The sequence below is a fragment of the Hoeflea sp. YIM 152468 genome (assembly GCF_029210485.1).
GTDB lineage: Bacteria > Pseudomonadota > Alphaproteobacteria > Rhizobiales > Rhizobiaceae > Hoeflea.
Window position 1 is genome coordinate 220,271 of sequence record NZ_JARGET010000005.1, and the last position, 54,958, is coordinate 275,228.

Annotated in this window: 59 protein-coding genes (2 of these 59 cut by a window edge); 36 read left to right on the top strand and 23 right to left on the bottom strand. The window is 60.4% G+C overall.

The genetic code is table 11. The features are described from left to right. The 6 genes from ribD to PZ897_RS03115 all read right to left on the bottom strand — a co-directional run. Positions 1–801, bottom strand: partial view of a bifunctional diaminohydroxyphosphoribosylaminopyrimidine deaminase/5-amino-6-(5-phosphoribosylamino)uracil reductase RibD gene (gene ribD / locus PZ897_RS03090; protein WP_275749879.1) — the 5' portion only. It extends 303 nt beyond the left edge of the window; 801 of the gene's 1,104 nt are visible here — the first part of the coding sequence; it begins with the start codon at positions 799–801; its stop codon lies off the left edge, out of view. Between the two features lie 4 nt (positions 802–805). After that, a complete protein-coding gene (gene nrdR / locus PZ897_RS03095; RefSeq protein WP_275749882.1) occupies positions 806–1,288 on the bottom strand; it encodes a transcriptional regulator NrdR in 483 nt (160 codons plus the stop codon). Between the two features lie 6 nt (positions 1,289–1,294). Next, a complete protein-coding gene (gene glyA, locus PZ897_RS03100) occupies positions 1,295–2,593 on the bottom strand; it encodes a serine hydroxymethyltransferase (protein WP_275749884.1) in 1,299 nt (432 codons plus the stop codon). Between the two features lie 259 nt (positions 2,594–2,852). Continuing rightward, positions 2,853–4,124, bottom strand: a complete 1,272-nt coding sequence (locus tag PZ897_RS03105) for a L,D-transpeptidase family protein (RefSeq protein WP_275749885.1) — start codon at positions 4,122–4,124, stop codon at positions 2,853–2,855. A 552-nt stretch (positions 4,125–4,676) separates the two neighbouring features. Beyond that, positions 4,677–5,201, bottom strand: a complete 525-nt coding sequence (locus PZ897_RS03110) for a MarR family winged helix-turn-helix transcriptional regulator (RefSeq protein WP_275749887.1) — start codon at positions 5,199–5,201, stop codon at positions 4,677–4,679. A 124-nt stretch (positions 5,202–5,325) separates the two neighbouring features. Next, complete coding sequence (locus tag PZ897_RS03115; RefSeq protein ID WP_275749889.1) at positions 5,326–5,772, bottom strand: DUF6163 family protein; 447 nt, start codon at positions 5,770–5,772, stop codon at positions 5,326–5,328. 220 nt (positions 5,773–5,992) lie between these two features. On the opposite strand from PZ897_RS03115, the gene hemB reads away from it, so the two are divergent. The 6 genes from hemB to PZ897_RS03145 all read left to right on the top strand — a co-directional run bounded on the left by hemB (position 5,993) and on the right by PZ897_RS03145 (position 12,363). Beyond that, complete coding sequence (hemB, locus tag PZ897_RS03120) at positions 5,993–7,048, top strand: porphobilinogen synthase (protein ID WP_275749890.1); 1,056 nt, start codon at positions 5,993–5,995, stop codon at positions 7,046–7,048. Between the two features lie 113 nt (positions 7,049–7,161). Next, positions 7,162–7,632 (top strand): RDD family protein, encoded by a 471-nt coding sequence (locus tag PZ897_RS03125; protein WP_275749891.1) that lies wholly within the window; start codon positions 7,162–7,164, stop codon positions 7,630–7,632. Between the two features lie 310 nt (positions 7,633–7,942). Beyond that, the gene (locus PZ897_RS03130) at positions 7,943–9,763 is read left to right on the top strand and encodes an SLC13 family permease (protein ID WP_275749892.1); all 1,821 of its coding nucleotides are present in this window, start codon (positions 7,943–7,945) and stop codon (positions 9,761–9,763) included. Positions 9,764–9,782: 19 nt separating this feature from the next. Next, entirely contained in the window at positions 9,783–10,532 is a 750-nt protein-coding gene (locus PZ897_RS03135) for an arginyltransferase (RefSeq protein ID WP_275749893.1), read from the top strand. A 99-nt stretch (positions 10,533–10,631) separates the two neighbouring features. Then, positions 10,632–11,543, top strand: coding sequence for a DMT family transporter (locus tag PZ897_RS03140; protein WP_275749894.1), 912 nt, complete (start codon positions 10,632–10,634; stop codon positions 11,541–11,543). Positions 11,544–11,631: 88 nt separating this feature from the next. Continuing rightward, a complete protein-coding gene (locus PZ897_RS03145) occupies positions 11,632–12,363 on the top strand; it encodes a DUF3750 domain-containing protein (RefSeq protein ID WP_275749895.1) in 732 nt (243 codons plus the stop codon). Between the two features lie 6 nt (positions 12,364–12,369). Here the strand turns inward: PZ897_RS03145 and parC are convergent, their stop codons facing one another. Then, positions 12,370–14,616, bottom strand: coding sequence for a DNA topoisomerase IV subunit A (gene parC / locus PZ897_RS03150; RefSeq protein WP_275749897.1), 2,247 nt, complete (start codon positions 14,614–14,616; stop codon positions 12,370–12,372). A gap of 446 nt (positions 14,617–15,062) precedes the next feature. Between parC and PZ897_RS03155 the strand changes: the two genes are divergently transcribed. Further along, the gene (locus PZ897_RS03155) at positions 15,063–16,286 is read left to right on the top strand and encodes a hypothetical protein (protein ID WP_275749899.1); all 1,224 of its coding nucleotides are present in this window, start codon (positions 15,063–15,065) and stop codon (positions 16,284–16,286) included. A gap of 201 nt (positions 16,287–16,487) precedes the next feature. Then, positions 16,488–16,640, top strand: a complete 153-nt coding sequence (locus tag PZ897_RS03160; protein WP_275749901.1) for a hypothetical protein — start codon at positions 16,488–16,490, stop codon at positions 16,638–16,640. 196 nt (positions 16,641–16,836) lie between these two features. On the opposite strand, the gene aspS is transcribed toward PZ897_RS03160, so the two are convergent. Beyond that, the gene (aspS, locus tag PZ897_RS03165; RefSeq protein WP_275749903.1) at positions 16,837–18,627 is read right to left on the bottom strand and encodes an aspartate--tRNA ligase; all 1,791 of its coding nucleotides are present in this window, start codon (positions 18,625–18,627) and stop codon (positions 16,837–16,839) included. 390 nt (positions 18,628–19,017) lie between these two features. On the opposite strand from aspS, the gene rnd reads away from it, so the two are divergent. Beyond that, complete coding sequence (gene rnd, locus PZ897_RS03170; RefSeq protein WP_275749904.1) at positions 19,018–20,163, top strand: ribonuclease D; 1,146 nt, start codon at positions 19,018–19,020, stop codon at positions 20,161–20,163. A 14-nt stretch (positions 20,164–20,177) separates the two neighbouring features. On the opposite strand, the gene PZ897_RS03175 is transcribed toward rnd, so the two are convergent. Beyond that, on the bottom strand, positions 20,178–21,473 hold the full coding sequence (locus PZ897_RS03175) for a cyclopropane-fatty-acyl-phospholipid synthase family protein (protein ID WP_275749905.1): 1,296 nt from the start codon (positions 21,471–21,473) through the stop codon (positions 20,178–20,180). 300 nt (positions 21,474–21,773) lie between these two features. Between PZ897_RS03175 and PZ897_RS03180 the strand changes: the two genes are divergently transcribed. The 7 genes from PZ897_RS03180 to PZ897_RS03210 all read left to right on the top strand — a co-directional run bounded on the left by PZ897_RS03180 (position 21,774) and on the right by PZ897_RS03210 (position 25,862). Then, positions 21,774–22,394 (top strand): TetR/AcrR family transcriptional regulator, encoded by a 621-nt coding sequence (locus tag PZ897_RS03180; protein ID WP_275749907.1) that lies wholly within the window; start codon positions 21,774–21,776, stop codon positions 22,392–22,394. Beyond that, positions 22,391–22,816: a VOC family protein gene (locus tag PZ897_RS03185; protein ID WP_275749909.1), complete on the top strand. Its 426-nt coding sequence runs from the start codon at positions 22,391–22,393 to the stop codon at positions 22,814–22,816. The genes PZ897_RS03180 and PZ897_RS03185 overlap by 4 nt, the downstream gene beginning before the upstream one ends. Before the next feature lie 27 nt (positions 22,817–22,843). Further along, positions 22,844–23,539 (top strand): DUF899 domain-containing protein, encoded by a 696-nt coding sequence (locus tag PZ897_RS03190; protein WP_275749910.1) that lies wholly within the window; start codon positions 22,844–22,846, stop codon positions 23,537–23,539. A 121-nt stretch (positions 23,540–23,660) separates the two neighbouring features. Continuing rightward, positions 23,661–23,804: a DUF4287 domain-containing protein gene (locus PZ897_RS03195; RefSeq protein WP_275749912.1), complete on the top strand. Its 144-nt coding sequence runs from the start codon at positions 23,661–23,663 to the stop codon at positions 23,802–23,804. A gap of 110 nt (positions 23,805–23,914) precedes the next feature. Beyond that, a complete protein-coding gene (locus PZ897_RS03200) occupies positions 23,915–24,841 on the top strand; it encodes a VOC family protein (RefSeq protein ID WP_275749914.1) in 927 nt (308 codons plus the stop codon). An 18-nt stretch (positions 24,842–24,859) separates the two neighbouring features. Next, positions 24,860–25,213, top strand: a complete 354-nt coding sequence (locus tag PZ897_RS03205) for a DUF1428 domain-containing protein (protein ID WP_275749915.1) — start codon at positions 24,860–24,862, stop codon at positions 25,211–25,213. A gap of 370 nt (positions 25,214–25,583) precedes the next feature. Further along, positions 25,584–25,862, top strand: coding sequence for a YrhK family protein (locus tag PZ897_RS03210; RefSeq protein ID WP_275749916.1), 279 nt, complete (start codon positions 25,584–25,586; stop codon positions 25,860–25,862). Positions 25,863–25,870: 8 nt separating this feature from the next. Here the strand turns inward: PZ897_RS03210 and PZ897_RS03215 are convergent, their stop codons facing one another. Then, on the bottom strand, positions 25,871–26,092 hold the full coding sequence (locus PZ897_RS03215) for a hypothetical protein (RefSeq protein WP_275749918.1): 222 nt from the start codon (positions 26,090–26,092) through the stop codon (positions 25,871–25,873). Between the two features lie 787 nt (positions 26,093–26,879). Here PZ897_RS03215 and PZ897_RS03220 point away from each other — a divergent pair. Both PZ897_RS03220 and PZ897_RS03225 read left to right on the top strand, forming a co-directional pair. Beyond that, positions 26,880–27,218 (top strand): hypothetical protein, encoded by a 339-nt coding sequence (locus PZ897_RS03220; RefSeq protein WP_275749920.1) that lies wholly within the window; start codon positions 26,880–26,882, stop codon positions 27,216–27,218. A gap of 56 nt (positions 27,219–27,274) precedes the next feature. Continuing rightward, entirely contained in the window at positions 27,275–27,778 is a 504-nt protein-coding gene (locus PZ897_RS03225) for a hypothetical protein (RefSeq protein WP_275749922.1), read from the top strand. On the opposite strand, the gene PZ897_RS03230 is transcribed toward PZ897_RS03225, so the two are convergent. Beyond that, the gene (locus PZ897_RS03230; protein WP_275749924.1) at positions 27,771–28,079 is read right to left on the bottom strand and encodes a hypothetical protein; all 309 of its coding nucleotides are present in this window, start codon (positions 28,077–28,079) and stop codon (positions 27,771–27,773) included. The genes PZ897_RS03225 and PZ897_RS03230 overlap by 8 nt on opposite strands. Positions 28,080–28,616: 537 nt before the next feature. Here PZ897_RS03230 and PZ897_RS03235 point away from each other — a divergent pair. Continuing rightward, on the top strand, positions 28,617–28,976 hold the full coding sequence (locus PZ897_RS03235) for a hypothetical protein (RefSeq protein ID WP_275749925.1): 360 nt from the start codon (positions 28,617–28,619) through the stop codon (positions 28,974–28,976). 89 nt (positions 28,977–29,065) lie between these two features. Here PZ897_RS03235 and PZ897_RS03240 read toward each other — a convergent pair whose 3' ends face one another. From PZ897_RS03240 to PZ897_RS03260, 5 genes are all read right to left on the bottom strand, one after another. Further along, positions 29,066–30,592: a Ppx/GppA phosphatase family protein gene (locus tag PZ897_RS03240; protein WP_275749927.1), complete on the bottom strand. Its 1,527-nt coding sequence runs from the start codon at positions 30,590–30,592 to the stop codon at positions 29,066–29,068. A 280-nt stretch (positions 30,593–30,872) separates the two neighbouring features. Then, complete coding sequence (locus PZ897_RS03245) at positions 30,873–33,089, bottom strand: RNA degradosome polyphosphate kinase (protein ID WP_275749928.1); 2,217 nt, start codon at positions 33,087–33,089, stop codon at positions 30,873–30,875. A gap of 53 nt (positions 33,090–33,142) precedes the next feature. Then, positions 33,143–33,847 carry a DnaA regulatory inactivator HdaA gene (gene hdaA, locus PZ897_RS03250; protein ID WP_275749929.1) on the bottom strand — a complete coding sequence of 235 codons (705 nt, stop codon included), beginning with the start codon at positions 33,845–33,847 and terminating at the stop codon, positions 33,143–33,145. Continuing rightward, complete coding sequence (locus tag PZ897_RS03255; protein WP_275749930.1) at positions 33,847–34,974, bottom strand: AI-2E family transporter; 1,128 nt, start codon at positions 34,972–34,974, stop codon at positions 33,847–33,849. Before PZ897_RS03255 ends, hdaA begins: the two co-directional genes overlap by 1 nt. A 41-nt stretch (positions 34,975–35,015) precedes the next feature. Further along, positions 35,016–35,552, bottom strand: coding sequence for a CDP-alcohol phosphatidyltransferase family protein (locus tag PZ897_RS03260; RefSeq protein WP_275749931.1), 537 nt, complete (start codon positions 35,550–35,552; stop codon positions 35,016–35,018). Positions 35,553–35,754: 202 nt separating this feature from the next. Between PZ897_RS03260 and purM the strand changes: the two genes are divergently transcribed. The 3 genes from purM (at position 35,755) to PZ897_RS03275 (ending at position 38,987) form a co-directional block, all read left to right on the top strand. Next, the gene (purM, locus tag PZ897_RS03265) at positions 35,755–36,825 is read left to right on the top strand and encodes a phosphoribosylformylglycinamidine cyclo-ligase (protein WP_275749933.1); all 1,071 of its coding nucleotides are present in this window, start codon (positions 35,755–35,757) and stop codon (positions 36,823–36,825) included. Beyond that, a complete protein-coding gene (gene purN, locus PZ897_RS03270) occupies positions 36,822–37,451 on the top strand; it encodes a phosphoribosylglycinamide formyltransferase (protein WP_275749934.1) in 630 nt (209 codons plus the stop codon). Before purM ends, purN begins: the two co-directional genes overlap by 4 nt. A gap of 255 nt (positions 37,452–37,706) precedes the next feature. Beyond that, positions 37,707–38,987 (top strand): cyclopropane-fatty-acyl-phospholipid synthase family protein, encoded by a 1,281-nt coding sequence (locus PZ897_RS03275; RefSeq protein WP_275749935.1) that lies wholly within the window; start codon positions 37,707–37,709, stop codon positions 38,985–38,987. Between the two features lie 45 nt (positions 38,988–39,032). Here the strand turns inward: PZ897_RS03275 and PZ897_RS03280 are convergent, their stop codons facing one another. The 3 genes from PZ897_RS03280 to PZ897_RS03290 all read right to left on the bottom strand — a co-directional run bounded on the left by PZ897_RS03280 (position 39,033) and on the right by PZ897_RS03290 (position 41,293). Beyond that, positions 39,033–39,308, bottom strand: coding sequence for a hypothetical protein (locus PZ897_RS03280; RefSeq protein WP_275749937.1), 276 nt, complete (start codon positions 39,306–39,308; stop codon positions 39,033–39,035). After that, the gene (locus tag PZ897_RS03285) at positions 39,305–39,715 is read right to left on the bottom strand and encodes a hypothetical protein (protein ID WP_275749939.1); all 411 of its coding nucleotides are present in this window, start codon (positions 39,713–39,715) and stop codon (positions 39,305–39,307) included. The genes PZ897_RS03280 and PZ897_RS03285 overlap by 4 nt, the downstream gene beginning before the upstream one ends. A 165-nt stretch (positions 39,716–39,880) precedes the next feature. Beyond that, the gene (locus PZ897_RS03290) at positions 39,881–41,293 is read right to left on the bottom strand and encodes a multicopper oxidase domain-containing protein (RefSeq protein ID WP_275749940.1); all 1,413 of its coding nucleotides are present in this window, start codon (positions 41,291–41,293) and stop codon (positions 39,881–39,883) included. Between PZ897_RS03290 and PZ897_RS03295 the strand changes: the two genes are divergently transcribed. Next, positions 41,279–41,446 (top strand): hypothetical protein, encoded by a 168-nt coding sequence (locus PZ897_RS03295; protein WP_275749941.1) that lies wholly within the window; start codon positions 41,279–41,281, stop codon positions 41,444–41,446. The genes PZ897_RS03290 and PZ897_RS03295 overlap by 15 nt on opposite strands. 13 nt (positions 41,447–41,459) lie before the next feature. Here the strand turns inward: PZ897_RS03295 and PZ897_RS03300 are convergent, their stop codons facing one another. Together PZ897_RS03300 and PZ897_RS03305 are read right to left on the bottom strand one after the other, a co-directional pair. After that, positions 41,460–41,843: an SHOCT domain-containing protein gene (locus tag PZ897_RS03300; RefSeq protein WP_275749943.1), complete on the bottom strand. Its 384-nt coding sequence runs from the start codon at positions 41,841–41,843 to the stop codon at positions 41,460–41,462. Positions 41,844–41,968: 125 nt separating this feature from the next. Beyond that, positions 41,969–44,107 (bottom strand): molybdopterin oxidoreductase family protein, encoded by a 2,139-nt coding sequence (locus PZ897_RS03305; RefSeq protein WP_275749946.1) that lies wholly within the window; start codon positions 44,105–44,107, stop codon positions 41,969–41,971. Between the two features lie 84 nt (positions 44,108–44,191). Between PZ897_RS03305 and rlmJ the strand changes: the two genes are divergently transcribed. The 6 genes from rlmJ to PZ897_RS03335 all read left to right on the top strand — a co-directional run bounded on the left by rlmJ (position 44,192) and on the right by PZ897_RS03335 (position 48,086). Next, positions 44,192–45,043 (top strand): 23S rRNA (adenine(2030)-N(6))-methyltransferase RlmJ, encoded by an 852-nt coding sequence (rlmJ, locus tag PZ897_RS03310; protein WP_275749948.1) that lies wholly within the window; start codon positions 44,192–44,194, stop codon positions 45,041–45,043. 72 nt (positions 45,044–45,115) lie between these two features. After that, on the top strand, positions 45,116–45,532 hold the full coding sequence (locus tag PZ897_RS03315) for a hypothetical protein (protein WP_275749949.1): 417 nt from the start codon (positions 45,116–45,118) through the stop codon (positions 45,530–45,532). 8 nt (positions 45,533–45,540) lie between these two features. Next, entirely contained in the window at positions 45,541–46,260 is a 720-nt protein-coding gene (locus PZ897_RS03320) for a ribonuclease (protein ID WP_275749951.1), read from the top strand. Positions 46,261–46,291: 31 nt separating this feature from the next. Further along, on the top strand, positions 46,292–46,888 hold the full coding sequence (locus PZ897_RS03325; RefSeq protein ID WP_275749953.1) for a glutathione S-transferase: 597 nt from the start codon (positions 46,292–46,294) through the stop codon (positions 46,886–46,888). Positions 46,889–46,923: 35 nt separating this feature from the next. After that, positions 46,924–47,271, top strand: a complete 348-nt coding sequence (locus PZ897_RS03330) for a diacylglycerol kinase (protein ID WP_275749955.1) — start codon at positions 46,924–46,926, stop codon at positions 47,269–47,271. Positions 47,272–47,432: 161 nt separating this feature from the next. Next, positions 47,433–48,086: a DsbA family oxidoreductase gene (locus tag PZ897_RS03335; RefSeq protein ID WP_275749956.1), complete on the top strand. Its 654-nt coding sequence runs from the start codon at positions 47,433–47,435 to the stop codon at positions 48,084–48,086. A gap of 90 nt (positions 48,087–48,176) precedes the next feature. Here PZ897_RS03335 and PZ897_RS03340 read toward each other — a convergent pair whose 3' ends face one another. Then, complete coding sequence (locus PZ897_RS03340) at positions 48,177–48,815, bottom strand: outer membrane protein (RefSeq protein ID WP_275749958.1); 639 nt, start codon at positions 48,813–48,815, stop codon at positions 48,177–48,179. Positions 48,816–48,883: 68 nt separating this feature from the next. Between PZ897_RS03340 and PZ897_RS03345 the strand changes: the two genes are divergently transcribed. From PZ897_RS03345 to ung, 7 genes are all read left to right on the top strand, one after another. After that, positions 48,884–49,099, top strand: a complete 216-nt coding sequence (locus tag PZ897_RS03345) for a hypothetical protein (protein WP_275749959.1) — start codon at positions 48,884–48,886, stop codon at positions 49,097–49,099. 442 nt (positions 49,100–49,541) lie between these two features. Further along, the gene (locus PZ897_RS03350; RefSeq protein ID WP_275749960.1) at positions 49,542–50,306 is read left to right on the top strand and encodes an SDR family oxidoreductase; all 765 of its coding nucleotides are present in this window, start codon (positions 49,542–49,544) and stop codon (positions 50,304–50,306) included. A 177-nt stretch (positions 50,307–50,483) separates the two neighbouring features. Then, the gene (uvrC, locus tag PZ897_RS03355; protein ID WP_275749961.1) at positions 50,484–52,586 is read left to right on the top strand and encodes an excinuclease ABC subunit UvrC; all 2,103 of its coding nucleotides are present in this window, start codon (positions 50,484–50,486) and stop codon (positions 52,584–52,586) included. Between the two features lie 119 nt (positions 52,587–52,705). Then, positions 52,706–53,290, top strand: coding sequence for a CDP-diacylglycerol--glycerol-3-phosphate 3-phosphatidyltransferase (gene pgsA, locus PZ897_RS03360; protein WP_275749962.1), 585 nt, complete (start codon positions 52,706–52,708; stop codon positions 53,288–53,290). Then, positions 53,287–53,544: a molybdopterin converting factor subunit 1 gene (gene moaD, locus PZ897_RS03365; protein ID WP_275749963.1), complete on the top strand. Its 258-nt coding sequence runs from the start codon at positions 53,287–53,289 to the stop codon at positions 53,542–53,544. Before pgsA ends, moaD begins: the two co-directional genes overlap by 4 nt. A gap of 1 nt (position 53,545) precedes the next feature. Continuing rightward, positions 53,546–54,046, top strand: a complete 501-nt coding sequence (locus tag PZ897_RS03370; RefSeq protein WP_275749964.1) for a molybdenum cofactor biosynthesis protein MoaE — start codon at positions 53,546–53,548, stop codon at positions 54,044–54,046. After that, positions 54,043–54,732: a uracil-DNA glycosylase gene (gene ung / locus PZ897_RS03375; RefSeq protein ID WP_275749965.1), complete on the top strand. Its 690-nt coding sequence runs from the start codon at positions 54,043–54,045 to the stop codon at positions 54,730–54,732. Before PZ897_RS03370 ends, ung begins: the two co-directional genes overlap by 4 nt. A 102-nt stretch (positions 54,733–54,834) precedes the next feature. Here ung and ndk read toward each other — a convergent pair whose 3' ends face one another. Further along, on the bottom strand, positions 54,835–54,958 hold the final stretch of the coding sequence (gene ndk / locus PZ897_RS03380) for a nucleoside-diphosphate kinase (RefSeq protein ID WP_275749966.1). It continues 299 nt past the right edge of the window; only the last 124 of its 423 coding nucleotides appear in the window; its start codon lies off the right edge, out of view; its stop codon occupies positions 54,835–54,837.

Below are 54,958 nucleotides of genomic sequence, written 5' to 3' on the forward strand. Positions count from 1 at the left end.
CGCCAGCGCCGCGCGACGCGGATCCTCCTGCGAGGCAGCCGTGGCAATCCACAACGGCACAGTGCGGGCTGTGGCTGCAAGCCTGGAGCCAACAGACAGTCTGAGATTGGTGTCAAGCACCAGCCGGACCGGCGAGCGGTCTTCCAGCCCTGGAAGGCGGCAGGTGAGTTCCGGATCGTCATTGATCGCGGTGCCGACACCGATCAGGATGACATCGGACAGCGCGCGCAAGGCGTGGACCTGCCGCCGGGTGATCTCCCCGGTGATGGCCACCTGTCCGGCGTCGCGCTTTCCGATCTTGCCATTGGACGATACTGCGAGCTTGAGAGTCACATGCACACGGTTGTTGATGCGGCGGGTGAGGTAGCCGGCAAGATCACGTTCCGCCTCGCGGGCCAGAACGCCTGTCTCCACTTCGATCCCGGCAGTGCGCAGGATGGCGTAGCCGCGACCTGAAACACGCTCATCCGGGTCGGTCGCAGCGGCGACGACACGGGCGATGCCGGCGGTGACCAACGCTTCGGCGCAAGGCGGCGTGCGTCCGTGATGGGCACAGGGTTCAAGGGTGACATAGGCTGTCGCGCCACGCGCCAGCGCGCCCGCCTCAGCCAGCGCCTGTGCCTCGGCGTGGGGCCGACCACCGATGGCGGTGATGCCGCGACCGACGATGACAGGCACCCCGTCGATCCGGTTGACGATCAGGGTCGCCACGGACGGGTTGGACCCGGTGCGACCTTGATGCCAGCGCGCCAGACGGATTGCCGCCGCGATGAACCTGCGGTCAAGCGCGCTGACGGCCATCGTCTCAGAGATCTCCGACCGAACTGTCGCCCGCAATCCGTGCGGTCAGTTCGGCAATGGTGCGTTCGAAATCCTCTGGACCGGAGAAATCCCGGTAGACAGAGGCATAGCGGACGAACCCGACATCATCGAGCGCCTTGAGCGCCTCAAGCACCAGCAGGCCGATCCCGTCGGTGGCAATCTCGGTCTCTCCCGAACTTTCAAGCCGACGGACGATGCCCGAGACCGCGCGGTCGATCCGCTCCGGATCGACCGGACGCTTGCGCAACGCGATCTGGAACGATTTTGCCAGCTTGTCGCGATCGAACGGAACCCGCCTGCCGGTTTTCTTGAGCACCTGCAGATCACGCAACTGAACCCGTTCGAAGGTGGTGAAGCGGCCACCGCAATCGGGACATACGCGCCGCCGGCGAATGGCGGCGCCGTCTTCAGCCGGCCGCGAATCCTTCACCTGGCTGTCTTCAGAGCTGCAATAGGGACACCGCATGCCGGGCTACCCGAGATGCGGATAGAGAGGGAAACGGTCTGTCAGAGCCATGACCTTGGCTTTCACCGCGGCCTCGACCTCGGCGTTGCCGTCGTCCGAACCGGCAGCCTTGAGGCCGTCGAGCACCTCGAGAATCAAGGCGCCGATTTCGCGGAATTCGGCCTGACCGAAACCACGGGTGGTTCCCGCCGGAGTGCCGAGGCGAACGCCGGAGGTGATCGTGGGTTTTTCCGGATCGTTGGGGACGCCGTTCTTGTTGCAGGTGATGAAGGCGCGTCCGAGCGCATCTTCCGACGCCTTGCCGGTCAGGTTCTTGGGTCTGAGATCAACCAGCATCAGATGGGTATCGGTGCCGCCGGACACGATCTCAAGACCACCTGCGACGAGGGTTTCCGCAAGCGCTTCGGCGTTGCGCACAACATTTGCGCTGTAAGTCTTGAATTCCGGCGTCAGCGCCTCGCCGAAGGCGACGGCCTTGGCGGCGATCACGTGCATCAGCGGACCACCTTGCAGACCGGGGAACACCGCCGAATTGATCTTCTTGGCGATGTCCTCGTCATTGGTCAGAACCAGGCCGCCACGTGGGCCGCGCAAGGTCTTGTGGGTCGTCGAGGTTGCGACATGGGCATGCGGGAACGGGCTCGGGTGCGCGCCGCCGGCCACAAGACCGGCGAAATGGGCCATGTCGACCCAGAGAATGGCATCGACGGCATCGGCAATGGCGCGGAACCGGGCAAAGTCGATGCGGCGTGAATAGGCGGATCCGCCGGCAATAATGATGCGCGGCTTGTGCTCGCGGGCGAGTGCTTCCACCTGATCGTAATCGATCGTACCGGTGGCCAGATCGAGACCGTAGTGAACCGCATTGAACCATTTGCCGGAGAGATTGGGCCGGGCGCCGTGCGTGAGATGGCCGCCAGCGTCGAGACTCATCCCAAGAAGCGTGTCGCCGGGCTTTGCCAAGGCAAGAAGCACCGCCTGATTGGCCTGCGAACCGGAATTGGGCTGCACATTGGCAAACCCGCAGTCGAACAGTTGCTTGACCCGGTCAATCGCCAGGTTCTCGGCGACATCGACGAAGTGACAGCCGCCATAATAGCGTCGGCCCGGATAGCCTTCGGCATATTTGTTGGTCATGACCGAGCCTTGCGCTTCAAGCACGGCGCGGGAGACGATGTTTTCCGAAGCGATCAACTCGATTTCGTGACGCTGGCGACCCAGTTCGCTATGAATCGAACCATAGAGGTCCGGGTCGGATTCAACCAAAGGCCGATTGAAGAGGGCGGCAGAAGTCGCGTTGGACATATTCCAGGTTCCTTGTCTGGCTAGGGTCTGGCAGAGCGCCGGCATGGACTTGGCAGCGCTCCGGAAAGCTGTTCGAATCCGGTCCGCAATTCATGTCAGCCCGGTGGTGGCTGTTTAACCCTGTCGCACGACAAGGGCAACATCCGCCAGCCTGATTGCGTCATTGCGGCGCGCCCATGAAAAAGCCGCTCCTTCAGCCGCCCGGAATGGGCAGTTGAAGGAGCGGCTCTCAAATCAGGGCGTGCTCGAGCAGGCGGGCTCAGCGCAACGCCAGTTCCTCGACACCATCACGCTGATAGACGTCGTCGCGGAACTGGACAACGCCGTCCTCCGACGCCCAGGCGGAGAAATAGGTGAAATAGACCGGCACCGGGGTGGACAGTTCAATGACCTTGTTTTCGCGCGACGCAATCGTCGCTTCAATTGCCTGACGATTCCAGCCCGGGGTGTCCCTGAGCAGCCAGGTGTTGAGGTCGCGGACATTCTGAACCCGCACACAGCCTGAGGATTCAAACCGCATCAGCTTGTTGAACACACCCTGCTGCGGCGTGTCATGCATGTAGACCGCGTGGGGATTGTGAAAATTGATCTTGGTCGAGGACATGGCGTTGCCCTTGCCCGGGTCCTGACGGAACATCAGAGCAGGCGCCTTCTCGGCATTCCAGTCAATCGTTTCCGGAGCCACTTCCTCGCCCTTGTTGTCGAACAGGCGGATGTTGTTGCGCGTCAGATAGGTCGGATCCTTGCGCATCAGCGGCACGATATCCTTCTCGATGATCGAACGCGGCGAGGTCCAGTAGGGATTGAGGATGATTTCGTGAATCTTCGAATTGAGAATCGGTGTCTGGCGATCGATCTTGCCGACGATCGCGGTATGGCGCAGCACCACGCTGCCATTCTCCACAGCCTCAATCTGGGCCGCGGGGATGTTGACCATGACATACCGGTCACCAAGGAAACCCGACATCGACCGCAACCGGACCAGATTGGTCTCGAGCTGGCCAAGACGCACATCCGCCGACACATTGAGGGCCTGATAGGAATAGCTGCCCAGCACACCATCCGGCGGAAGGCCGTGACGAGCCTGGAATTTCTTCACGGCACCGTCGACATAGGAATCAAACGCATTGGACAGCCCGGCGCTCTGATCGAGGTCGCCAGACGCCATCAACCGCTGGCGCAGGATACGAACCTCAGGCTCGGAAACCCCCATCTTCAGCTTCTTGGTTGCCGGCACGAACGGCCAGCCGCCGCGCGCAACGAGGTTCTGGTAGTCGAAAATCGCGCGTTCGACAAAAGCGATCGTATCGGTGCTGACAATGGGATGCCGGGTGGCGGTTTCGGCGACAGAGCGCGAACTCTTGGCATCAAACTGGTCATCCCAGGCTCCACGCCGCGGCGAGTTGATGATGTCCTGGATCATGGTCTGGGCTAATGCCGGACCGCTGGTCACCGCTGCGGCGGCCATGGCAACAGCGCCGCTCATCAGCCGGCGGCGCGAAAGTTTGTCTAATCCGGTTGCCTTGGTCATGCGAAATCCACCATGCATCTAGTCTGGCGTTAAAAACGGTAGGCTTGAGTACCATTGTTAACGTTAAAAAATGGGAACCAAAAGCGATCCCCCAAGCCCCATGCGACACATTTGCGTGACCGCAAGACATTGAGCGGATCTCATGGACCCATCCTCAGCCGTCAGCTTTGTTGCTGTTTATACCGTGTTCACGGCAATATGGCCAATTCATGGTTGGCTGGAATTCAGTGACAGGGGAATACCGCTGGCGCTTAAGCGCGTCGCATCAAACCGGTTCCGGTGACGCGCTGTAGGCTCTTTGTTGAGGCATGTCGTTGTCGCAAAACCGCTGCACACTTTTGCGCGACATGCACTAGCAGTCGGCAGAATCGGGCGATTGGCGGCTCACCACATCGGCGCAAGCATTGCCACACAGGCCTCGACGCAATGGAAACCGGTGTCCGCTCGAATCACGGATGCACAAGTGAGACCGAAATCCTCGCGGATGTGGCGGACAGCAAAACGGCGGGTCTGACGCCCGCCGTTTCAAAGCCTGGATCAGGATCGCCTCGATCAAAGACGATACTGGATCTGATCGTTCCAGAACCGGTCCAGACGCTGCATCAGCTTGTTGAGTTCCTCGAACTCGCTGGTGCCGATGCCGCCGACCTTGGCAATCGAGTTGATGTGCCGGTCGTAAAGCGCTGTCACGGTTTCGGCAATTTCGATGCCGTGCTCGGTCAGGCTGATGCGAACCGCCCGTCGATCGACGCGTGAGCGCTGGTGATTGATGTAGCCCAGGTCCACCAGTTTCTTCAGATTGTAGGAAACATTGGAGCCAAGATAATAGCCGCGGCTTCTCAATTCGCCCGCCGTCAACTCCGAATTGCCGATGTTGAACAGAAGCAGCGCCTGGATGGCATTGATATCGGTGCGGTTGGCGCGGTCGAATTCATCCTTGACCACATCCAGCAGGCGGCGGTGAAGCCGTTCGACCAGTTGCAATGATTCCAGATAGAGATCGCGAAGGACTTCGGACTCGGCGTTGACGGACGCTGGCTTTTGCCCCGGGGCAACTGCGGTATTGTTATATGACATGATGACTGCCTCACTGTTGTGGTGGCGGCTTTTGTTCCCGCCTTGAGACAGACCCTATCGAATACGCCTAAAATTCTACTTAAACTGCAAGCTTAACAGCGGGTTACCTGAGGCCTACCGGCAATCAAAGTGAATCAGGTCTTACCAGCCTGACGGCCTGACGCCGCTTGATCAGCAAGGCCACCCGGAATCCGAGATAGACCGAGATCACCAGCGCGTGGGCGATCACCAACATCGGGCGCTCGCCAAACCAGATCGGGAATCCTTCATGCATGATGATTTCGGACCCTGCCGCCACCACCCAGATGACCGGGCCCCAGGAGACCTGCATCCACAGTCCGACCGCGGCCACCGGCAGCAGCACCGCCAGCGAAGCGGACGCCAGTTGCCAGTAAGATGGTATCAGGTCGAAACGGTACATGCCGCCATCGGAATAGCCGATCAGGCGACCCCAGTACTGCAGGCCGGCGAAGAGACAGCTCAGCGCCACCAGCCGCCCAAACAGCCGGAAACTGGCTTCAAGCGCGCCGGTGTCCGTATCCGGCGCGGTGCCAATCTGCAGTATCGCCATGGATGACGTCTCCTTATTCCCGCCTGCGGAAACCTATCCGCACGCCTGCCAGGCCGCAGTCATACCCAATCCGGCAATTGGGGCAACCCCGCGCCCAAGGTGAGATGATATGTCCGGCTTGACCACCCTGCCCCGGCTACGGTCTAAAGCATCAGACCAGAGACTGCGCGAGGGGCTGGGTTTACGCCGGCTGCGCCACTGAAGCCCAAGGATATTACTGATGAGCAAACACTCCAAGCATACGGAAGCAGGGTTGACGGCGGCGGCAGCCATCGATGTCGATGAGATCACCGGCCGCCGACGCATGCGGCGTACCCGCGTCGCCGACTGGTCGCGGCGGCTTGTGCGCGAAACCCGGCTGAGTGTCGACGACCTGATCTGGCCGATCTTCATCATTCCTGGCACGAACATCACCGAACCGATTGACGCCATGCCCGGCGTCAGCCGGATGAGCGTGGACAAGGCGGTGGAAGCGGCCAAGATGGCGGCCGATCTCGGCATTCCGGCGCTCGCCACCTTTCCCAATGAAGAGATGGACAGACGCGACGCGACCGGTTCGCACGTGCTCGATCCGGACAATCTGATCAATCAGGCCACAAGAGCCATCAAGAAGGCCGTGCCCAATCTCGGCATCATCACCGATGTGGCGCTCGATCCATTCACAGATCACGGCCATGACGGCATCCTGCGCGATGGCGAGATCGTCAATGACGAGACCGTGCGCCAGATCGCCGCCGCTGCCGTGCATCAGGCCGACGCGGGCGCTGACATCATCTCGCCCTCGGACATGATGGACGGACGCATCGGCGCAATCCGCCGGGCTCTGGATGCCAGTGGCCACCAGAACGTTGCGATCATGTCCTACGCGACCAAATTCGCGTCAGCCTGCTACGGCCCCTACCGCGAGGCGATCGGCACCTCGGGGCTGTTGAAGGGCGACAAGCGGACCTATTACCTCGATCCATCCAACGCCATCGAAGCCGTCCGCGATGCAGGTCTCGACGTCGACGAAGGCGCGGACATGCTGATCGTCAAGCCCGGCCTGCCCTATCTCGACATCTGCCGGGCGCTCAAGGACAGCTACGGCCTGCCAACCTTCGCCTATCAGGTGTCGGGTGAATATTCGATGATCAAGGCAGGGGCTGCGGCGGGCTACATCGACGGCGAGCGGATCATGATGGAGAAGCTGCTGGCGTTCAAACGGGCCGGCTGCGATGGCATCCTGACCTATTTCGCGCCCGAAGCCGCACGGCTGATCGGCAAAGGCCTCGGCTGAATGCATCAGCGTTGGCAGAGCAAAGCTGGCAGCCTACCCTTTAATTGCCGGTCTCGAGTTCCTACATCTGCCGGGTTGCGGACGCTCTGTCCGCCCCACAGCAGGAGTGCCTCGTGAGCCAACCGTTCCCAGATCGCGCAGATCAGCCAACCCTTGGCGCCTATGACGACATCGCGCTGTATGACGGTGTGCGCACCAAGCGCGTGCTGGCGTTTTTCATCGATTACGCCATCGTGCTGGCGCTGTGCGTGCCGATGGCGGTGCTGGTGTTCTTCATCGGCATCTTCACGCTGGGTCTGGGGTTCCTTCTCTATCCGGTGCTGTTCCTGCTGGTCGCCATTCCCTATGTCGGCCTCACAATGGGCGGGCCGACCCAGGCCACGCCCGGCATGCGGATGATGGGCATCCGCGTCGTCCGGCTCGATGGCCGCCCGGTCGACTTCATGCTCGCCATCGTCCATGGCGTGCTGTTCTGGGCGCTCAACGCCGTATTGACCCCGTTCATCCTGCTCGCCACCCTGGTGCTCGACCGCAAGCGGACCGTGCACGACTGGATGCTCGGCACCGTCGTGGTGCGGGGGTAGCTCCACCACAAGCCCTGGCGTTGCAGCCCGCCCCTCTCCCCTCGCAATCGCGGAAGTGATCGGCGGCCCGATGCAGGGTGTCTGTGTTGCAACAGGTGCAGACGGAAGCGGCTTTGGGACCCTGATCCTTGGCAACCGGTCGCTGGCTGGCGGCGAACCGTCAGGCGGATTGCCCGTTGCGCGGTTCGCTGAGCAATCGCACCGGCGATTGCGCCCAATCGACCGCATCTGAAATTTTCGTTCTAGGCGCAGGCCTGCGCGACACGGTAGAGTGGCGTTTAACACGCAACACCGGGGCCACCCTGTATCCATGCAAGAGTTTCATCTCATCGCCACTTTTGTCATCATCGTGGCAACCATCATCACCTACGCCTCCGAGCGCTGGCCGATGGAGACAGTCTCGCTGGTGTCGCTCGCTGCCATTCTCAGCCTGTTCGGCTTCTTCCCCTTTTCCGACCCGGACGGTGTGGCGCTGCAACCCGAACAGCTGTTGTCCGGGTTTTCCAATCCAGCGCTGGCCACGGTCATCGCCCTGCTGATTGTCGGACAGGGGCTTTTTGCCACCGACGCGATTGAGGCCCCGGCGCGCAAGCTGGCCCAGATGGGCGGCGCCGCCACATTCCGGCCGCTGCTGTTCATCCTGGTTGGCGCCGGGGTGTGTTCGGCGTTTCTGAACAACACGCCGGTGGTGGTGATCTTCATCCCGATCCTGGTGGTCATCTCGGCGCAACGCTCGATCTCGGCGAGCCGCGTGTTCATGCCGCTGTCCTTCATCACCATTTTGGGCGGCATGACGACGCTGATCGGGTCCTCGACCAATCTCCTGGTTGCCGGCGTGGTGCGCGATTATGGCATTGAGATCGGGTTTTTCGACATTACCGGCATGGGCATTCTGCTGGCGCTGGTGGGCGGTGTCTACGTGCTGGGTGTCCTGCCCCGGCTGCTGCCCGAGCGTCAGGCCGGGCTGGTGGTGGGCGCCAAATCCGGCGCGCAATTCATCGGCGAAGTCACGCTGACGCGGGATCATCCCTTTGTCGGCATCACCGCCAGAGCGGGCATGTTCCCCGGTCTCGGCGAATTGACGCTGCGGCTTCTGCAACGGCGCGACGTGCCGGTGCTGCCGCCGTTTGAGGATATGACACTGTCGGTTGGCGACACGCTGGTGGTGAGCGGCACCCGGCGCGCGTTTTCCAAGACCCTGGCGCGCGGCCGCGCCGGGCTGGAAGCCGAAGACGGTGCGGTTGCGACGTCCCAGCACGACCATCCGCCCGGGCCGGACTATCATCTGGCCGAAGCGGTAATCGCCCCGGGGTCGCGCTATGCCGGCCGAACCATCCAGCTTTCGGGCTTGCGGCCGCAATTCGGCATTTCCGTGCTCGGCGTTCAGCGCAAGAGCCGGATGGCGCGCTCCGCCATGTCCGATATCCGGCTCGAACCCGGCGACACCCTGCTGATCGGCGGGCCGATGGAAGCGATCAAGCTGCTGAGGGGCAATCATGATCTGTTGCTGCTCGAGCACTCGGCCGAAGCGGTGCCGCAATCGCGCAAGGCTCGTATTGCGGTGGCGATCTTTAGCGCAATCATCGTGTTGTCGGCATTCTCCATCGTGCCGATTGTGGTGGCAGCGATCTCCGGCGCGGTCCTGATGCTGCTGACCGGGTGCCTGACCATTTTGCAGGCCGGGCGCGCCTTCGACCGCCAGATCTTCCTGCTGGTCGGCTCATCGGTGGCTCTGGCCACAGCCCTGGAAGCCACCGGCGGCGCAGCGCTGATTGCCTCCAGCTCCTTGAGCCTGCTGCAAGGCGCCCCGGCAGGCGTCATTCTCTCAGGTCTGTTTCTGGTGATGGCGCTGCTGACCAATGTGCTGTCCAACAACGCCACGGCGGTGCTGTTCACGCCCATTGCCCTGGGCATCGCCAACGGCATGGACGTGTCTCCGGAACCCTTTGTCGCCGCCGTGATCTTTGCCTCGAACGCCTCGTTCGCCACCCCGATCGGGTACCAGACCAATCTGCTGGTGATGGGGCCCGGCCACTACCGGTTCAGCGATTTTTTGCGCGCAGGCACTCCGCTTGTGATCATCATCTGGTTGACCTTTTCGTTACTTGCGCCATGGTATTACGGACTATGATCAGCTTCGAAGCCCCGGCATGATGAACAAACCTATCAATTCGCCGCAGTTTTTTCTGACCGCGCCTTCGGCATGTCCCTATCTTGAAGGGCACAGCGAGCGGAAGGTGTTCACCCATCTGGTGGGGGAGAAAGCTGCGGACCTGAACGATTTGCTGACCCAGGGCGGGTTCCGTCGATCACAGAACATTGCCTATCGACCGGCTTGCGAGAGCTGCCGTGCCTGCGTCTCGGTACGCATCCTCGCTGGGGAGTTCGAACCAACAAAATCGATGCGGCGCAACCGGGCCATCAATGCCGACCTGGTGGCCAACGAATACCATGCCGAACCCTCGAGCGAGCAGTACAAACTGTTCCGCCGTTACCTCGACAGCCGTCATCAGCGTGGCGGCATGGCCGATATGAGCATCGGCGATTACGCGATGATGGTGGAGGATTCGCATGTCGAGACCCGGATCATCGAGTACCGCCTGCAGACCGAGGGCGACGGGCTGCGCGAGCGTCCGGCGGGTGAGCTGCTGGCTGTTGCGCTGACCGACCGGATGGGTGACGGGCTCTCCATGGTGTACTCGTTTTACGAACCAGACGAGTCAGCCCGATCGCTGGGAACCTACATGATTCTTGACCATATCGCCCGGGCCCGGGCATCCGGCCTGCCGCATGTCTATCTTGGCTATTGGGTCAAAGGCTCCCGCAAGATGGAATACAAGACCCGATTTCAGCCGCAGCAACACCTGATGGCGCAGGGCTGGCAGCGTTACGCGCCCTAGGCCTCTGGCGGGCCTTTCCCTGACGGCTCCGGCGCGGCATCACCTCATCCTCAACATCCCATCGGCCGATTCCCGGTTTCATCAGTAAAGTTGCTCTTCATGTCCGACCATTTTCAGCAAGCGGCCGACCACCGCAAGGGTCTTCTCATCACTGCCATCGGCGGGCTGGCACTGACCATCGACATTCCTCTGATCAAGCTGTCACAGGGCGAAGCCTGGTCTGTGGTCGCCTCTCGCGGCGGCTTGACCTTCTTTGCCGCCCTGATCATGTGGGCCGGCCTGCGGCTTTTCACCTCAAATCGGGATCCGGTCATTCCGGGTCGAACCGGGTTGCTGGTGACCGGCCTGTACGGCATCGCCGCGGTCAGCTTCATGATGGCCGTGTTTCACACGACGACGGCCAATCTGGTGTTCATCCTGGCCTTCAACCCGATGTTTGCAGCGCTGATTGGCTGGCTGCTGATTGGGGAGCGGCCGAAACCCCAAACCTTCGTGGCGATGGCCGCAATGATCTTCGGCGTCGGCCTCATCGTGTCGGACGGGCTGCAGGCAGGCAACATGATCGGCAACCTGCTGGCCCTGTTTACATCGGTGATGCTGTCGCTGATCATCACCATCAGCCGGAAAGCGCGCACCGGCATGGGCTTTGCCCCGCTGTTTGCAGCCCTGGTCCCGTGCCTGGTCGGGCTGATCATGGTCGGCGGACCATCCGGGATCGTGTTGCCGCAACCGGGCTGGCTGGCACTCAACGGTCTCGTGATCATTCCCGTCGCGTTCTGGTGCCTTGCGACGGGACCGAAATACATTTCAGGACCGGAGGTCGCCATGTTCTATCTGCTTGAAACCATCCTGGCGCCGGTCTGGATGTGGATGATCTTCGCCGAAGCCCCGACGCGGCTTGGCCTGATCGGCGGCGCCATCATCGTCACCGCGCTGATCGCCCATTCGCTGTGGCAATTGTCCGCCCACCGGCGGGCCGCGCGGAGCTTCGCCCCACGCCATCCGATGTAACCCCCTGCCCTAATATCGTCGAATGGCCATGGTCCAATCCGACAGTCGCAACGCCCTGGATCCGCACTTGGCCCGATTGAAGACATTCATGCTCTTGCTGCTCCTGTGCTTCATCGCGCCGGCTCTGGCTTCGCTGGGTGTGCGCGCCGCCAGTTCGCAGCCCGGTTCGTGGCGCGCCGCTGACTGGTCATCAGCCGGTATCCTGCCTGCGGCCACCGCTGGCGGACCTGCCGCACTCTATGTGATGAGCGCGCGAACCGGCGGCCTGAAAGGCGGGCTTGCCGTGCATAGCTGGATCGTCACCCGACAGCGAGGCGACAGTCATTACACCCGCTACGACAAGGTCGGCTGGGGCGCCCCGATCCGGACCAATGCCTATCCGGCTGACGGACGCTGGTACTCCAATGCGCCCGAGATCCTGCTCGCGCTTTCAGGAGAGGATGCGGCGCGGCTGATCCCGCAAGTTCAGGCCGCTGTTCTCGCCTATCCCTATGCGCAGCGCGGTGACTACAGGATCTGGCCGGGTCCGAACTCCAACAGCTTTGTCGCCCATGTGCTGCGAAGCGTGCCCGATCTGGGCGTGGCGCTGCCGCCGGAGGCGGTCGGCCGCGACTACCGCTCGTTCGGCGATTTCGTCACGCTGTCGCCGGACTGGCACAATCTCGAACTCTCGCTCGGCGGTTATGCGGGGATTGCAATAGGCGCGCTCTACGGGATCGAATTTCGCCTTGGCGGGCTGGTGTTCGGGATCGACATCGCCGATCCGGCACTGAAACTGCCCGGATTCGGACGGATCGAGATCGGACACTCGTCTGCCTGACTGATATCAGCTGAACCTGCCCGAACGCGGGAAGCCCTTTGGCACCAGGCGGCCGGCCTGGGCGCGGTCGGCGATCCACTCGACCAGTTCTTCCTTCCTGCGGTTGTGCATACGCCCGGCGCTGTCTTCCCAGGTGAGCCCCTCCTCCATCGCAAAGCAGCGGGCATCGGCTATGCCGCCATCCTTGTAGCGCTGCAGACGCACGCCCTTGCCGCGGCTCATTTCCGGCAGCTGCTCGAGCGGGAAAACCAGCATCTTGCGGTTCTCGCCGATGACAGCAACATGGTCACCGCTCACAGGTACGCAGAGCTTCATCTCGTCAGGCAGGCTGACATTCATGATCTGCTTGCCCTTGCGGGTGTTGGCGACCATGTCGCTCTCGGACACGATGAAACCATTGCCGCGCGTGGAGGCAACCAGCAGCTTGCGCGCCGGATCATGAACAAACGCGGAAAGCACCGCCTGATCATTGTCCATGTCGACAATGATGCGCAACGGCTCGCCATGCCCGCGTCCGCCCGGCAACCGATCGGCGCCAAGCGTGTAGGCCTTGCCGCCGGTGGTGACAATGACGATCTTGTCGGTGGTGTTGGCGTGGAAGGCGAGCTTCAGTGAATCGCCATCCTTGAACTGCAGGCTGGCAAAATCGGCCATGTGGCCCTTCATGCCGCGAACCCAGCCCTTTTCCGAGATCACCACCGTGATCGGCTCTTTCTCGATCATGGCCTGCTCGATAGCGGCGAGATCGGCGACCGGGGCTTCGGCAAATCTGGTACGGCGGGCGCCGAGCTCGGTTTCCTTGGAGAAGGTCTTGCGCACCTTGCCGACTTCCCAGGCGACGGTTTGCCATTGTTTGGAATCGGAGGCGAGCAATGCCTCGATTTCAGCCTTCTCATCGGTCAGGCCATCGAACTCCTTGCGGATTTCGAGTTCCTCAAGCTTGCGCAACGAGCGCAGCCGCATATTCAGAATTGCTTCGGCCTGGATCTCGTTCAGCTCGAAGGCCTTCATCAATTCGAGTTTTGGCTCATCCTCCTCGCGAATGATGCGGATCACTTCGTCGAGATTGAGATAGGCGATCAGATAGCCCGCCAGCAGCTCCAGACGCCGTTCAATCGCCGCCAGCCGGTGCCGTGAGCGGCGTTGCAGCACCTCGCGGCGGTGCCCCAGCCATTCCGACAGAACCTCGACCAGGTTCATCACCTTGGGCACCTTGCCCATGGACAGCACATTGAGGTTGAGCGGAATGCGGTTTTCGAGATCGGTGAGACGGAACAGCGATTCCATCAGCAGGGTCGGATCCACGGTGCGGCTCTTGGGCACCAGCACCAGGCGGACGTCTTCTGCGGATTCGTCGCGGACATCATCAAGCAACGGCAAGCGGCGGGCAATCAGCAGTTCGGCGATTTTCTCGATCAATCGCGATTTCTGCACCTGATAGGGCATCTCGGTGATGACGATCTGATAGCCGCCGCGGCCGGTCTCCTCGGTCTCCCATTTGGCACGAACCCGGAAGCCGCCCCGCCCGGTCTGGTACGCCTCGAGAATGGACGCGCGGCTGTCGATGACCACCCCGCCCGTGGGAAAATCCGGACCTTCGACATAGTGCAGCAGATCTTCGACCGTGGCGTCGGGCTTGCGGATCAATGCCAGCGCCGCATCGCACAGTTCGGCAGCGTTGTGCGGCGGGATCGAGGTGGCCATGCCCACAGCGATGCCGGTGGCGCCATTGGCAAGCAGGTTTGGAAACGCGCCCGGCAGCACCACCGGTTCGCTGTTTTCCTCGTCATAGGTGTCGCGGAAATCGACCGCATCCTCGTTGATGCCCTCGATCAGAAGTTCGGCAACCGCGGTCATCTTGGATTCGGTGTAGCGCATTGCCGCGGCGCTATCGCCGTCGATATTGCCGAAATTGCCCTGTCCGTTGGCCAGGGGATAGCGCACAGAAAAATCCTGCGCCAACCGCACCAGGGCGTCATAGATCGACTGGTCGCCGTGGGGGTGGAAGTTACCCATCACCTCACCGACAATCTTGGCGGACTTCTTGAATGACCCGGCTGATTTCAGCCCCATTTCGCTCATCGCGTAGACGATGCGGCGATGCACCGGCTTCATACCATCGCGAACATCGGGCAATGCCCGGTGCATGATGGTCGAGAGCGCATAGGCCAGATAGCGCTCCTCGAGCGCTTTTTTCAGGTCAACGGCTTGAATGTGGTCGCCCCCACCGGGCGGAAGCAGGCTTTTTCCCATGACGAGGGGTTAACGGAAGCACTGATTCGGAGCAAGAGGCCGGCCGCAACTGCCGCATAGCCAGCGTTCTTCACCCCGGTATCGACTTGCCTGGACCAGATTCGCCCTGGTCACAGTGCGATCGGGCGGCAGCACACCGCACGATTCCGGGTCTGCGCGAAATTGCCGGTGAGCAATCTGACGGGATGCCCCGCCGATCTCAGCGCCCCTGGGGATGAGATCGGATGCAACCGCGCTGCCGGCGCGGTTTTGATCAGTGCAAACGAGAGCGTAAGGCCGCTTCTGGCGGGGCTGCACCTGTGGATCGGGAAAGTTGCACGGCACCCTGATTGCGGCCATAGATACACCATAAAGCTGTGGACGATTGAACGATACGTCTGGCCCCCACACCTATATGAGCAGCTTCGTGATTAGGATACTGGTCAAGCCAGCAGAAGGAATTTTCAATGACATTTCAACTCAATACAAGACGTTTGCTCTCCTCGGTCGTGCTCGTGGCTGCGTTGTCGAGCTTTGCATTGCCGGCCCTGGCGCTTGACCCCGATGATTTCGCCACAAAATTCGCAGCCGTGGCCAGCCAGGGCGGCGCCCAGATGAGCTTCGCATCGATAGAGCCGGCCGGCGGCGCCATTGTGTTGAAGTCGATGCGGTTCGAAGCTCCCGGCCAGCCAGCCGTCGAGCTGGGTGACGTCACATTCAATGGCGTCGAGGAAATAGAGGACGGCAGCTACTTCGTCGACCAGACCGGGTTTGACGACATCGAATTCCGCAGTGGCCCTGCCAAGGTTTCGATTTCGGATCTGGAAATCTCCGGCCTCGTCATTCCGGCTGAAGCGGTTTTTGACACGCTCGACAACATCCTGTTCTACGAGAGTTTCTCGACAGGCAAAATCAACGTCGAACAGGATGGCGCTGACGTGTTTTCGATGGCCAGCCTGGATCTCGACGTCGATCGCGCGGACGACGATTCAAGGGTCGCCATCGAGATGACCGGCTCCGGCATCGGGATTGATCTCGGCCAGATTGACGATGCGAAGGCAAAACAGGCGCTCGCAGACCTTGGCTATACCTCCTTGACCGGCGACCTCAAGCTCGACGCCGCGTGGGAAGTCGAACCGGGGACCATCAATCTGCGCGAATACTCGCTCACCCTCGATGAGGTTGGCCGTATCGCCATGTCGCTGCACATCTCCGGTTACACGCTCGACTTCATCCAAGCCATGCAAGAGGCCCAGACCGGAGCTGCCTCAAGTCCGGATTCACAGGCAACCCAGCAAGCCATGGGATTTGCGATGATGGGCATGCTGCAGCAACTCAGCTTCAATTCGGCCTCGATCCGCTTTGACGATGCCTCGGTTACCGAAAAGGCCCTTTCCTACGCAGGCAAGCAACAGGGTATTTCGGGCGAGCAGATGCGCCAGTCGGTGAAATTCATGTTGCCATTGATGCTGGGGCAACTGGGCATTCCGGCGCTGCAGCAGCAGATTTCAGAGGCTGCAAGCGTCTATCTCGACAATCCCCAGAACCTGACCATTTCAGCAAGGCCGGCCAGTCCGGTTGCGGTGCCGATGATCATGGGTGCCGGCATGGGCAACCCCAAATCCCTGGTCGACCTGCTCAATGTGCAGGTGACCGCCAATGATCCGGTCGAGTTCTGCTGCAAGGAATGACCGAGGCCGATCGCAACAGCCGGGTGCATGGAACCGGGCTGTTGCCCATCCCGTGCCGCGGCATGACGGCACAAGGGCCGGGATAGAGGCCCGCTGGTCTTGTTTGTTGGCAGCAGCAAGCGCAGGGTGGCCAAATCAAACCAGAGCTTGATGCCTGCGGCAACACGCTCGGTTCCCCTCCTTACATGCACTGGACACACCATGATCCGCTTCAAGGCAATACCGGAACAAAAGCCGGTGGCGACGCCGGCACCCAAGACCGCAAAGGCGCCGCGCAAGACCAAGGGCAAAGCGCCCGAGCCCGGGGACGACCTGCTCGATCTCGCAACAGACGCGCCGGATGACAAGGACTGACCAGCGCTGCAAGCATCCGTCGACGCGTCGCCTACAGATAAAAAAGCCCGGGAAACATAAGCTTGCCCGGGCTTTTTGTTGGATTGATTCCAGGAACGCCGACTCCGCCGCGCCTCCAGTTGGATGCGCGGCGGTGTCTCAGTTTCAATCAATGCCTGGGCTCTATCGTTCAAATGACTCCATTTGAACACGCCATTCATTGGTCAGGCTTGGGCGGGATCGGTCGGATCGAAAGATCGCGCAGCTGCGCCGGCGAGGCCGGGCTCGGGGCGCCCATCAGCAGATCCTGGGCCTGCTGGTTCATCGGGAACAGCGCCACTTCGCGCAGATTCTTGGCGCCGACAATCAGCATGATCACCCGGTCGACGCCGGCTGCCATGCCGCCATGCGGCGGCGCGCCGTACTGGAAGGCGCGGTAGAGGCCGCCGAAGCGCTCTTCGACATCGGCCTGGCTGAGACCCACCTTCTCGAACGCCTTGACCATCAGCTCGGGCGACTGGTTCCGGATCGAGCCGGAGGCGATCTCGAAACCGTTGCAGACCAGATCATACTGATAGGCCTTGAGCGTCAGCGGGTCCTGGTTCTCGAGCGCGTCCATGCCGCCCTGGGGCATGGAGAACGGGTTGTGGGCGAACTCGATCTTCTTGGTCTCCTCGTCCCATTCATAGAACGGAAAGTCGACGATCCAGCACAATTCGAACCGGTCATGGTCAACCAGCTTGAGCTCTTCCCCGGCGCGGGTGCGGGCGTCGCCGGCAAAGCGGGCGAACTTGTCCGGGTCCCCTGCTGCAAAGAAACAGGCATCGCCATCCTCAAGTCCAAGCTGGATGCGGATCGCCTCGGTGCGTTCGGGTCCGATGTTCTTGGCGATCGGGCCGGCGCCCTCGAGATTGTCGCCTTCCTTGCGCCAGAAGATATAGCCCAGCCCCGGCTGGCCCTGGCCTTGCGCCCAGGAGTTCATCCGGTCACAAAACGCGCGGGAGCCACCGGTCTTGGCCGGAATCGCCCAGACCTCGACCTTGGGGTTGTTGGCGATCATGCCGGCAAACACCTTGAAGCCGGAACCGGCAAAGTGCTCGGTGACCGACTGCATCTCGATCGGGTTACGCAGATCCGGCTTGTCGGAACCATATTTGCGCATCGCCTCGGCATGGGGAATGCGGCGGAATTCCTGCGTCACAGGCTTGCCTTCGGCAAACGCCTCAAACACGCCGCGCATCACCGGCTCCATCGTGTCCCAGACATCTTCCTGGGTGACGAAACTCATTTCCACATCGAGTTGGTAGAACTCGCCGGGAAGACGGTCGGCGCGCGGGTCTTCATCGCGGAAACAGGGCGCGATCTGGAAATAGCGGTCGAAACCGGCAACCATCAGCAGTTGCTTGTAGAGCTGCGGCGCCTGCGGCAAGGCGTAGAACTGGCCGGGATGGATCCGGCTTGGCACCAGAAAGTCACGTGCGCCTTCGGGCGAGGACGCGGTCAGGATCGGCGTGGCGTATTCGGCAAAGCCAATCTCGGTCATGCGGGTGCGCATGTCGGCGATGACCTTGGTGCGCGTGACAATGTTGCGGTGCAGCGTTTCGCGGCGCAAATCGAGAAAGCGGTATTTGAGGCGCACATCCTCGGGATAGTCGGGCTCGCCAAACACCGGCAAGGGCAATTCCTTGGCCGCCGACAGGATTTCGATTTCCTGGGCAAAGACTTCAATCTCGCCGGTGCCGAGATTGGCGTTGATGGTATCGGAGGTGCGCTCCTTGACCACGCCATCGACACGGATCACCCATTCGCCACGCACGGTTTCCGCCGCCTTGAAGGCTGGCGAATCGGGGTCGGCAACAATCTGCGTCAGACCGTAATGATCGCGCAAATCGATGAACAGCAGGCCGCCATGGTCGCGCACGCGGTGCACCCAGCCCGACAGGCGGACCGTGGCGCCAGTGTCGCTCTTGCGGAGCGCGGCGCAGGTATGGGAACGGTAGGGATGCATGACAAGTCCTCGATGGCTGGAACCAGTGGGTAAAACCGGCGGATTGACGGGGTGCGACACAGCCTCGTATCGCCACCTCGGCGCACGGTAAAAATCGCGCGGAAAAGCGCATGACCCACCCGGTTTGTCAAGGTGGAAGGGCGCTTTGTCGCTGTACGGAGACCGGTCTGATGTACTTTGCCGGGATTTCGGCGCGACCGCCAGGCAAATGCGATCTGGCACCTGGCTTCCAGTTTGACGCCTGCGGCAGGTTCTGAAACCGCTGCCTGCCCTGCTCAAGCCTCTGATCACCGCCGATGGTTTGCAGTCCGTCAACTGCCAATCAGCCTCACATTCAACTCCGTGGGACAAGACAAACCGAAAAAATCCCGCTAAAGGCCAAACATGGACATGATTACAACAACCGAGGCGCTTGCCGCCTTTTGTGCCCGCCTTGCCAGCCACGACTATGTCACCGTTGACACCGAGTTCCTGCGTGAGACGACGTATTGGCCCGAGCTCTGCCTTATCCAGATGGCCGGACCGGAGGACGAAGGTATTGTCGATCCTCAGGCCGATGGCATTGATCTTAAACCATTTTTTGACCTGATGGCAGACGCCTCGGTGACCAAGGTGTTTCATGCCGCGCGTCAGGATATCGAAATCGTCGTCAAGCTCGGCGATCTGGTGCCGCACCCGATTTTCGACACGCAGGTCGCGGCAATGGTCTGCGGATTCGGCGAATCAATTTCCTATGACCAGCTGGTTTCCCGGATCACCGGCGCATCCATCGACAAGTCGTCGCGGTTTACCGACTGGAGCCGCCGACCGTTGAGCGACAAGCAACTTGATTATGCGCTCGCCGATGTCACCCATCTGCGCGACGTCTATCTCGAACTTGTCACCCGCCTCGAGACGGAAAACCGCCGTCACTGGGTGAACGACGAGATGGCAGTGCTGGAATCGCGCGCCACCTATGAAATCAAGCCCGAAGACGCCTGGAAGCGGTTGAAAATGCGGGTAAAGAAGCCGATCGAGCTCTGTGTGCTTCAACACGTGGCGGCGTGGCGCGAACGCGAGGCGAAGAGCCGCAATGTTCCGCGCGGCCGGGTGATCAAGGACGATGCGATCTATGAAATCGCACAGCAGCAGCCCAAGGACAGTGAAGCGCTGTCCCGACTTCGCACAATTCCGCGCGGCTTCGAGCGCTCGGCTCAGGGCGCCAAGCTTATCGAGCTCGTGAACACGGCGCTGCAAACGCCGAAGGACGACCTGCCGCGTCTGCCACGTCAACGGCAGACGCCCGAAGGCGCACAGGCAGCCGTGGAGCTGTTGCGGGTGCTGCTCAAGCTGACGGTCGAGAAGGAAAATGTCGCGGCCAAGATCATTGCGACCTCGGATGATCTTGAGTCCATCGCCATCGATGGCGATGCCGCTGATGTCGCGGCGCTGAAGGGCTGGCGCAAGGAACTGTTCGGCGATCAGGCGCTCAAGCTCATTCGTGGCGAGGTGGCGCTCAGGTTTGCTGACAAGAAGGTCGAAGCGCTCGAACTTTAGGGGGCTTGTCTTCGTCAGCTGTACAGGTCGGCCCGGGTCGGCGGCAGGCCCGCCGGCCCCCGCCTCACCCGAGTTGTCACCGTCTGGTAAAGCCGCACCGTGTTGCGCTCGAAGGCGATCGAACAGCCGCCGAGATAGACCAGCCAGAGCCGTGTCTTGACCTCGCCGACCTCGGCCACGGCAGCGTCGTAATTGGCGAGCAGCCGGTCGTGCCAGAGCTTGCAGGTGCGCTGATAATGTTCGCGCCAGTTTTCCACATCGTGAACCTCGAAGCCGTGCTGTTCCAAGTTCATCACGGTGTTGCCGATGTGATCGAGCTCGCCGCCGGGAAAGATGTATTTGGTCAGCAGCGCGAATTCCCTGTTCTTCTTGCGGAAGGTCTTGGCATCCTTTTTGGCAGGTCTGGTGATGGCGTGATGCAGATAGATACCCTCGGGCTTTAGCACCCGGGCAATGGTTGCGTAATAGGTCGGGTAATTGTCGATGCCGATGGCTTCATGCATGCCGATCGAGGAAATCTTGTCGAACCGGCCTTCCACCTTGGCATAATCGAGCAGGATGAAATTGACGCGATCCGACAATCCAAGCTGATCGGCCCTGGCTCTGGCAAATTCCAGCTGGCGCACGGACAGCGTGACGCCGGTGACATGGACGCCATAATTGGCCGCCGCATAGAGCGCCAGAGAGCCCCATCCGAAGCCGATATCGAGCATGGTTTGGCCAGGTTTCAGCCGCAGTTTCCGGCAGATCATCTCCAGCTTGTCGCGTTGCAACTGGTGGATATCATTGTCCCAATCGGTGCAATAGCCGCAGGTGTAGACCATCTGATCGTCAAGAAACAGCTCATAGAATGCGTTGGAAACATCATAGTGATAGGCGATGTTCTTCCGGTTTTCCTCGGCATTGCCGTCGGAAGGTCTCTCCTCGGGCTGGTCGCTCAACGGCCACGGGCCGCCCTTGTCCACGAATAGAAATTTGCGCAGCGTGTTGAACACCTGAAATTTGCTGAGCTGTTTTCTAATTTCGCGCGTGCGCACCTTGGGCCGCCGCGCCACCAGATCGAACATGTCGCCGTTTTCGAAATCGATCCGTTTTGATACCCATAAATTCAGCAGGGTTTCGGGATTTGGAGAGCGCAACAGCGCGGCAACCAGCCCTTCGTCGGCCAAACGGATCGTAAACGCCTTGGGGTCCAGATCCTCGGGCACTGTCGAGCCGTCCCAGAGCCGGAAGCCAATATCCAGTTCAAGGATGCTCCGCGCATGGGTCACGAGTTTGCGGAAGCTCTTCAACCGGCTTTGTGCTGTCAAAACATCAATTCCTTTGATGGTGCATAGGCTGATCACGACAGATCTCGTTAGAGGCAAGACTATTCGCTTGCGGTAGAAAACACCATCGCCGACAGCATTTCACTGAATGACAATATCGCGATTCCACGCCTGCTGTGAGCTTCGTTGCCAAGTTTGCAACGCTGTCCACAGTGCCCTGAGGATCGGAAATGGCGCCAAAGGGCTGACCCGGTGGGACTTGGGCCCGGAACCCGGACCAGACTTCATTCGATTTGACAACATACCAACCAGTTGGTATGTGATTCACCAAAAGGAATTGTCATGCAAGCACGATCACCCCAGGCGAAAGAAAAACTGCTCACTTCCGCCTTGTCGGTCATCCGGACAAAAGGCTATTCGGGCACCACGGTTGATGAGCTCTGCGCCGCCGCCGGTGTAACCAAGGGGGCATTTTTCCATCACTTCAAGAGCAAGGAAGCGCTGGGCATTGCCGCCGCAGACTACTGGTCGGAATTCACCGGCGCGCTGTTTGCCTCGGCCCCCTATCACGACCATGCAGATCCGCTCGACCGGGTGCTTGCCTATATCGATTTCCGCCGCCTGCTGCTGTCGGGCGAGCTTCCCGATTACACCTGTCTGGTCGGAACCATGGTGCAGGAGACCTATCTGACCGCGCCTGCGATCCGAGATGCATGCCACGCCTCAATTGAAGGACATGCGCACACGCTTGCGCCCGACATTCAGGCAGCCATGGACGCGCGCGGCATGGATGACGCCGGCTGGACCGCAGAGAGCCTGGCGCTGCACACCCAGGTGGTGCTGCAGGGCGCCTTCATTCTCGCCAAGGCAGAAGACTCCGTTTCCGTCGCCATCGACAGCGTCGACCACCTCAAACGCTACGTGACACTGTTGTTCAACCAGCCAGTGGAGAAAGCCGCATGAGCAGTTCTTCCGATTACAAACGCCTGATGCGAGGCGTGATCCCCTATGTCACCGTCGAGGGTGCCGAAAAGGCCATCGAGTTCTACACCCGTGCCTTCGGCGCCGTGCTGCATGGCGAGGTGGCCCGCAGTGAGGACGGCCGGGTGCTCAACGCCAGTATCGAGATCAATGACGGAATGGTGATGCTGATGGACCCGTTTCCCGATCACGGAAGCGCCCCCTCATCGGGCAGCAATTTTCTGCTGCAACTGGTGATCGCCGATGGAGATCTCTGGTGGGACCGCGCGGTCGGGGCCGGCTGCGAGGTGGTCTCGCCGCTCAAGCTTGAATTCTGGGGCGACCGTTTCGGACGGGTCCGTGACCCCTTCGGACTGGAATGGGCTTTCAACGAACCAGCAATCGAAAAGCAACGGGCCGGTTGAGCACCGGTCATTTCAAGGGAGGATGACATGAACAGGATTGTCGACGAGGCCGAATGGATGGAGGCCCATGCGCGCCAACTGGCACAGGAAAAGGCCGCCACCGAGGCATTGGACCGCATTGCCGCCGATCGCCGGAGGCTGCCATGGCTCAGGGTCAAAAAGGACTACCGTTTCACCGGCCCGGCCGGAGGCACCGATCTTGAAGGCCTGTTCGAGGGCCGCAGCCAGCTGATCGTCTATCATCACATGCTCAAGCCGGCCGACCCTGCGCCGTGCGCCGGCTGCAGCATGTTCGGCGATCACATTCCGCATTTGGCCCATCTCAACGCCCGCGACGTGACACTCGCCTTCGTTGCACGGGCCCCGTCGCCGGAAATCGAACGCTACAAGCGACGCATGGGCTGGACCATGCCGTTCTACCAGAGCATTGACGGCTTCGGCGATGATTTCGGGATCGATGACGGTTTCGGCCTCAATGTCTTCCTGCGCACGGACCACGGCATCATGCGGACCTACTACACCAGCTACCGTGGCGTGGAGATGCTGGGCACACCGATGGCGCTGCTCGACATCACTCCCTATGGCCGCCAGGAAACCTGGCAGGATGCGCCGGAAGGCGTGGCTCAGGATGCACCTTATCAATGGTGGCGGCGCCACGACGAATATGATGCGCAGCCATCCGCGCCGAGTGCCGCGCGCCGGCTTACCTCAGCGCAGGCCTGACAGAAGGGTTGGACGGAGAATCAGGCCAAGGCCGATGCGGCGCCGAACTTCGACACCATCACCCCGTCACGCCGCCGCTGGTCCTGCGTGACGCGGAGCACCAACCTCGAGGAGCACAAGCATGAGTTTTCAGGCCTATCCTGATACCATCAAGGCAAAAACGGGAAAGACCCCGGACCAGCTCCGCCAGCTCGCGGAAACCCGCGGACTGCTCGAAGACCGCAAAGTCGCAAAGGGGGTGAAGGCCGGTGACGTGGTCGCATGACTGAAACAGGACTTTGATCTCGGCCGGGGCCACGCCATGGCGATCTGGGCGCTGTTTACAAACATCAAGCAGATGCCGGCCAAGTAGCCAGGCTGAACGGGAGGACTATCATGGGAAAACCCAATGGACATTCCAGGCAGATCATCACCCCCTTCCTCTGGTTTGACAGCCAGGCCGAGGAGGCGGCAAGGTTTTACACCGGCCTGTTTGCAAACAGCCGCATCACTCACCTGAGCCACTACGGCGAGGAAGGCCGCGAGGTGCACGGCCAGCCGGCAGGCAAGGTGATGGTGGCGGGGTTCGAACTCGCCGGCCAGCGCTTTTCCGGTCTCAATGGCGGACCGGCTTTCAAACCGACTCCGGCGATCTCGTTGTTTGTCCAGTTCGACACCGAGGAAGAAGTCAATGCCTTGTGGGCCGGACTCAGCGACGGTGGCGCTGTGCTGATGCCGCTCGACAGCTATGGGTGGAGCACGCGCTATGGCTGGCTCAATGACCGCTACGGCGTGTCCTGGCAGATCATGCTGCGCCAGGAGCAAGATGGAGGTCAGACAATTACACCGGCGCTGATGTTCTCCGAGGTCAAGTACGGCCGCGCCGCGGAGGCAATTGCGCATTACACCGGCATCTTTCCAGGATCCGCAACCGGACCGGTGCGGTATCGCGACGCGGCTGAGGGGGAAGACGCCGCTACGGTGCTGTTTGGCCACCTTACACTGTTCGGCCAGGAGTTCATCATCATGGACGCACCGGGGTCGCACGGTTTCAGATTCACCGAAGGCGTATCACTGATGGTGTCGTGCGAGACCCAGGCCGAGATCGACCGCTACTGGGACCAGCTCACCGCCGATGGCGGCCAGGCGAGCAAGTGCGGTTGGCTCAAAGACAAGTTTGGCGTTTCCTGGCAGATCACCCCGACCATCATGGAGCGGCTGATGGCGTCCAATGACCAGGCCACAGCCGACCGCCTGATGAAAGCAATGCTGACCATGGGCAAATTCGATATCACCGCACTGGTAGCGGCAGCCAGAGGTTAAACCAGAGAGGAGAGTAGCATGGCATATGTGAGCGGGTTCATGGCGGCGGTGCCGAATGACAAAAAGCAGGATTATCTCGACATGGCCAATATCGCAGCTGCGATATTCAAGGATCACGGCGCCACCCAGGTGGTCGAGGCATGGGGCGATGACGTCCCTGAGGGTAAACTGACCTCGATGCCGCTGGCGGTCCAGGCCAAAGACAACGAAACCGTGGTCTTCTCCTGGGTCTGGTGGCCCGACAAGGCAACCCAGACGGCAGGCATGGAAAAGGTGATGAAGGATTCGCGGATGAACTACGATCCGGAAACCATGCCGTTTGACGGCAAGCGCATGATCTACGGCGGTTTCGAGGTCATTCTCGACACTTAGGATCAAGTGCAAAGCCCTTAGGGTCTTGCCATCCCGGGATGCGGTTACCCCTCCAGGCCCTATCCCGGGATGATGTCTTACGGAAATATCATTTCGTCTGCAGCCCCAAACAAACTTTGAGCGCTGGCCCTTGCATTGGGGAACGGATACCTTATATTGGGATCAACAAAGAAATTTGTCTCCACCCTGACCACGGATGTACTGGCAGTGTGTGTAGAGGCAAGTCAGGAAGGTCGGTGCGAATTTCGCCCGGCCTTTTTCTTTGTTTAATCCTAATGTTTGTCGCATAGAAACGCCGTGACCGGTCAGACCCTTGCAGTCACTGACCATCGCCGCAACTCTGTCAACGACCCCAGGACACCAGGATCTCATGGCCCTATTCCAGCAAGACAGCGCGACCCGGACGCCGCAACAACGCAAGCTCTACGCACTTTACGAACTCACCTACACCATCGTTGACGCGGCGGCGGCGCTGTTCTTTCTGGTCGGCTCGATCCTGTTTTTCTATCAGTCCCAGCAGGACCCGGCGATCTGGCTTTTCGTTATCGGCTCGGCCTGTTTTGCATTGAAGCCGGTGTTGCGTGTGGTCCGCGAATTTCATCTGCTCGCGCTCGGCGACATCGATGACCTTGCCGCCCGCTACGAATAGCTGACAGCTCAGCCGATCCTGAAGCCGAGGCGTTTGCCGGTCAGCTTTGCAAGCTGCTGCAGACGGCCCTCAAGCCGTTCGCCGACAAGCCGGATCGCAAAGCCGCCGGGATCGAGATCCTCGGGCACTGTCGAGCCGTCCCACAGCCGGAAGCCGATATCGAGATCAAGTATGCTGCGCGCATGGGTGAGAAGTTTACGGAAGCTCTTCAACCGGCTTTGTGCTGTCAAAACATGAATCCCTTTGATGGGGCTGAGACTTGACCAAGATGGATCAAGGTTGAGACAGACTAATTGCTCGCCGCAAAAAACACCATCGGGCATAAAAATCCAACTGAGCTTGGGTCAGCGGGTCCGGGACTTTCGCACAGGGCAGTCAAGCATCGGGACCAGGTCGTGCAATGCACTCGGATCTGGTGGCGGGAGACGTGAAGGACTGCGAAACAATGCTGTTTGGCACGGTCAGCTCGACCGGTCGGCAGACACAAGAAAACAGCATGGTAAAGTCGGCGTCAGACTGCGCGGATGCAGCAGGATCGCGCAACCATACCGTTTGACCGCAAAACCGATGGGTTTGGGGGCGGATCCCAAGTTCCTGTCGACGCGCCAGGGCCGGCAAACCTGATCCTCACCGCGCGTTCGATCTCAGATCAGTGCGCCAGCGTCAGGCTTCTCCTGATACCGCTGACAGCGGACGACCAAACCACAGGCCGGGATATGTGCACAATGCTGCCATCCAGCAATGCCAGACTGCCGAACTTCAGATCACAGAACCTTGGACAGAGGACATCTATTGCGCCAAAGCCGGCAACCTCATCGGATGTGTTTCCGGCTTCAGCGACGTTACAATGGTCGCAACACATAGCACCAGCCCCTCGCTTGAAAATGCGAGTAGGTACAATTTAGTTCAAATTTTCAATACTTTAAGTTATAATGTCGCGCCGTTTTCCTTGAGTAATGGTTAACAATGTGTTAACAACACTAGCCCCATGTTTGGGGGGAGTACAAGGAGCAAACAATGATAGTCAAACTTACCTCAGCGTCATTGCTTTCTGTAATGGCCTTTTCTTTGGCAGTGACAGTGCCGATCCTTTCATCTGTGGATTCCGCGAGTGCGAAGACCTACACCACTCGGGAAAACATAAATCGCGACAAATGTTACCGTGTGAAGAAGGTACCGGCATTGGTCGAGTACAATACCCGCGGTATTAAGGTTCGCGATTCCTCGCGAAGCTGGACTGGAAACTTCGGCAAAAACGGCGGTATTGTTCGCGACAAATATCACCCAGATGTCTACATTCAGACCCGTCGCGTGCTTGAGGACGAACACACGACGTTGGTTCCGACATCTTGCTGATAAAACTTTAGGCGGTCGCTCCGCGACCGCCTTCACCAGTTGAAAAGGGGAAAACGATGGTACGCCTCAATGCAATTGCCAGTGGTATTTTCGGCCTGCTTGTCACAAGCGCGCCGGTGTCGGCGACCGACTTCACCGAGTTGAGCCTGTTTTTTGCGTCCTCTGCCACAATCCAGGCCGACGGCATGCAAGTGAGCACCAACGCGCCAACGTTGCAGGACAATGCCGTGCTCTCACCGGAAGATGTGTTCAAAGTCGCGTCAATTTCCAGTTCAACCTCTCAGCCGGGCGGACTGTTCAGGAATACGGAACTGGTTGTGAATATTCACAGCGCCTCTGATGACATCGCCCACACAGAGGTTCTGCATCACTGCACATCCCTGGATTTGGTCAATGACTCGAGCATGTTCGGACTGAGCGCTGAATGTGACCGGCAGAGATTTTCCTACTCGGTCAACGGCCACACCATTGTCATCTTGAAAAACGACAAGATTTTCAGGGAGTATGAGCTGGAAACCGGAAATTACATGATCAATGGGTATCCAGTGATCTTCAATTGAGGTTTCTGTTCCTGGCCATGTACTCAAACAGACCGAGTACATGGCTCGAAATCTCGTCCGGCCGGTTTCGGCGCGATTGCCCGACGTTGGTGCTGTATCTGAGATCCTGGCCGCTTTCACAGATCTCATCAAAAGGGAGTCCCTCTTCATAGCGAATGAAGCACCAGCCTCGCTGGTAGGGATAGGCGACCAGGATTTCCTGCTTGCCTGAATAGCCGAATGATGTCAGCCCGCCACCAGAAGTGCTGGCACATCCCGACGTTATCAGAATGACGAAAAGTACGGCCCAGCGAGTCACCATGGCTTGATCTCCTTGGTGAGCATTTATTAAGATTTATGGTTAATATATATTTAACGCTCCCCTGCCCGGCTCGCGGCGCTGCAACAGCTTGAATCGGTGCATGGGGCGGTCATTCGGCCGAGCCCCTTTGCTTGCGACGCCGTAACCGGACATCGTGGGACGTCGTGACGTGTGGCAATACGCCGTGACAGGCGAGGTCTGCGCCAGCACCCGGCAAAGCAACCCCATCACCGCTCCCTGCCCACCAGTTGCAGAGCCACACCCAATCAGCACGATCAATGCAGCTTGGCGATCCCGGCAACGCCTGGACCCGGTGCGGATTTGAACCAAGACGGACAGCGCGACGGCCTCGGGGAGACACCGGGAAGTCCTGAAGGACACAGTACAACCTAAGCAATAGATAGTACTTTAAACTCTTTTAAGTTGCATTTTTTCCGTTCTGCTGTCATGAATTGCACTCGTTAGGCAAATGTCCGGTTCCCGTCGGGAGTTCAGCGGAGGCCGGACCTTCACTCACAGCAAACAGGGAGAAGAACCATGGCCACGTACCACGAATTCGACGACAAGGCTGTCGCAGCCGCGATCCAGGCCGCAAGCGACTTTTATGCCGAGAAAGGCATGACAAAAGAAGGCGCGAGAACCGATCTGGCTGATGACGGCCACATGAACATTGCGGCGCAGTGCATCTCTGTAACGGTCGACAATGGAAAGATCTGCCTCAACCTGCCGCTTGGAATTGGCAAGATCTGCCTTCCGATACCCTCGATCTTTCCCAACGGCACTGCCGCGGAAGCTTGTCTGAGCATTTGCACCACCTGGCACATTCCAACCGGTGTGAAGGTTACCGTCAGCATCGCGGGCAAGGTCATTGTTACCAAGTCATTCGGCAAATGCTGAGCCGTTAGCGCTAGCCGGGCCTTGCCTGGCAGGCCGGCCCGTCATTGCGGGCCGGTCACCCGTGAAAGCGCAAACATCCAATACCGGTGTCAGCCAACCCTGAAGGCCAGGCGTTTGCCGGTCAGCTTTGCAAGCTGCTGCAGACGGCCCTCAAGCCGTTCGCCGACAAACGCCTCACACGACCGCGGCACCTTGAGGACGATATCGACATCGCCGTCCGCTGCGACGGCAGGCGCAAATTCGAGTTGCGGCACCATGCCCGGCATCGAAGCCGAAAACAGATAGACCACCCGCAACATTCCACCGAGCAGTTTGGCATAGTCGAGGTATTTGGTCCCGGCTATCGCAGCAAGATCCGATGAGGTGCCATCGTCATTGAGGCCTTCAAAGCGGAAGTAATTGGCCAGCGCAATATAGGCGCGGCCACCATGACTGATACCGGTAAACGTGCCGTTGGCGATGATGTTGAGCGCCTGCGAGCCGCGATAATCGGGATGGGCGCGCCAGGAGATATCGGCCAGCAGACAGGCCGCCTGCCGGTAGCGGGCGTCCTCGGCGCTTTCATTCACACCGAAAACGGGGAACATGCGCCCTGTCCAGGCAGCCAGTTCGCGCGCGTGCTCGGGTGAGCGGGCACGCAGGATCGCCAACTCTGCGGCAGCGGACAGCAGTGGATCGCTTGCCGCCTCCGCAGCCCCGAGCAGCGAGTACAGATATCCCTCGCGAACACCAAGCGCAGAGAAACTGACCCGCTCAGCCTTCATGGCAACCAGCACTTCCTGAAGTGCCACTGCCCCATAGGGCAGCAAGCCGCGGCGGTTTCTGGAAATCACCTTGATCGCATTGATCTGCGATTGCTTCATCGCAGCGATTTCGCCGAGAAAGTCGATCGCAGGTTCGGCATCGATCTCATAGGCCTGCATCATGTGCAGCGGATAGCCGGTGATATCCATGTGCAGCCTGGCAAGGTTTCGCCAGGTGCCGCCGACGGCATAGAAGGTGCGACCGGCTCCACCGGCAAGCACCGGGGACTGGCGCAGGGACCGCCGGACGATTTGGCGTGTTTTGGCGATGGAGCCGCCAGACAGTTCCGCCAGACGCAAACCACCAAGCGGCAAGGTCTGCCCCCCCGAATGCCGCTCGCCCTTTATATCCGCCAGTTCAAGCGAGCCGCCGCCCAGGTCTCCCGACACGCCATCGGGATCAAAATAGCCGGCGATGATCCCCAGCGCCGAGAACCTGGCCTCTTCCTCGCCGGTCAAAACCCGGATGCGGCGGCCCAGTATGGCTTCAGCAGCACCGATGAAGGATGGACCGTTTTCCGCTTCCCGGGCAGCGGCGGTGGCGACGATGTACATATCCGAGACACGGGCCTGCTCGGACAAGGCCCGGAACCGTTTCACTGCGGCCAAAGCGCGGACTATGCCAGCCTCATCCATTCGGCCGGTGGCAACCATGCCCTTGCCCAGCCCGCACATGACTTTTTCGTTGAACAGAACCGAAGGCGCGCGGCTCAGCCCTTCGTAGATCACCAGCCGCACCGAATTGGAGCCGATGTCGACGACGGAAACCGGATGAATGCCCGGCAGTCGACCCTGCGCTTCCGATTCAACCATATCTTAAGCGCTCTGCGGTTGGACGACGCGTTTCGCCAGGGCGAAGCGAGGCCAGGAACAACAAAATCACGGTCCTTATATAGGGTATCGGCGAAAACTGTAACCCGGTCGAGCTAATATCGAACCGGGGCACCACGTCTTTCGGACAACCATGAGCTTTTGCACAGGTGCTGCAGCCACAATGACGGCCGCGACGCGGTTCCGCTGGCCCGCAGGTGAGCCGGCTTGAATGGCGGCGCCCCGGAAGCGGGTCATCAGTCCTCGACACACCGGTCACGGATCAGCCCTTGCTGTGCGACGATCTTGCGACACGGTCCGCAATCAGCTTGGGAGCGTTGGACTTGAGCGATTCGCCTCGACCCGAGAGGCTTGGATTGGTCATGAAATACACCTGTGCATTGAACGGCTCTTCCCCTACGCCAGGCTCAACCCGGCGGGACGTGCCATCAGGCAATATCTCGTAACTCTGCTGATTATCAATCATGTTGCCCAACATGATCTGGGATAAGACCTGTTCATGCACAGTCTTGTTCGCCAACGGCACCAGAGTTTCAACCCGGCGGTCGAGATTGCGCGGCATCAGATCGGCCGAGCCGATATAGACCAACGCTTCCGTCGAGGGCAGGCCGTGGCCATTGCCGAAGCAATAGATGCGGCTGTGCTCGAGGAAGCGGCCGACAATGGATTTGACGTGGATGTGGTCAGAAAGGCCCGGAACCTGCGGCCGCAGACAACAGATGCCGCGCACGACCAGATCAACCTCCACTCCGGCCCGGCTGGCAAGGTACAGCGAATCAATGATTTCCGGATCGACGAGGGAGTTCATTTTCATCCAGATCGCTGCAGGCCTCCCAGCCTTGGCATGGCCGATCTCGGCTTCGATGTTGTCGACAATCCGTGTACGCAAATTCAGCGGTGACACGGCGAGCCTGGAGAGATCTTCCGGTTCGCCGTAGCCGGTGATGAAATTGAACACATGAGCCGTGTCGCGCGCTATCACCGGATCGCAGGTGAAATAGGACAAGTCGGTGTAGATCTTGGCGGTGATGGGATGGTAGTTGCCCGTGCCCAGATGACAGTAGGATACCAGCTTGCCCTCCTCCCGGCGCACGATCAGCGACATCTTGGCATGGGTCTTGAGTTCCAGAAAGCCGAAGACAACCTGCACGCCGGCGCGCTCCAGATCGCGGGCCCAGCGGATGTTGGCCTCCTCGTCAAAACGTGCCTTGAGCTCAACCAGAGCGGTGACCGATTTGCCGGCTTCCGCGGCATCGACCAGCGCCCGGACAATGGGACTGTCGTTGGAGGTGCGGTAGAGCGTCTGCTTGATCGCCAGCACATCGGGATCGCGGGCCGCCTGGAACAGAAACTGCACCACCGCGTCAAACGATTCATAGGGGTGATGGACGATCAGATCCTTCTCGCGGATCGCGGCAAAGGTATCGCCCATGTGTTCGCGTATGCGCTCTGGAAATCGGGCATTGTAGGGTTCGAACTTGAGGTCGTCGCGCGGCGCCTTGGTGATTTCGGACAATGTGTTGAGCGCCAGCAGTCCCGGCAGTACCGCAACGCGGTTTTCCGGAACACTGGTTTCGTGAACCACGAACTCGCGCAGGCTTTGCGGCAGTTCGGAATCGAACTCGATGCGAATGACCGAACCGCGGCGGCGGCGCTTGAGCGCACTTTCAAACAGCCGCACCAGATCTTCGGCTTCTTCCTCGACCTCGATGTCGGAATCGCGAATAATCCGGAACGTACCGGAGCCGCGGACCTCGTAGCCGGGGTAGAGTGAGCTGATGAACAGGCTGACCACATCTTCGAGCGTGATGTAGCGAATTGCACCGTCCCGGTCTGGCAGCCGCAGGAAACGGTCCAGCGCCACCGGCAGACGGATCAGGGCCGTCATCGGCTCATTGGCGGCCTTGGACGCAAGCTGCAGGCAGATCGAGAACCCCAGATTGGGAATGAACGGGAATGGATGGGCGGGATCGATCGCCAGCGGCGTCAACACCGGGAATATCGATTGCAGGAACTGGTCTTCAAGCCACTCCATATCGCCTTCCGCCAGAACCGACGGGCGGACGATGTAGATGTTCTCGGCGGCCAGATTCTGCTGCAGAATGGCCAGCGACGCCTGTTGCTCGAGCTGCAGCCCGTCAATTTCCTCAAGGATCTGGTCAAGCTGTTCACTCGGCGACAGGCCGTCGGGTGAGCGGTTGGTTATGCCCTCCCGCACCTGGCCCTCCAGTCCGGCCACGCGGACCATGAAGAATTCATCCAGATTGGCGGCCGAGATCGACAGGAACCGAATCCGCTCCAGCAGCGGGTGGTCGGAATTGAGGGTTTCCTCGAGCACCCGGCGATTGAACTGAAGCCAGGAAAATTCGCGATTGATGAAGCGGTTCGGGCTGGTCATCAGATCATCGGGCAATGCGTCCGAGGTGATCGGATCAACCCGCAATTCATTTACGCTTGCAGCCTCATAGTCTTCCATCATGCACTCCAACGCCCCGGTCCTGACCGCCAACCTATAGCACAAGAAAGAAGGATCTATGACTGTTCCTGATCATGTGTGGCCGCGTCCATTTCCGCCAGCACCTCGGCGGCCATGGCGCGGGTGATCCTTGACCCGCGGGCCATCGCCTGCTGGTCGAGCCGGGTGACAATATGGCGTGCAGCGGCCAGGGATCGTTCCATGCGCGCAACCAGCCAGGATATGATGCGATCATCCACCACCACCTGCCGGTCGGCAAACAGCTTGACCATCACCTGGGCCAGAAGTTGCTCATCCGGCTCGGCAATTTCGACCACCGTCGCAGCCTTCAACCGGGAAGCCAGGTCCGGCAAAGTCACCTGCCACCCGGCAGGCCAGAGCCGGCTGGTCATCAGAACCGCGCTGCCATGCTCGCGCACGGCATTGATCAGATGAAACAGCGCTATCTGATCGAAGCCGGTGCGGTCTATGTCCTCGATCAGCACCGGGCCCCGCGCGGCGGCTGCCAGCACCATCGGATCCGGTTTGGCGATGGCCACTCGCTGGGCGCCAACGCGCGCGGCCCAGATTCCGGCCAGGTGAGATTTTCCCGAGCCGGTGGGTCCGGCCAGAACCACCACCGGCGAGGGCCAGTCCGGCCAGCGGTCGACAATCGCCACCGCGGCATTCAGGCGGTCGGATATGATCAGATCCTCCCGTCCGGAGGCGGATTCATGGCCAAATTCCAGTGGCAGCTGACGGATGACGGGCGGCCTGGACATCACTTGCCCGGCGCTTCATCGGTCGGAACAGCCGCGGGGTCGAGCGGTCGCTGCCTGCCATGATAAAGATCACTGTCGAGGTAACGCGAGATCGCGAACCGGACCAGCACGCCGACCGAGGCCGCCGCAGGCACGGCAATCATCATGCCGACAAAGCCGAACAGCGCACCAAATGCAAACAGGGCGAACATCAGCCAGACCGGGTGCAGACCAACGGACGAGCCAACCAGCCGCGGCTGCAGGATGTTGCCTTCAAAAAACTGGCCGGCAGCGAAAACACCGACAACCGCACCGATCATGATGAAATCGGGCCAGAACTGCACGATCGCCACGATCAGTGCCAACACCAGCCCAACCAAAGAGCCGACATAGGGGATGAAACTGATAAGCCCGGCAAATATGCCGATCAAAAGGCCAAAATTCAGACCGACAATCGACAGCCCGACGGCATAAATCAATCCCAGAATAAGGCAAACACTGCCCTGCCCCCGAACGAAGCCGGCAATCGCCTGGTCGATCTGGCTGGCGAGATTGCGAACGGTGCCGACATGGTCGCGCGGAATCCAGCGGTCAACCTTCTCGATCATATTGTCCCAATCCAGAAGCAGATAGAACGCGACAACCGGAGTGACGACAAACAGGGCGGCGATATCAAGCAGGGCCATGCCGGAATTCCAGATCTGCTGGAATATGGTGCCAACCAGCCCGGCACCTTCCTTGAGCAGGGCTGCGAAGCTCTCCTTGATCTGCCCGAGTTGACCGCTGATCCAGCCCGGCAACAGGTTCGAGTCCGCCATCAGAAGCGACTGCAACTGGGTGATATAGCCTGGAATGCGGCCGCCCAGATCCGCGGCCTGCGTCACCAACACCGGGATCAGCACGATCAGTGTGACGGCAAAAACCCCGACAAAAGCTGTCAGGATCGCCAGCGTTGCCATCAATCTCGAGAACCCGCGACGCTCGAACCAGTCCGCGACCGGATCCAGGAAGTAGGCCAGCGCCATGCCGGCGACAAAGGGCAACAGGATCGACCTGAAAACCAACAGGAAGACAATGAAGACTGCGAGGGCTATCAACCAGAAGAAAATCTGCCGCCGGAAGGCCACCGGATCGAATTGGGTTGTCATGATCACCTCATTTGCAGACCGCTTGAGCCGGACGCTCGACCCTATTTCTCACCGGCCATGTGCCTGAGCCAAGTCACGAGATAGGCGCTTGCCGACGCGATGGTCAAGCCTGCGACGGCAAAGACCATCCATCGGGTAATGCCGTCAAGAGGCGCAATCTTTGCCAGATCCGCCAGCACCAGACCGATCAACAGGATCTGGAACAGGGTGTTGGCCTTGGAGACCATCAGCGGACGCATTCCGACCGGATTGCCCATCAGACTCGACAGCATGACAGCCCCCACGATCAGGCCATCGCGAGACACCGCCAGAACCACCAGCCAACGGGGCAGCGCCTCGATCCATCCGAGCATGATGAACACACTGACCAGCAGCAGCTTGTCGGCAATCGGATCAAGCCAGCTTCCAAGCTCGGAGCTTTGGTTGAAATGCCGGGCGATGAAGCCGTCGAGCCCATCGGACACTCCGGCGAGCAAGAACAGCACAAATGCCGCAAGCATATGGCCATCAAGCAGCGCAAGAATGATCAGCGGGACCATGATGAACCGGGCGATTGTGATAAAGTTTGGCAGCGTCATGAGTGGCACCGTTGCTGGGTCAAGCTGATATGGCGTCGGCCCGGCGCTTTTCCAACCGTCTGCGGCTTTCCTGGCAGGTTCAGGTGCGGTTTTCCCGGTTTTTGTCGCGCCTCACCGTACACTTCGGCTTGCGGAAACGCCCGTAACATGCAATTCCCCGCACATACAGAGCATCTTCGACACGCACAAAGGGGAAGCCGGTATGGCGGACAAGAAAGACGGCCTCACCTATGCCCAGGCAGGCGTCGACATCGAGGCCGGCAACGAGATGGTCAACCGTATCAAGCCGCTGGTGCGCTCGACCAGACGCCCCGGTGCAGATGGGGAGATCGGCGGCTTTGGCGGTTTGTTCGATCTCAAGGCTGCCGGATTTTCAGATCCTGTTCTGGTCGCGGCCAATGACGGGGTCGGCACCAAGCTCAAGGTGGCGATCGAGGCCGGGGTCCACGACACAGTCGGCATCGATCTGGTCGCCATGTGCGTCAACGACCTGATTGTCCAGGGCGCCGAACCGCTGTTTTTTCTGGATTACTTCGCCACGGGCAAACTCGACCCCGACCAAGGGGCTGCCATCATAAGCGGCATCGCACGGGGCTGCCTGCAGGCCGGATGTGCGCTTATCGGCGGGGAAACCGCGGAAATGCCGGGCATGTACCGCGACGGCGATTATGATTTGGCCGGCTTCGCGGTCGGCGCCGCCGAGCGTGGTGCGTTGCTGCCGACTGGAACACTGTCTGAGGGCGATGTGCTGCTTGGCCTCGCCTCTTCCGGGGTTCACTCCAATGGCTATTCTCTGGTGCGCCGGATCGTCGAAATGGGCGGGCTTGGCTACGACGCACCGGCTCCGTTCGATGCGTCGATCACCCTCGGCGCCGCGCTGCTGGAGCCGACCCGGATCTACGTCAAATCCCTGCTGGCGACGATCCGGAAAACCGGCGCGATCCAGGCGCTGGCCCATATCACCGGTGGCGGTTTTCCCGACAACCTGCCCCGCGTTCTGCCCGAAGGCCTGGCCGCCGAGATCGACCTGGACGCGATCAAGCCACCGGCGGTGTTCTCCTGGCTTGCCCGCACCGGAAGCGTTGCGCCTGAAGAAATGCTGCGCACGTTCAATTGCGGCATCGGCATGGTGGCGGTTGTCTCGTCTGCAGAAACAGACCGTGTTAGCTCCATGCTTGAAGCCCAGGGTGAAAGCGTCATTCGGCTCGGAAGACTGATCACGCGCGCAGACGGCGCAGCCAAAGTCAACTACACAGGAACATTGGCGCTGTGAAACCAAAACCCAAGGTTCCTGTTGCGATTCTGATATCGGGCCGCGGATCGAACATGGGCGCGCTGATCGCGGCTTCGCTGCACACTGATTTTCCGGCCCGGATCGTATCGGTGATTTCGGACAAGCCGGACGCAAAAGGACTTGAGCACGCACGCGGATTCGGGATCGCCGCCGAAGCGATCCCGCACGCCGATTATGACAGCAAGGCCGAACACGAGGCCGCCATTCGCGCGGCAATCGACGCTTCCGGCGCCACACTCATCGCGCTGGCAGGCTACATGCGGCTGTTGTCGGGCGAGTTTGTCAGCCGCTATGCCGGCCGGATAATCAACATTCACCCGTCGCTGCTTCCCGCCTTTCCGGGATTGGCAACGCACAAACGTGCGCTCGCGGCAGGATGCCGTGTGCATGGCTGTACAGTTCACTTCGTCACCGAGGGCATGGATGAAGGCCCGATCATCGAACAGGAAGCGGTGCGGGTCAGCCGCGACGACACGCCAGATACACTTGCCGCCAAGGTTCTCGAGGCTGAACACCGGATCTATCCCGAGGCGCTGGCGATGCTGGCGCGGGGCGAGGTGCGCCTCGGCGGCGACGGTGCCGCACGGTTCACCACGTCTGGATAAGCCACTCCAAGGCTGAGCCGATTGTTAAATCAGCAGAAATCCGTGTCAAATCCCGGGTTTGGGGCTTTACCTGAAGGTATCTGCCTGCTTTGATTTCCCTCCAGGAGCGCGATCAAATGCTTATCGCGTTCAAGTGGGGTCATTTGAACGCGGCAGGCATGCATTGATTCAGGCAAATACAGCGTCCTTTGCGCATCCTGCCGGTTTTGTGGCGCTGTAGGTTGCTGCAGGTTCTCTGTGTTTGGAGAGAGTTCCATGTTGTCACTTAATAGCATGCTCGACAAAGTCATACGCAATGGTCGGCTGACCATGACAGATGCCAAAGGGGTTGTTCACAATTTTGGCGGCAAGCAACCCGGTCCCGAAGCCGCCATCCGTTTCACCAGCAAGGCGGCAGAGTGGAAAATCCTTCTCAATCCCGAGCTCAACGCCGCTGAAGCCTATATGGACGGCGAACTGGTGATGGAAAGCGGCAGCATCCATGACCTGATCAAGGTATTTTACGCCAACAAACGCCATTTCGACCTCACACCCAGCCAGATTTTCTGGCGCGGACTGTCACGCAAGGCCCGGCGCTTGCAGCAGAACAATGCGCTCTCGAGATCACGCGCCAACGTCAAGGCGCATTACGATATCGGCGAGGATCTCTACAAGCTGTTCCTCGATCGCGATATGCAATATTCCTGCGCCTATTTTCCGGACGGCACAGACACGCTCGAACAGGCGCAGACGCAGAAAAAGCGCCATATTGCAGCCAAGCTCAATCTGAAAGACGGACAACGTGTGCTCGACATCGGATGCGGCTGGGGTGGCATGGCGCTTTATCTCGCCCATGTTGCCGAGGTCGACGTGCTGGGCGTCACACTGTCGGAACGGCAACTGGCGGTTGCCCGCCGTCGGGCGGAGATATTGGGCGTCAGCGACCGGGTCAAATTCGAGCTGATCGACTACCGCGAAGTCCAGGGCACGTTCGACCGCGTCGTTTCGGTCGGCATGCTCGAGCATGTCGGCGCTCACTATCTGTCCTCCTATTTTCTGATGGTGCGTGACCGGTTGACGGCGGATGGTGTGGCGCTGATCCACTCGATTTCCTCAAAATCACCTCCCGGAGTCACCGGGCCGTTCATCCGCAAATACATCTTTCCCGGCGGCTATACCCCGTCGCTTTCAGAAACAGTCGAAGCCCTTGAGCCGACCGGCTTGTGGCTGCTTGATTGCGAAATCTGGCGCTGTCACTACGGCTACACCTTGCAGCACTGGCGTGACCGGTTTTTGACCAACCGCGCCGCCGCAGTGGAGATCATGGGCGAACGTTTCTGCCGAATGTGGGAACTCTATCTGTCGATCGCCGAATGTGTGTTCCTGCAGGGCTCGAGCAATGTCTTCCAGCTCCAGATCGGCCGCGAACGCGACGCCGTACCGATCACACGCGATTACATCGATGCGGAGGAAACGCGTCTGGCTGAGCGGGAAAGCGACTTTCTCGAGCGCGTTGTCGCCAGCGCCAAACTGGCGCTTGAGGGGGACTACAGCTAGTTGGAGCTGGTGCAACCGGCTCGGCGCCCCCGCGGAAGCGGCAAATCAACATTGGGGCGTCGGACAGACGCTCCAGCCTGTCGCCAGCCGGTGTGCGTTCAACCTCTCTTCGAGGAGCCGCAATGCATCGTCCGGACAGGCGCAAAACGCATCCTGGATCATGCCGGTCGATGCGCCGCCGCAATATTCCGCGATGGCAGCCGAGGCGGTCACCTCACCCGACAGCACACGCGTTTCCAGATCGGCAACATCCAGACCGGCAGCACATGCCGCGCCGGCTGCCCAGAGAGACGAAGCCACGATCAGCAAGCCTGCGCTCACCTTGGTGTGTCCATGATGGCTGTCATGGCTTTGTCGGCCATGTAGCGCAGCCCGCTGCGGCTCAGACTGTTGAAATGGATAAGGCTGGTGAAGGGATTGCGCTGGTAAGGATAAACATCGTTTTCAAGGTTGATCTCGATGACCAGCCGCGCGCCCGGAATGCTTTGGCCCTGCATGACGTGAAGCAGACCCTGCTTGGGATGCGGGCATATTTCATAAGGCGTTCCATCCGACGCAACAACATCGAAATGGGTATGCCCCCCTGCAACATGATCTGACACGTAACCTCGCGTCTTCTGCAAAGAAGCCGCATGATCAAGAACACCTGCGACGCTTTCCTGTTCAGCATGAGCGGGACAACTCATCATCGCGCCCAGCATGGCAATACTGGAAAAATGCTTCCTCATCATTTGCAAACACCTTGCATGAGATCGGCTCTACAGCTTTTAATTGTAGATTTCATTTCATTATAGTGTCAACCAAACCGTTGACCGGTATCGCGCTGCACCGGTCTTAACACATGGGAATGTGAGGCGAGATCCCTCAGCCGCATCCGGGCGCCAACTCCGGGATCATGAGACCGTGAACTGTCCCATCATGCCGGCGTCCTCATGCTCAAGGATGTGGCAATGATACATGAAAGGCTTGTCACGGCTGGCAGGCTGATCGAAGCGCATGATGATCTCGGCTTGATCCCTTACCAGCACGGTGTCTTTCCAGCCGAGATTTTCCGGGCGTGGCGGGCTGCCATTTTCGCTAACGACCCTGAACAGCGCGCCGTGGACATGAAACGGATGCGCAATCATGGTGCTGCTGACAACCCATTTCTCGACCGAGCCAAGCTCCACTTCAAGGTCAATCCGGTCCATGGCAAAGGGACGCTGGTTGATGGCGAAACCGCCAGCCCCGCCCATCATGCCACCCATGCCCATATCCAGTGACAGTGTGCGGGTGCGGACCTGTGTACCGGTGAGGACCTCGAGTTCGGGACCAAAGCCCTCGGGATGACTGGTGATCCGTGCCGGCAAAGTGTCGTCGATGGCAAACTCCAGCACCCCGAAGGGCTGCTCGAAGCCGCTCCTCAGCACCGGGGCCGCACCGGTAGCGAAATCGACGAGGATTTCGACCCGCTCACCGGGAGAAAGTGTCAACCCGTCAAGCGTCACAGAGCCGGGCAGGAAGCCGCCATCCGTGGCAATCATGTGCATTGGCCTGCCGTCATCAAAGGCAAGCCGATAGCTGCGCGCGTTCGAGCCGTTGAGCAACCGCAGGCGGACAATGCCGGCAGGCACCGCCGCCACCGCGCCGACCTGGCCGTTGACCAGCATCCGGTTGCCCATGAAGCCATGCATGACATCCATCATCGACGGGTCGTAGACCATCTGACCGGACGGACTTATGCGCCGGTCCTGAAGCACAAGCGTGAGATCATCGACGCCATAATCGACCGGCAGCCCCCGCTCGGCGTCGTGACCGTCCGTAACATGGATCACCCCGGCCAGGCCGCTGTAAACCTGCTCGGCAGTACGGCCATGGATATGGGAATGATACCAGGCTGTCGCAGGCTGCTGGGCGATACTCATGTCAGGCGTCCAGCTTTGGCCCGGACTGATCGGAAGATGCGGCCCGCCGTCATGCTCGCCTGGCACCAGAAGGCCATGCCAGTGCACGCTGATTGCTTCGTCGAGCGTGTTTTCGACATTGGCGGCGAGAGACCCATTCTGCATGATGATGGTCGGGCCCAGATAGTCCTGGCTGAATCCGGTCGTTGCCGTCGCCGGACCGCCGGCGAGGCTCAAGGCCCCTGCCCGTGCAGACAAGGAAAGACGGCCTGTCTCGCGGGTATCCAGCAATGGCGGCATTTTGAGCCTTGGACGGGACGACGAGCCTGCGTCCGCATGGGCAGGCCGACCGCCAAAAATTGATCCTGTCTGGGCTGCCACCAGCGCGGCAGCGGTGGATTTGAGAAAATGGCGCCGTTTCATGCAAGCTTCTCCTACACCGTCACTCCAACGGCCTCCAGACCGGAAGCCTGTTCGGTATTCTGCCACATCGGACCGGGTGGGCCGCAGATGAAACCCTGCGGCAAGGCCGGCATGGCCAATCTTGCCTTGAGCAATCTGCTCACTCTCGATTGAGGAGCCAGCCGGTTCAGTCGGCAAGCCCGGCCTTGCGTTCTTCATACTCCTTGGTGTCGATCTCACCCTTGGCATAGCGCTCTTTGAGGATAGCCAAGGCTCTGCCATCGGAATGACTAGCGCCGAAGCTCGCTCCGGCTCCACCGAAATGGCGCATGAGATAGACGACGCCCAGCACAATTCCGACAAGCACGAGAATCATGAATATCGGGCCCAGCACCATGCCAAATCCTCCCCAATGACCGCCACCCCACATCATTCCGGGTCCATGATGGTAAGGCATGCTCCCGCCGGGAATTTCGCCAGTCTGGGCCAGCGCTGATCCGGTCAGGGCCAATGCCGCAAACCCCGCAAAAGTTCCAAGCCGGACAAGGCGAACCAGTGAATTGTTCCGCATCTGCATCTCCATTCCAATGACGGCAATGTGCCGAAGTACAGAGACAATGTAGAGCATGCCACCAGGCTGCCTATTGATGCAGATCATTCTCACAGAGACGTGATGGCGCTCCGCCGGCAGCGCGTTCAGGCGCGTCTCACCCACACCCTGGTGTCGTGAAACGCCGCCCCACCGTAAGGCGCGCAAGCATCGGCGCCGGTGAGCGTGTTGATGCCCTCACCACCTTCAAAGGCTGAGTTGGGCCACAGGCCTTCATGGATCACCACGCCGCGGCGCTGGCCGGCGTCAAGTTTTGCCGGCATCGCGATCTCGCCGCGGCTATTGCCGAGTTGCACCTTATCGCCCTCGGCGATCCCGAGCGCTGCCGCATCCTCAGGATGGATCAGCAGTTCGGGCCGGCTTTCCTTTGCCTTCGAAGACGGGGTCTCGGAGAATGTCGAATTGAGAAACGAGCGCGCTGGCGAGGTTGCCAGCCGGAACGGATGATCCGTGTCGGCAGTCTCGATCAGATCGACGTGATCGGGAAACTCGGGCAACCGATGCACCGGCCCCTGCGGCCCCATCCGCCTGGGCGGCTTGTTGGCTGCCGGCGTGCCGGTCCAGTCCGGCCGGAAGCGGTATTTGCCGTCCTTGTGGCCAAAGCCCGTGAGAAAATGGGCCGTTTCGAAATCAACCTGCACATCAGCCCATTTGTCGGCCTTGAAGCTGTCGAAATCGCCCAGTCCGCGCTGGTGCAGCATGTAATCGATGTGGTCCCGCTCGGTCAGTCCGAACCCCTCGCGGTCGCTGACGCCGAAGCGATGTGCCAGTGCCTCGATCACCTGGTGATTGGACTTCGGACCTTCCGGCGGATCGACTAGCTTCGGTCCGAGAGTGATATGCTGGTTGCCGCCACCGCGATAGATGTCGTCGTGTTCGACAAACATGGTGGCGGGCAGCACGACATCCGCATATCGCGCCGTGTCGGTCATGAACTGCTCGTGGACGGCGACGAACAGATCCTCTCGCCTGAAGCCTTCGATAACCTTGCGCTGCTCGGGCGTCACATTGGCGGGATTGGTGTTCTGGATCAGCATGGCGGTCACAGGCGGGCCGCCACCCAGCGCCTCGGCCTCGCCAGTCAGCACCCGGCCGATCCTCGATTGATCAAGCCAGCGCAGCTCCGGGTCGTAATATTTGCGGCCTTCAAGCAGGGATTTGTCGAGCCGGAAGAGATCCGAGTTGGAATGAAACGCACCGCCGCCTTCATACTGATAGCTGCCGGTGACCACGGCGAGCGACAGCGCCGCGTGCATGTTGACCGCGCCGTTGCGCTGCCGGGTGAAGCCGTAGCCAAGCCGGAAAAAGGTGCGTTTCGTGGTGCCGACCAACCGCGCGAAAGCCTCGATCTCGGCCACCGGAACTCCACAAATGGCTTCCGCCCACTCAGGTGTCCGCTGCTGCAGATGTGATTCAAGTCCTGCCGGGTCGTCGCTGTATTTGTTGAGGTAATCGCGATCGGCCAGGCCTTCGCGAAACAGCACATGCATCACTGCGCAGGCGAAAGCGCCATCGGTGCCGGGCTTGAGCAGCACCTTGATGTCGGCCTGTTTCATCGTCGGCGTGTCATAGACGTCGATGACCACGATCCTGGCGCCGCGCTGCTTGCGCGCCCGCAGGGCGTGGGTCATGACATTGACCTGAGTGGACACCGCATTGGTGCCCCAGATCACCACGCAATCGGATTTGGCCATCTCGCGCGGATCGGAACCGCGCAGTGCACCCGCGCCCATGGCGAACCCGGTCCAGGCCAGATTGGTGCAATAGCTGTCGAACTGGTTGGAATAACGCTTCGCATGTCTGAGCCGGTGGATGCCGTCGCGCTGCACCAGCCCCATGGTGCCGGCGTAAAAATTGAGCCAGACCGTTTCCGAGCCGAATTTTTCTTCGGCCCGGTCGAACTTTTCGGCAATCAGGTCCAACGCGGCCGCAAATCCGGCTTCTTTCCATTGCCCCTCACCCTTGGCGCCGGTCCGTATCAACGGTTTGAGCAGCCGGTCGGGATGATTGACCCGTTCGGCATAGCGCGCCACCTTGGCGCAGATGACCCCGGCGGTGTAACTGTTGGCCGCATCACCGCGCACCCGGCCGATGCGGTTGCGCGACAGCAGCTCGACTTCCAGCGCGCAGGTCGATGGGCAATCATGCGGACAGGCGGAATGGCCGATCGCAGTGACCGCATTGGAATCAGGGAGGCCGGAATCAATAGGGGTCGCGTCGGTCATGCTTTCTCTATAAGAGAATTTGCCACGACACACCACGCCATTGCGGCATTTTCAGTTCACTTCAGGGACGCACCACACACCACGATGAATTACCGTCACAGCTACCATGCGGGCAATTTTGCCGATGTGCTCAAGCATGCAGTTCAGGCTCAGATCCTCACCTATCTCAAACGCAAGGATCAGGCGTTCCGGTTGATCGACACCCATGCCGGCATCGGCAGCTACGACCTCTCATCGGCGGAGGCGCAGAAGACCGGGGAATGGCGTGACGGCGTCGGACGGATCGTCGACGCTGAGCTGTCGGCTGACCTGCAGAGCTTTCTCGCGCCATGGCTCGGCGCCGTGCGGTCGCTCAACCCGGAGGGTGGTGTTCAGATATATCCCGGATCACCGCAGCTTGCCCGGTTGCTGATGCGCAAACAGGACCGGCTCACGGCCATCGAGCTGCATCCGGAGGACGCCAGAAAGCTCCGCCAAGTGTTTGACGGCGACTTTCAGGTCCGGGTGATTGAACTCGATGGCTGGCTGGCGCTTGGCGGGCACTTGCCGCCGAAGGAAAAGCGCGGCCTGGTGCTGGTCGATCCGCCGTTCGAGGTTGACGGTGAATATGACCGGATGATCGACGGGCTGGCACGCGCCACACGGCGGTTTCCGGGTGGCACCTACATGCTGTGGCATCCGATCAAGATCGACAGCCCGCTGGCCGGGTTCGACAAGAAACTGACCGCATTGGCGAGGCCGCGCACTCTCACGCTGCGGGCCTACATTCGCAACCGAAACATCGAGCCGGGTCTGAACGGGTCGGGTCTGGTGATCGTCAATCCGCCCTTCACGCTCGAAGCCGAGCTGAGAAAAATCCTGCCCGAACTGACGCGGCTGCTGGCCCAGGGCCCGGACGCTGGGTTCGAACTGCGGATGCTTGTTGGCGAGGCTTGAGCGGCTAATTGCTTGCTCAAGGGCGGCTGGACGCCTTATACCGTGACTCGCATCCTGTTTGGAGGACCAGTCATGAAAAGCCTGTTTATTGCCCTTGCATCGACCTTCGGCATCGCATTGCTGAGCCTATCAAGCCCGGCAGCGGCTTTCACGGGAGGCAATTTCCCCGCATGCGACGCGCCGCAGGTTCTCTCCTACATCCAGAAACGCTTTGTCTGGACCGATACCCATCTGCTCAAGCGCGGACTGGCGATCGAACGTATCGAGCCGGCGCAGCGCAACCGCAGTGGATACGGGCTTCATCATTCATCGGTCCCCCGGCTCTACTGCCATGGGATGGCGCGCATGAATGACGGCCACAAACGGAAGATCTGGTGGCTCATCGAGGGCGGCATGGGCTTTGCGGGCCTGCGCGACAATCTCGAGTTCTGCATTTCGGGGCTGGATCCGTTCAAGGTCCATGGTGCCTGGTGCCGGTCTGTGCGCTGAAAGCAGCCATGACCAAGGCCTTGCTGCTTAAACTTGGCACCGCATTGTCGCTGGCCGCACTGATCACCGCTTGCAGCGAGGACGGCGCGCCGCCGGCACATGCGGAACCTGCGCCCCTGTCGACGCCCAGGCCGGTTGCCGCCGATCTGCCGCCGGGTGACGGTTTCGATTTTTATGTGCTGTCGCTGTCCTGGTCACCCTCCTATTGCCGCGCTGAAGACGCCGGCGCCAACCCGCAGCAATGTGCCGAGGACCGCGATTTCGGTTTCGTGGTGCATGGGCTGTGGCCGCAATACGAAAGCGGATATCCCGAGTTCTGCCCGTCACGCGAACCCGAACGGGTGCCCTGGCAACTGGGGCGCAAGTACATCGACATCGTGCCGTCGATGGGCTTGATCGGGCATCAGTGGCGCAAGCACGGATCCTGCTCCGGTCTGTCGCAAGCCGACTATTTCAGGGTTTTGCGCGCGGCGCGGGACCGGGTGGTAATCCCCGCAAGCTTCAAGCTGCAAAATCTGCCGCTCGAAATCGATGCGCCTGATGCCGAAGGCGCCTTCGTCTCGGCCAATCCGGGCATGGTTGCGGAGGGTATCGCCATCAGTTGCAAACGCGGATTGCTGCGTGAGGTCCGGATCTGCATGACGCCGACGCTCGACTTCCGCGCTTGCCGCGCGGTCGATCGTGCCGGCTGTACAATCGACAAGCTTGAAGTCCCCGAACCGGATTGAGCCCCGCCCCTTCCCAACCGAAAGAAGACCGATGAAAATACTCTACTCCCCCGCCTCGCCCTATTCCGCAAAGGTGCGAATGGCGGCCCATATCGCAGGCGTCCAGGCCGAAGGTGTCCTGACCGACACCAACACCGCGCCCGCTGTACTGGTTGACTCCAATCCGCTGGGCAAGATCCCGACCCTGCTCACCGAGCAAGGCCAGCCGGTCTATGACAGCCGGGCGATCATGCACTTTCTCGACCGCAGCGGCAGCCAACGGCTGTACCCGCGCAATGCCGTCAAGCGCACCGAGGTCGAGGTTCTGGAAGCGCTGTGCGACGGCATTTGCGACTGCCTGCTGGCGATCATCTACGAACGCCGCTTCCGGCCCGAGGAAAAACTCCATCAGGAGTGGATCGACAAGCAGTGGACCAAGGTTGCCCGCGGGCTCGATTACCTTGAAGCCAACCTGCCGCGCATGACAAAGTCGCCCAATGGCGGTCAACTGGCCCTGGCCGCACTGCTTGGTTACCTGGGCTTGCGATTTACCGGTCAATGGGAGCGCGGACGGCCAAAGCTCAAGCGCTGGAACGCCAAATTCGCCGCAAACTTTCCCGAAATCAATGCAATGCGTCCGTCAGCGTGACATTGCGACCGGTCAAACAGGTCGGGATCGCCCATATGTTGGCAGCCGCGCGCTATTCGCTGGGCGGCGCCAAACGGCTGTGGCGTGAGGCCGCCTTCAGGCACGAGACCCTGGCCTTGGCGCTGATCCTCGGCCTTTTCGGCCTCACCGGCGCGCCCTTGTGGGGGCACATCGGCGCGGTGGTGCTCTATCTGCTGACCGCCTCGATCGAGGCGCTGAACACGGCGGTGGAGGAAATCACCGACCATGCCTCACCGGAGTATTCCGAAATGGCAAGACACGCCAAGGATCTTGGATCCTTCGCGGTGTCTTGCCTGTTGCTGGTGAATGCGATCTGGGCCGTGTTTGTGCTCTGGTCGGCCTTCACGCCTGGTGTCGGCTGATTGATCGTCATGACCGGGGTTGCCGGTGCGGCCAAATGGTTCAGGTGCGATCGAGCTGTCGCCGCTCATAGCCTGCCGGTTGCTCCGGCGCTGGTAATTTGCAATCCGCGCCTTACCTGTGAGCACAGCATCTGCCTCAACTGCAATTGATCGGAGCCCCCATGACCGACTCTCCCCAACCGCTTCGGATCGACATCATTTCAGACGTCGTCTGCCCCTGGTGCATCGTTGGCTACCGCCAGCTCGCAGCAGCACTGGAGGCCACCGGAATCAACCACGAGATCCACTGGCATCCGTTCGAGCTGAACCCGCAGATGCCGCAGGAAGGGCAAAATCTCGGCGAGCATATCGCCGAGAAATACGGCAGCACGCGGCAACAGTCGCTCGATGGCCGCGCCCGGCTGACCGCGATCGGTAATGATCTGGGGTTTGAATTCAACTTCACCGACGACATGCGCATGCACAACACATTCAATGCCCATCAACTGATCCACTGGGCCGACACCCAGGGCCTCGGCCACGCCCTCAAGCAGGCGTTGTTTTCTGCCTATTTCACCGACAGGCGTGACCTTTCGGATCATGAAGTGCTGGCCGGGGTGGCCCAGGAAGTGGGCCTTGATTCGACGCAAGCAAGGGCCGTGCTTGCGGATCAACGCTATGCGGAGGACGTGCGGCAGAAGGAGGACTTCTGGGTTGAGCAGGGCATTCAGGGCGTGCCTGCCATGGTGTTTGATCGCAAGCACCTGGTCACGGGTGCGCAAGGCAGCGAGAATTACACCAGCATTCTCAATCAGCTTGCCGCGACGCCCGGCTGACGGCCTCGGCAAGGCCGGGCCTGCCCTCACACAACAAAACGCCCGGACGATCACTCATCCGGGCGTTTCGCAGTCTCAGGTTCCGACAGATCAGAACTTCATGCCAATACCAACGCGGACTGAATGATCATCAAAGCCCGACGATACATTTGTGCCGCCGAGATTGTAGTCCTTCGACTGATAATCCGTGTAGCGGTACTCAAGCCGGGTGGTGATCTTCTCGGTCAGGAACGCTTCCGCACCGGCACCGGCGGTCCAGCCGATATGGGTGTTGGTGTCGGAACCGGCCGCATTGGACAGTTCAGCCTGCGTCGCGGCCACACCACCGGTCGCGTAGACCAGGAACGGATTGACATCCAGACCGATACGAGCACGGAGCGAGCCGTTGAAACCCTGCTCGCCGCTTGCGCCGCCAGCGGAGAAGTCAGCGCCTGAATAGCCCATGTCGGCCTCAGCACCATAAACGATGTTGTCAGACTGCCAGTTGTAGCCGCCATAGACGCCGCCGCCGAAACCATCGGCATTCTGAGCAGGTGCGGCGCTGAACTCGCCCCACTTGTACTCGCCATAACCGCCGAGATATCCACCGGACCAAAGATAGGACACGGGTGCAACTTCAGCTACAGGCGGTTCGGGAGGCTGCTCGATGATAGCGTCCGCGGCCAGCACGGGGCCGGCGAGCGAGACGGACATGGCTGCAGCCAGCAGTGCCAGTTTACGAATACGCATTTTATTCTCCTTGTTTCATCTGGCCCGACACAAGACAGCGGGCCGTAAACATCGGGGCATTGGGATGCATGCCTTCGACAGCAGCCAAGATGGCGTTCGAATGCGGCGGGCGCGAAGCAGGAATGTGGAAACACAGCGGCAGAAAAAGGGCACACGAAGCTGTTGCTTTCGTGCAACAAATTTGCCGCCACCCTGGCGCCGTCTCGATGACGATCAAGACCCTGCCGCCTATCCGGGGCTGCAATCAAAAAGACACCGTGAGTGTTGATTTGAAAGCGTTCTGACCGAGATCGGGGGGCTGTTCGGCCTTGGCGTTGCCGGTGACCAGAGGGTTGAGACGCTGGCGCGCCATCTGAGACACACGCCATCAGCGCGCTGTCCCGGAACTGACGATTGTGGCTTTCGGGAGTTTATGCCGAACAGGATCGGGTCACGGCAAACGGTGTTGGGGAATGTCTGCGCAATCGCCCGTTGGCGATCGTCTGATCTCCCACGCTGCCAACGCGGTTTGCTCGGCTGAGCCGGTCGATCTGTGCATTGATCCAGTCGATCCGAGAATGAGGCTCGCCGCCAGCCTTGCCCTGGTAGCGCTGGCGCATTGCAGGGCGCTGAACAAAAGGCTTGGCGGCATGGCCATGCTTGCGGCTATGGTGGTCTCTCACATCCGGGCAGATTCCAAAGAGCCTGCCACACGATCCCACCAGCAGAGATAATCCGGGAAAAATCATGACATCATCGAAAGGGACGGTTCTGGTGACGGGGGCCGGGCGCCGTGTCGGCAAGGCGATTGCGCTGGATCTGGCTGCCCATGGCTACACCATCGCCATCCATGCCAACAACAGCGTCGAACAGGCCGAGGCCGTCGCCGGCTCCATCCGTGAGACAGGCGGTGTGGCCGAAGTGTTTCTGGCCGACCTTTCCGATGGCAAGGCAGTGAAAGCTCTCCATGCCGACATCTCAAAGCGCCTCGGTCCGCCCGACATCATTATCAACAACGCCTCGATGTTCGAGCATGACGATGTGCGCAGCATGGACGAGGCACTGTTTGACAAGCACTTCGCCATCCACCTGAAAGCGCCGGCGCTGCTGGCCCAATCAATGGCTGCAAGCCTGCCCGAGGACCGCGACGGGCTCATCGTCAACATCATCGACCAGCGGGTCTGGAAGCTGACGCCGCGGTATTTCTCCTACACCCTGTCGAAATCGGCACTCTGGACCGCAACACAGACCATGGCGCAGGCGCTGGCGCCGCGCATACGGGTCAATGCCATCGGTCCCGGTCCGACGCTTGCCAATGAGCGGCAGAAGGAAACCGATTTCGCCCGTCAGGCCGCCAAGGTGCTGCTTGAGCACGGTCCTGAGCTCTCCGAGTTCGGCGCCACCATCCGTTACCTGCACCAGGCGAGATCGGTGACCGGCCAGATGATCGCGCTTGATGGCGGTCAGCATCTTGCCTGGCAAACACCGGATGTGTCGGGCGTCGGCGAATGACCGCTTGCGGGCTGTGACAGGAAAGCACCTGCCGCAAGCATGGCCGATCGCCGCTGCGCTTGGCGGGCTGGTTCACCCCTGCCGGGGTTGATATGCCTCGCTGCTGACGCCAGATAACAGGTTCTGCCGGTAACCCTCTCTTGCCCGGACACGGGTGGAGGCTGATAAGATCTTTCCATGACTCGACCCTCCGATTCTCCCGCTCCCAAGCCTTCCAAAGCCACAGCGCCTGCCGATGGCGGCGTGATCTATGAGGAAACGGATACCGACGAGGATGAGGTCGCCGAGGATGAACCAGCCGGGATTGCGGCGCCGCTGCCTGCGGATGTGGCCAATGTCGCAGGCATGGAATGGAACGAGAGTCCCGGTGTCACCGAGGGGTTGAAGGGGGCAGACGTCATTCAGGCTTTCGTCCGGCACCTGCCCAACCAGCCCGGCGTCTACCGGATGATGAACGAGGCCGGCGACGTTCTCTATGTCGGCAAGGCGCGGAGCCTGAAGAAGCGGGTCACGAACTACGCCCAGGGCCGTGGGCATTCCAACCGCATCACAAGGATGATCGCGCAGACTGCCAACATGGAGTTCGTCACCACGCGCACCGAAACCGAAGCGCTGCTGCTTGAAGCCAATCTGATCAAGCGGCTCAAGCCACGCTTCAACGTGCTGATGCGGGATGACAAATCCTTTCCCTACATCCTCATCACCGGCAATCACGAGTCACCGGCGATTTTCAAGCATCGCGGGGCACGCTCGCGCAAGGGAACCTATTTCGGCCCCTTCGCCTCAGCAGGCGCAGTCGGACGCACCATCAATGCCCTGCAGCGCGCCTTCCTGCTGCGCACCTGCACGGACAGCGTCTATGAAGGGCGAACCCGGCCCTGCCTGCTGTATCAGATCAAGCGCTGCTCCGGCCCCTGCACAGGCGAAATCGACGCCGAGGGTTATGCCCGGCTGGTGGGCGAAGCCAAGGATTTCCTCTCCGGGCGCAGCCAGGCGGTCAAGTCGCAACTCTCGGCAGCCATGCAGTCGGCGTCCGATGATCTCGATTTCGAGCGCGCCGCGGTCTACCGCGACCGGCTGTCGGCGCTCAGTCATGTGCAGAGCTATCAGGGCATCAATCCGCAAACTGTTGAAGAAGCGGACGTGTTCGCCATCCATCACGACGCCGGCATGGCCTGCATTCAGGTGTTCTTTTTCCGTACCGGCCAGAACTGGGGCAACCGGGCCTATTTCCCCAAGGCCGACCCATCGCTTGCGGCAGGCGAGATTCTCGGCGCTTTCATCGGTCAGTTCTACGATGACAAGCCGACGCCGCGGCTGATCCTGGTCTCGGAGGACTTCGAAGACAGGGCGCTGCTGCAGCAAGCGCTGAGCGTGCGCATGGAGCGCAAGACCACCATCACCGTGCCGCAACGGGGCGAGAAACGCGACCTGGTTGACCAGGTGCTTGTCAACGCACGCGAGGCCCACGGCCGCAATCTGGCCGAGACCGCTTCGCAGACGCGCCTGCTTGAGGGGCTTGCGGAAACCTTCAACCTGCCGCATCCGCCACGGCGCATCGAAGTCTACGACAACTCCCACATCATGGGCACCAATGCCGTGGGCGGGATGATCGTTGCCGGGCCGGAAGGGTTCGTCAAAAACCAGTACCGCAAGTTCAACATCAAATCGACCGAGATCACCCCGGGCGACGATTTCGGCATGATGCGCGAAGTCATGCAGCGGCGGTTTTCGCGGCTGATCAAGGAGCATGGTGACGCCGGCCCGACCAGTCCGGGCGCAGCCGACGATCCCGACGCGGACAACCCGGCAGGCATGCCGGCCTGGCCGGATCTGGTGTTGATCGATGGCGGCAAGGGCCAGATGAGCGCCGTGCATGCCATTCTCGAAGAGCTGGAGATCGCCGACAAGATCACCGCCATCGGCGTTGCCAAGGGGATGGACCGTGAGGCCGGGCGCGAGCGTTTTTTCATCAAGGGCAAACCCGACTTCACCTTGCCGCCGCGGGACCCGGTGCTCTATTTCATCCAGCGGCTGCGCGACGAGGCGCACCGCTTCGCCATCGGCACCCACCGGGCGCGGCGCAAGAAGGATCTGGTCGCCAATCCGCTCGATGAAATCGCCGGGATCGGTCCGACTCGCAAACGGGCATTGTTGCACCATTTCGGCACAGCCAAGGCGGTGTCACGGGCCGGTGTCGATGATCTGGTCGCTGTCGAGGGAATCTCGGTGGCAGTGGCCGAGCTGGTTTACAATCATTTTCACGAGGAAAACCGCTAAGCTGTCATCACTTTGGTGTTTAACTGCGACATTAAGGCGCTAAGTGGCTGTGCGGTGGTTGACCTGAGCGGCTGCCCGCGCGCATCTTGCGCAAAATCCTCACATGAACGGGGTGCATCATGGCGTCGCGCGCGCTTAACATACCGAATATGCTAACTTATGGGCGGATTCTCGCTGTTCCGCTGATTGTGCTGTGCTTCTTCATCGAGGGCCGCCTGCATGGCTCTGACTTTGCGCGCTGGAGCGCGCTCGCCATCTTCATCGTCGCCTCGATCACCGATTTTTTCGACGGCTACCTCGCCCGCATCTGGGACCAGACGTCGACCATCGGACGAATGCTCGATCCGATCGCCGACAAGCTGCTGGTGTCTTCGATCCTGTTGCTGATCGCTGCCGACGGCACCATCGCCGGATGGACGATCTGGGCGGCGATCATCATTCTGTGCCGGGAAATTCTGGTGTCGGGCTTGCGCGAGTATCTTGCGGCGTTGAAGGTTTCGGTGCCGGTGACCTGGATTGCCAAGTGGAAAACCACCTTGCAGATGATTGCCCTGGGCTTCCTGCTGGCCGGTCCTGCTGGTGACAAGGTGCTGCCCTACACAACCGAACTCGGAATCGGGTTATTGTGGATCGCGGCAGCGATTACGATTTACACCGGGTACGATTACTTCAGAGCCGGTTTGCGGCATATGGTGGACACATGAGCATTCGAATTGTCTATTTCGCCTGGGTACGCGAGCGCATCGGCAAGGGCTCGGAAGCGATCGATCTGCCGGAGACGGTCAAGACCGTGGGCGAGCTGATCGCGCATCTGGCGACGCTTGGCGAAGAGTATGCGGAAGCTTTCGCGGTGCCGGACGTGATCCGGGCGGCAATCGATGAAGAGCATGTCGATCACGACCAAGCCATTGGCTCTGCAGGGGAAGTCGCCCTGTTTCCGCCAATGACCGGAGGCTGAGATGCAGACTGGCACCAGGACATCGGCCAGGCAGGCGCCGACCATTGCCGTGCGCATTCAAACCGAGGATTTCGACATCGCCCGGGAAATCGCGGCCCTCACCCGGGATCGCCGCGAGATCGGCGCAGTGGTCAGTTTCACCGGTCTGTGCCGCGACGAAGGCGGACGTCTGTCCGCGCTCGAACTGGAACATTATCCGGGCATGGCGGAACGCGCCATTGGCGTGATCGCCGCAGAGGCGGTGAGCCGGTTCGGCCTCAGCGGCATCACCGCCATTCATCGTCATGGCGCCATCGAACCCGGCGGCAATATCGTGCTGGTGGTGGCCTGCGCTTCGCACAGGCAGGCAGCCTTCGACGGCGCCGCGTTCCTGATGGATTTCCTCAAGACCGATGCGCCGTTCTGGAAGAAGGAACATCTCGCCGCCGGAGGGACAGGCGAATGGGTTTCTGCCAAGGATACCGACGACAAAGCCAAGGCGCGCTGGCAGCGTAACGGATGACAGCGACGTTCAAGCTTGAAGACAGCTGGAAAACCGCGTTGTCGGACGAGCTTTACAGTCCCTACATGGCTGACCTGAAGGCTTTCCTGGACGCTGAAATCGCGGCCGGAAAAACCATCTTTCCGCGGCAGTCGGATTGTTTTGCAGCGTTTGACCTCACGCCGCTCGACAAGGTCAAACTGGTGATACTGGGACAGGATCCCTACCATGGCGAGGGTCAGGCGCATGGCCTGTGTTTTTCGGTGCAGCCGGGCGTGCGCACACCGCCATCGCTGAAAAACATCTACAAGGAACTCGAGACCGATCTCGGCATCGCCCGGGCCGGCCACGGCAACCTCGTAAGCTGGGCGCGGCAGGGCGTGCTGCTGCTCAACAGCGTGCTGACAGTGGAACAGGGTCTGGCGGCCTCGCATCGCGGCCACGGCTGGGAGCGCTTCACCGACGCCGTGATTGACTGCGTCAACGAGCTGGACCGTCCGGTGGTGTTCCTGCTCTGGGGCGCCTATGCACAGAAGAAAGCCGATTTCGTCGATACCAGCCGCCATCTGGTGCTCAAGGCCGCTCACCCTTCGCCGCTCTCCGCCCACGCCGGATTTCTCGGCTGCCGGCATTTCTCCCGGGCCAATGCGTTTCTTGCAAACAACGGCATGGAGCCGATCGACTGGCAGGTGCCGACGCCGCCATGACCGCGGCATCATCCTTGTCCCGCCCAGCAAAAAACCGGATCCTTGCGAACCCGGTTTTTCGTTTCAATTCAACGACATCGACCTGTTGGCCGACAGTCTGATTCAGCCGACGATTTCAGTGCCAGAGAACCAGTAGGCGATTTCTTCGGCTGCGGTTTCAGGCGCATCCGAGCCGTGCACCGAATTCTCGCCGATCGACAGCGCATGGGTCTTGCGGATGGTGCCC

What these genes read in the sequence shown, in the direction of transcription:
- PZ897_RS03220 (WP_275749920.1), top strand. Translation starts at nt 26,880, where the DNA reads ATGATAGTCAAACTTACCTCAGCGTCATTGCTTTCTGTAATGGCCTTT.
- PZ897_RS03345 (WP_275749959.1), top strand. Translation starts at nt 48,884, where the DNA reads ATGCCTTCGACAGCAGCCAAGATGGCGTTCGAATGCGGCGGGCGCGAA.
- PZ897_RS03190 (WP_275749910.1), top strand. Translation starts at nt 22,844, where the DNA reads ATGAACAGGATTGTCGACGAGGCCGAATGGATGGAGGCCCATGCGCGC.
- PZ897_RS03110 (WP_275749887.1), bottom strand. Translation starts at nt 5,201, where the DNA reads ATGTCATATAACAATACCGCAGTTGCCCCGGGGCAAAAGCCAGCGTCC.
- uvrC (WP_275749961.1), top strand. Translation starts at nt 50,484, where the DNA reads ATGACTCGACCCTCCGATTCTCCCGCTCCCAAGCCTTCCAAAGCCACA.
- nrdR (WP_275749882.1), bottom strand. Translation starts at nt 1,288, where the DNA reads ATGCGGTGTCCCTATTGCAGCTCTGAAGACAGCCAGGTGAAGGATTCG.
- PZ897_RS03370 (WP_275749964.1), top strand. Translation starts at nt 53,546, where the DNA reads ATGCAGACTGGCACCAGGACATCGGCCAGGCAGGCGCCGACCATTGCC.
- PZ897_RS03115 (WP_275749889.1), bottom strand. Translation starts at nt 5,772, where the DNA reads ATGGCGATACTGCAGATTGGCACCGCGCCGGATACGGACACCGGCGCG.
- purM (WP_275749933.1), top strand. Translation starts at nt 35,755, where the DNA reads ATGGCGGACAAGAAAGACGGCCTCACCTATGCCCAGGCAGGCGTCGAC.
- ung (WP_275749965.1), top strand. Translation starts at nt 54,043, where the DNA reads ATGACAGCGACGTTCAAGCTTGAAGACAGCTGGAAAACCGCGTTGTCG.
- PZ897_RS03185 (WP_275749909.1), top strand. Translation starts at nt 22,391, where the DNA reads ATGAGCAGTTCTTCCGATTACAAACGCCTGATGCGAGGCGTGATCCCC.
- PZ897_RS03105 (WP_275749885.1), bottom strand. Translation starts at nt 4,124, where the DNA reads ATGACCAAGGCAACCGGATTAGACAAACTTTCGCGCCGCCGGCTGATG.
- PZ897_RS03325 (WP_275749953.1), top strand. Translation starts at nt 46,292, where the DNA reads ATGAAAATACTCTACTCCCCCGCCTCGCCCTATTCCGCAAAGGTGCGA.
- PZ897_RS03295 (WP_275749941.1), top strand. Translation starts at nt 41,279, where the DNA reads ATGGCGCCGTTTCATGCAAGCTTCTCCTACACCGTCACTCCAACGGCC.
- hemB (WP_275749890.1), top strand. Translation starts at nt 5,993, where the DNA reads ATGAGCAAACACTCCAAGCATACGGAAGCAGGGTTGACGGCGGCGGCA.
- PZ897_RS03290 (WP_275749940.1), bottom strand. Translation starts at nt 41,293, where the DNA reads ATGAAACGGCGCCATTTTCTCAAATCCACCGCTGCCGCGCTGGTGGCA.
- aspS (WP_275749903.1), bottom strand. Translation starts at nt 18,627, where the DNA reads ATGCATCCCTACCGTTCCCATACCTGCGCCGCGCTCCGCAAGAGCGAC.
- PZ897_RS03205 (WP_275749915.1), top strand. Translation starts at nt 24,860, where the DNA reads ATGGCATATGTGAGCGGGTTCATGGCGGCGGTGCCGAATGACAAAAAG.
- PZ897_RS03200 (WP_275749914.1), top strand. Translation starts at nt 23,915, where the DNA reads ATGGGAAAACCCAATGGACATTCCAGGCAGATCATCACCCCCTTCCTC.
- PZ897_RS03180 (WP_275749907.1), top strand. Translation starts at nt 21,774, where the DNA reads ATGCAAGCACGATCACCCCAGGCGAAAGAAAAACTGCTCACTTCCGCC.
- PZ897_RS03235 (WP_275749925.1), top strand. Translation starts at nt 28,617, where the DNA reads ATGGCCACGTACCACGAATTCGACGACAAGGCTGTCGCAGCCGCGATC.
- PZ897_RS03230 (WP_275749924.1), bottom strand. Translation starts at nt 28,079, where the DNA reads ATGGTGACTCGCTGGGCCGTACTTTTCGTCATTCTGATAACGTCGGGA.
- pgsA (WP_275749962.1), top strand. Translation starts at nt 52,706, where the DNA reads ATGGCGTCGCGCGCGCTTAACATACCGAATATGCTAACTTATGGGCGG.
- PZ897_RS03305 (WP_275749946.1), bottom strand. Translation starts at nt 44,107, where the DNA reads ATGACCGACGCGACCCCTATTGATTCCGGCCTCCCTGATTCCAATGCG.
- PZ897_RS03210 (WP_275749916.1), top strand. Translation starts at nt 25,584, where the DNA reads ATGGCCCTATTCCAGCAAGACAGCGCGACCCGGACGCCGCAACAACGC.
- PZ897_RS03350 (WP_275749960.1), top strand. Translation starts at nt 49,542, where the DNA reads ATGACATCATCGAAAGGGACGGTTCTGGTGACGGGGGCCGGGCGCCGT.
- PZ897_RS03275 (WP_275749935.1), top strand. Translation starts at nt 37,707, where the DNA reads ATGTTGTCACTTAATAGCATGCTCGACAAAGTCATACGCAATGGTCGG.
- PZ897_RS03155 (WP_275749899.1), top strand. Translation starts at nt 15,063, where the DNA reads ATGACATTTCAACTCAATACAAGACGTTTGCTCTCCTCGGTCGTGCTC.
- PZ897_RS03130 (WP_275749892.1), top strand. Translation starts at nt 7,943, where the DNA reads ATGCAAGAGTTTCATCTCATCGCCACTTTTGTCATCATCGTGGCAACC.
- PZ897_RS03245 (WP_275749928.1), bottom strand. Translation starts at nt 33,089, where the DNA reads ATGATGGAAGACTATGAGGCTGCAAGCGTAAATGAATTGCGGGTTGAT.
- PZ897_RS03135 (WP_275749893.1), top strand. Translation starts at nt 9,783, where the DNA reads ATGATGAACAAACCTATCAATTCGCCGCAGTTTTTTCTGACCGCGCCT.
- PZ897_RS03225 (WP_275749922.1), top strand. Translation starts at nt 27,275, where the DNA reads ATGGTACGCCTCAATGCAATTGCCAGTGGTATTTTCGGCCTGCTTGTC.
- parC (WP_275749897.1), bottom strand. Translation starts at nt 14,616, where the DNA reads ATGGGAAAAAGCCTGCTTCCGCCCGGTGGGGGCGACCACATTCAAGCC.
- PZ897_RS03315 (WP_275749949.1), top strand. Translation starts at nt 45,116, where the DNA reads ATGAAAAGCCTGTTTATTGCCCTTGCATCGACCTTCGGCATCGCATTG.
- PZ897_RS03335 (WP_275749956.1), top strand. Translation starts at nt 47,433, where the DNA reads ATGACCGACTCTCCCCAACCGCTTCGGATCGACATCATTTCAGACGTC.
- PZ897_RS03255 (WP_275749930.1), bottom strand. Translation starts at nt 34,974, where the DNA reads ATGACAACCCAATTCGATCCGGTGGCCTTCCGGCGGCAGATTTTCTTC.
- moaD (WP_275749963.1), top strand. Translation starts at nt 53,287, where the DNA reads ATGAGCATTCGAATTGTCTATTTCGCCTGGGTACGCGAGCGCATCGGC.
- PZ897_RS03160 (WP_275749901.1), top strand. Translation starts at nt 16,488, where the DNA reads ATGATCCGCTTCAAGGCAATACCGGAACAAAAGCCGGTGGCGACGCCG.
- PZ897_RS03340 (WP_275749958.1), bottom strand. Translation starts at nt 48,815, where the DNA reads ATGCGTATTCGTAAACTGGCACTGCTGGCTGCAGCCATGTCCGTCTCG.
- PZ897_RS03260 (WP_275749931.1), bottom strand. Translation starts at nt 35,552, where the DNA reads ATGACGCTGCCAAACTTTATCACAATCGCCCGGTTCATCATGGTCCCG.
- PZ897_RS03145 (WP_275749895.1), top strand. Translation starts at nt 11,632, where the DNA reads ATGCTCTTGCTGCTCCTGTGCTTCATCGCGCCGGCTCTGGCTTCGCTG.
- rlmJ (WP_275749948.1), top strand. Translation starts at nt 44,192, where the DNA reads ATGAATTACCGTCACAGCTACCATGCGGGCAATTTTGCCGATGTGCTC.
- rnd (WP_275749904.1), top strand. Translation starts at nt 19,018, where the DNA reads ATGATTACAACAACCGAGGCGCTTGCCGCCTTTTGTGCCCGCCTTGCC.
- PZ897_RS03320 (WP_275749951.1), top strand. Translation starts at nt 45,541, where the DNA reads ATGACCAAGGCCTTGCTGCTTAAACTTGGCACCGCATTGTCGCTGGCC.
- PZ897_RS03195 (WP_275749912.1), top strand. Translation starts at nt 23,661, where the DNA reads ATGAGTTTTCAGGCCTATCCTGATACCATCAAGGCAAAAACGGGAAAG.
- glyA (WP_275749884.1), bottom strand. Translation starts at nt 2,593, where the DNA reads ATGTCCAACGCGACTTCTGCCGCCCTCTTCAATCGGCCTTTGGTTGAA.
- PZ897_RS03300 (WP_275749943.1), bottom strand. Translation starts at nt 41,843, where the DNA reads ATGCGGAACAATTCACTGGTTCGCCTTGTCCGGCTTGGAACTTTTGCG.
- PZ897_RS03330 (WP_275749955.1), top strand. Translation starts at nt 46,924, where the DNA reads ATGTTGGCAGCCGCGCGCTATTCGCTGGGCGGCGCCAAACGGCTGTGG.
- PZ897_RS03285 (WP_275749939.1), bottom strand. Translation starts at nt 39,715, where the DNA reads ATGAGGAAGCATTTTTCCAGTATTGCCATGCTGGGCGCGATGATGAGT.
- PZ897_RS03240 (WP_275749927.1), bottom strand. Translation starts at nt 30,592, where the DNA reads ATGGTTGAATCGGAAGCGCAGGGTCGACTGCCGGGCATTCATCCGGTT.
- PZ897_RS03140 (WP_275749894.1), top strand. Translation starts at nt 10,632, where the DNA reads ATGTCCGACCATTTTCAGCAAGCGGCCGACCACCGCAAGGGTCTTCTC.
- hdaA (WP_275749929.1), bottom strand. Translation starts at nt 33,847, where the DNA reads ATGTCCAGGCCGCCCGTCATCCGTCAGCTGCCACTGGAATTTGGCCAT.